This window comes from Natrialba chahannaoensis JCM 10990, assembly GCF_000337135.1.
In the GTDB taxonomy this organism is placed as follows: domain Archaea; phylum Halobacteriota; class Halobacteria; order Halobacteriales; family Natrialbaceae; genus Natrialba; species Natrialba chahannaoensis.
This window is the reverse complement of sequence record NZ_AOIN01000080.1, coordinates 57,672-99,619: the sequence shown is the minus strand read 5'-3', so window position 1 is coordinate 99,619 and position 41,948 is coordinate 57,672. Positions and strand designations below refer to the sequence as shown.

Here is a 41,948-nt window from a genome sequence, read left to right as displayed (position 1 = left end):
TCAGAGATGTGTATAAGAGACAGTTGTAGGACTTGCCAGCAGCGGCTGCTGCGAGGAACGGGTGCTTCGTCCCGAAGTTCCGCTCGAGGTGCTCTGCGTAGCCGCCCTCGTTCTCGCGCTGTCGGATGCGACCGCTGACATCGATGCCGGTCCGACCGCGCTCGATGCTGCTCTCTTCGAATCCCCAGTCACGGAGGATGCTGTAGAGGTTTGCTTCTGCCTCGTCGCCGGTGCCACGGTGGCCTGCCAGCGTCTCCTGAACGTGTCCGATGGTTGCACTCATGTTAGATCGTCACCCCGCTGGAATCGTCGTCGGTCGTCTCGCTCGAGTCGTCCTCAGAACCGAACAGCTTCGTCTCGGAGTCGGCGAGTTCGAGTTCGCCGTCGTCGTTGGCCTTCTCGCGAAGCGCTTCGAACTCCTTGCGGACATCCTCGTCGGCGTCCTCGCCGAGGAAGAGTTGGACGGTGTCGTCGTCCGTGCCGGCGTCCTTGCCGTCGTCCGGTTCGTCCGCGTCGTCTGTTTCGTCGGGTTCGGTGTCGCGCTCCTCGTCGAACGTCTCGACGAGGGAGTCGATGCTGTTGGCGAGCATCTCGTTCGTCTCCGCCTGCCGCTCGACGGAGTCGCGAAGCTCTGCCAGGTCGTCGTTGGCGGGGTCGTCGCCGCCGTCGTCTGGGTCACTCATGTCGTTGGTTTCGTCGGGAGAATCAGCACTCGAGTCGCCAGCCGGGGGCGTGGTCGACGTCCCACCGCCGAGCGCTCCCTCGAGGTCATCGAGTCGTCGCTCGACATCGGCGAGTGAGGCCTCGAGGTCGCTTGGATCAGACCCCATCATCCGGCTGAAATCGGCCGGGACTGGAGCCTGGGGTTGGTGCTGGTGAGTGGCCGCCTGTGGAGGGGCCACGGCCTGTGGCTGGCTGCCGTATCCGTGCCTCTGGATGCCTGTGGGAACGGTCGGGCTGCCGAGAGCCTTCGCACCGATGGCGTCAGCGCCGTCGTTGACCGTCAGCGGGTTCGACGGGATGCCGACGATTGACGTCTCGAGGAGATCGACCGAGTGGAAGATGAACTTGCCCTCGTCGCGATCACGCTCGTAGTCGATGATGCGGAAGCCGACCGACGCGCCGACCGGCATGTCGTCCTCGAGGAGGGCGACGATGTCCTCAGCATCCTCGTTGGCATTCGTCGGCACGAAGTCCGCGTAAAGGACGTCGACCGACTCACCGTCGTGCGACTCCGTTTCAATTGACGCTTCGTCCCACGTGCCGACGATCCCGAGAGCGCCGTAGTAGCCACCTCGAGAACCGCGGCCGTGATCGAGAAACGCTGGGACTTTCCCCTCGTTGATTTGGTCGCGCTCGTTCTCGAGGCCATCTCGCGAGAACTCGTCACCGTCGCGATCCTCGGCAGTCGAGGAGATTGGCATCCGGACGCGTTTGCGCCCGTCCTCGTCTTCCTTGACCTCGATATCGTCGTTCGAAGCGCGGAATCGCTTCTCAACGTACTGTCCCTTCTGTAGGTGGTTTTGCATCTGTGAATCTCTCAAAACAAGTCCCGTGCTGCTGATCGGCCCTTACTGTCTCACGCCACGGGTCGTGAGGTCATCGGGCACTCGAGTAATGCTACTGGATTGGGTCTACACCGTCGTCACCATCACCGCCGTCCTCACTCGAGTCATCGCTGGCGCTGCCTCGAGCGTCGCGGATCAATTGCTCGATAATGTACTTCGGATGCTCGCCGTAGTCGATCTCGACGCCGGCGATCTCGACAGTCGTGTCACCAGTCTCTTCGCCGAGTTTCTGGAGATACGCGTTCAACGGGAGTGTCCCCGCCTCGTACCGTTCTCGAAGATGTTCCTCTCGAGCCCGCTCTTGACGAGGGTCCGAGTGGGTGAGTTTTAGCGAGAACCGCTGCTCGTCGGGCAGTTCCTGGTAGCTCTCGAACTGGCGGAACACTTGCGTCGTGATCGCGTCTTCGAGTGTTTCGAGGAATCCCTGCGTGACGCGCTTGTGGACGATCGAGAGCTCCGCATCAGCGGTGTTGTAGTTGACATCCTCAGTCATCGCGATCTCGCCTTTCGTCAGGCCGAACGCGGCGAGGCATAGCTGCAGGAACCACTGCTGCTCTCCGATGATATCGAGGTTCAGCGCTGTGCCGCCCATCTCGATCCAGTTTGCCGGACCGTCGCCGCCGATCACGCCGACTTTCCGCGGGTCGCCGGCAGCGTTCTTGATCGTCTCCTCGATCTCGGTGAAGTCCTGTTCACCAGCGTTGATCATCTGGACGAATCCGCTCGGGAGTTCGTTGTCGTTGTAGAAGCGCTGGGCGTGAATCGTCGAGTGAGTAAGGTGCTCGAGAGCGGCCTGGACCTGCATCCCGGGCGCTCGAGGATAGATCCGGTTCGATCGCTTCGATCCCGGGTAGCGCATGACGACAAGGTCGTCGTGATCGAGTGGCGTGAGCTCACTGTCGCCGACACCACTGACAATGCTCCCGGCATGTGTTCGGAACGGCGCCTGGTAGAACGGCGTCTCGTCGAACTCACCCGTCGCCGTAACGTTGTGCCGAATCGTGAGCGCGTCGACGGGCTTCAGTGCCGCTACCGGGATCGACCCATCGGCACTCCCGATCGGCTCCAGGTATCCGTTGCCGATATCGGCCATGTCGGAGACAACCGCCGAGACGAGGTCGTTCCACGAGTCTTTCTGGAGGTGTGGGCCATCGAGAACATCACGGAGCAGTTCCCACAGCGACGTCGCAGCCGGCGATGGATCAATGTCCTCTGGCGTCTCTCTTCCCAGGTCGGCACCAGAGAGTTGGTCGTTGATGGCGTTCTTGATGATCTCCATCGCCCACGTCTCGCCCAACTTCCGAGCCTGGTAAGCCTCTTTGCCCCGGTGCACCCCGTGGACGTTCGCGCCGAGGATGGAGTCTTCGACCTGCTGGAGGGTCTGGGAGTCCTCAAGGTCGACCGACGATCCGCCGATCGAGGCTGTTGACTTCTCCGGGCGCTGGCGATACGTCTCATGTTGCTCAAGGTAGTGTTTGAGAGCCATGTTAGTCTAAGAACCTCCGGACGGTCTCGTTGTTCTGTGGCGCTGCCCGCCCGTGAGCAGGCCAATCCGTGGCGCTGAGTTCCTCGTAGGCGAAGTCCATCCGGATGTTGTGGTAGTGGTAGGACCCGTGCGAGTTGGCCGCCTTCAGCCCCTCCCAGACGTCCTCCGGAACGAACCTGTAGATGTAGATCCGATCCCCGTGGAACCGGATGTACAGGTCCTGATGCGCACGGTCGTACAGACCAGAGTGCAAGTTGCTCGAGACGAACGACATCATGTCGATCAGTCCCTCTTTGGCGGATAGTTCGACGTCGCCGACGATCGGGATCGCGTCGTTATCTGGCATCAAAACTGACCTCCGAACCGATCCTGCAATTCCTGTACCGCCTGTCCGATCTGGCTGTCCTCGAAGCTCTTCTCTTCAACGTCGCGTTCGAGGCTGACGCCACAGTCCGAACAGGTCGCTGTTCCCTGCCGCCGCCCCGGCTCAAGCCTACCTCCACAACGCGGGCACGTTGGATCGTCGCCGCTGTTACTCGAGGTGCTCTCTTGACCGTTGATCGACACCGTCGCGGTCGGAATGCCGGCCGTGACCCCAGAGTCACGGCCCCATATCGCCTGCATCGCCGCGTCGAGGTAGTCCGGCGATCGACCGAGGCGTTCCTTGACCTTCTCTTTCGGCGTCAGCTTGAGGACGTCCTCGCCATTGGTCCCGCGTGACGAGATGTGGATTTCCTCGTACTCGAGTGTACGAGCAGCGACGAGCAACTCTTCGCGAAGCGTCCGGTCGTTGATCGACCCGCCGTTCTGGAGCCACTTCCCGAGCAGTGCGACGCCCTCGGCCCAGCAGTCCTTGTAGTTCGCTGAGTCCTCGGCGACGCCGAGTGACTTGAACCGGATCGTCTCCGGGAATCGCTGGTGCATGATGTCCGCGAACCCGGACCCTTCGCCGACCGCGTCGATCGGCATCGGGTTGTCCGGATCGTCCTCGAGGACATCAGTGACATCGTCGGCGTGTGCGGTGTAATCGTGACACGGCTCTTCGTACCGAACCTCGAGGACGTCACCGTCGACGCTGATGACTGGTGTACGGTCACCACCGTCTCGGGCAACGTCGATCCCGGTCGCCTGCGGCCGTCCGACTGGCTGCCAGTCGCGGTTCCAGGCGGCGTTGACATCGTCGATCGTGAACGGCCGGTTCTTGCTCGCGCCGCCGGGCGGGATGATCCCTGCACGCCGGCGGTACCAGCGCTGATCAAGGTCTGTCCGGAACTCGGGGTTGTCCTCGAGAGCGTCGCTGTGGGAGAAGACCGGGGTACCGTCGGCATCGAGTTTCGGTGCAGACAGCGTTCGAGCCGTTTCGGTACCAGGCCAGGGTTCCTTGTTGTAGTCCTCCCAGTCGTCCTGGATCTTGTGCAGCGTCGCGAGCCCGTCGACCTTCTCGTCGTCAACGTTTCCGAGCTCGACCTGCACGTTATGCGAGTCGAAACTCGAGAACTCGAGTACCTCCCACTTCGATGTCGGATCGTCTTGCTCGTCGAGGATCGGATAGATCGAGTTCGTTTCGTCCTTCGGTGGATTGGCGATCGCGATGATCCGGTCCTGCTCGTCAGTGACGAGCGATTTCATCGCGTCGAGGACCTCGGCATCGACGTCTTTCTTGTCGGCCTCCTCGATGATCGCCAGTGTGTAGGCGGCGTGGACCCCCTCGAGTTCGCCAGCGTCCTGTGGGGAGGCCGCCTCGAAAAAGTGCTCGGGCTCGCCGTCGATCTCGATGCGCTCTGGCCGGCTCTTGTACTCTCCAGGTAGTGGTACTCGAGCGTTCTCGTGGAGGTTCTCGACCGGCTTGCAGTACGTCCGCTTCATCTTCCGCTCGGTCCCCGAGGTCGCGAACGAGCAGGCCGGGTAGCGGATCGTCAGCCAGACGATCGTGATCGCCGCCAGGATGTAGGACTTCCCGAGGCCGTTCGCGGTGACAACCAGGAGGCGCTCGTTCGCAGCGATCCCGCGGCAGATCTGTGCCTGTGCCTCGGAAACGCGAATTCCAAGATAGTCCTCGATCGCGTCCTCGAGCCATGTCTCGTCACCGGCTTCCGCGCGTTCGACGTAGTGGCTCGGTGGGTTGGGTGCCTCCGGGTCAGCTGTGGCAGCCATGTTAGTCGTCCACCTCGTGTCCGTTGGCCTGTTTCAGGTTACGCATGAACGCATCCTCGAGAGTGACCGATCCGGAGACCTTGAACTCGTCTGCCGGCGCTATGCCGAACTTATCACACAGCCCTTCGAAGCGACGGAGGAAGCGTTCATCTCCCGACCGTCGGAACTGGAGCAGACACATCGATGCCGCAGCTCGAGCGACATCCTGTGCATCCCCGGGATCGCCGAGGTGGTCATAGGCGTCTTCGAAGGCCTCGCTCTCGCCTTCGGTTAGACTCGAGGTGAAGTGCTCACAGAAGGCACCGTGTTTGAGTGCGTTCTGAGAGGAGGTCTCTTTCCCTTCCTCTGTTTTCGGACCCGTTGAACCGCCCCCGTGCTTCCGACAGCGACCGTGATCGATCTCGGTACCCCAGCCAGAAGTGAGCTGACAGTAGCCGCCAAATAGTACCCGATCCTCCTCGTCTCGGACGACCTCACCATCCTGTTTTTGCTTCCGACGGCCATTGCAAGTGTCGTCAGGATCCCGTGTTGGGACCTCTTCGAGTGGAAGGCCAGTAAGTTCGTCTTCGTCAGTCATTGTTAGAATTGGATCATGGCTCGAGTACCGGCCGTCAGAATCCCGGCCTACTTGCCGTCGACGTCGGCGGTTCGGTGCCTCGAGGCCGAGGTTCTTGAAGCCGGCTCGAGGCGCGGCGGTTGTTGTGCTGTCCGTCCTGGTGGCAGTCGCGACAGAGTCCGATGAGGTTGTTCGGATCGCTGTTATGTTTGCGGTGGTCGCGATGGTGGACTTCGATGCCGTCGACGGCGTCTCGAGGACGTCCGCACCCGGGGCAACGATACGTGCTGCCGTCGCGATCGCGCCAGTAGAGCTCGCGGGCTGGTTGTCGTTCGTCCATTGTGGATCACTTCTGCCGAAGTGTGGAAGTAGCGCAGTCTCCGCAGAGGGTGACGGTGTCGCCCTCTTCATAGCCCATGTCGGAGAGGACGCCACCGAGTGATGCTGTCCGGAAGAACTCGGGTGAAAACTGGCAGAGGAGNGACGGTGTCGCCCTCTTCATAGCCCATGTCGGAGAGGACGCCACCGAGTGATGCTGTCCGGAAGAACTCGGGTGAAAACTGGCAGAGGAGTGCTGGTGACGGGTAGCACTCCGACCCGCATCCATCGCAGTTCGCTTTGTATCCCATTTTAGGTCACGAAGTACAGGAACGCCGCGAGCAGGAACAGGTCGATCGCGACGATCCCAGGTATGGCAACCAGTCGAAGCATGAACCCGAACGGCGGGTACAGTGGGGCGTTTTTGACCCAGGTCTCCTCCCGGACCGTTTTGACAATCTCGAGGACGTTTCGGACCAATGCCCACCACGTGAGCAGCATGACGACTGCGAACAGCAGGAAGTAGGCTGCCAGCGTGAGTGATTCGACCGGTGCCTCGTAGAGTTCGATGAACGGGTTTGTTGTCACGGTCACTGCACCTCTCTCGAGACGTGCTCGTCGATGTCTTCACCGAGCTTTGGGTCTCGTTCGACCGCCTCCCCGAGTTTTTCATCGAAGGTTTCCTCGACATCCTCAAGCGTGTCCTGGTCCCCACCAACGACACTGAGGTTGAGGTCGTAGTGGTCGATCTGGATTTTGGGGCCGTCGTTACTCATGCGTCTGAACAGTCGTGATCGTCGAGTTCTGATTCGAGAACGAGTACCCCACAGTTGGTGCACTCGGTCGAACGGTCCTCCGCTGGTCGTCCGTTATTGAAGTTCATCTTGTGTGCCATGGTGATTACGTAGGTGTTGGGTGGTCGCCGTCTGGAAGTTCGTCGACGAGATCCTCGAGGGCCGGAACATCGGCACTGAGGTCTCGAAGTCTATCGTGGAAGCCGGACAGAAGTGCACGTTCCCACGCTCGAGCGTGGCCTGGTGCTGTGAAGTACTCGTTATGCGTTGGGTGGATAACCGCGACAGCCTCGTCGTCGATCATCACGAACGCACAACCGGGCGGAACCTTCGCAACAAACGGATCGTCGAAGTGGTCGGTGCTGACTGGCATTGCCTTCGTGAACCACGGCGTCGCCGAGCCGTTTAGGACGATCAACCAGTCCTCGTCTTCGTCTGCCCACCGGTCGTGCCACTTCCGATCGAGTTCTTCAATCGGGATATCATGAGCGCCGGTCAACTGTGTTGCAAGTGCGAATGTCGGTGTGATGTTGTGAGGCATGGCTCAGTCAGTCCTCTTCGTCATCGTTCCCACCGACAGTGATCGTGATCCCCTCGTCGGCGAGGGCGACCAGCTTCTCGAGTTCAAGTTCGTGAGCTCTCGCGACGATTGCACCAACGAGCAGCGTCAGGAACCCGTAGGCGAAGATCGTCACCGTCTCGAGTCCTTCTGGCAGATCCAACCACCCACGACCGAGCGCCACGGTCCAGGCCATCCAGAAAAGGAACACCAGCGTCGTGTGGAATTTTTGTGCGGCCGTGAGATCGTTCGCGAGCATTCGAATACCTACCAGTTCACATCGGAGTCGTTCGAACGGACGCGACCAGTCCTCGAGTGCCGTAAGGTCGAGGTCGTCGGGGCACTGCTGTTTCGTGGACATGGCATCACTCAACTCGCGATCGGGTCGACATCGATCCCAGCGTCCTCGAGGATCGTTGCGACAGCCTCGGTCCCGACGTCGCGGTCGAAACTCTCCTCGCGGATGTGCGGGCCCTTGTGCATCAGCGCCGACGCCTCCTCGTGCGCCTCGAGTGTCCCGTTCGCGAAGATCCGAACGTGGAGTTGACGAAACGGTTGTTCTGGGTAGAGGTCGGGATCGTAGTGGAAGCGAACGAGGTTGACCTCTTCGCCAGCGTAGTGGTAGGCGAGGAACCAGTTCGGCGTGAAACCCTCGTAGGCCAGCGCCTCGACGATGTCGGCGATCGGTGCCTTCGGATCCAGCGTAGCGACATCCTCGTCGGCGTCGACGCCCAGCCACGCCGAGATGTGCTGGCGCTTGATGTGGACGGCGTCGTTCACGAGTCGGAGGACACGATCGTCGTGCAGTGCCTCTTCCAGTAGGACATCGGGATCGAGGGAATGGAGTTCCTGAGCGGTGAGATCTTGGACCATCTTTCACCCCCGCTTAACCGCGAGTTTGACGCTCCGACGGAAGATCTCGGTGTCGTACCCTTGGGCGTCCTCGTGCTCTTTGAAGAGCCGGACTGCCCTGCGGAGAACCGACCGGTCGAACTCGACGTTGGCCTCCTCGAGTCGGTTCGCGAGCGGCGTCGTCAGTCGGAGTGCCTGAACCTTCGACAGCGTCTCGTCGTCCGCCCAGCATCCGACTCGGGCGCAGCTGCGGCAGGTGGTCCGGGCGATCGATGTCCGCTGCTGGCCGGGGCGGGTCGTGACACCGTCGACGGATGTGTGGATCTGCTCGTCCGGCTCGAGGGTTGCCGCCGTCGTCCGGTGGTGCTCCTGGACGTCGTGGTCGTCGACGCCGCCGTTGAACGTCGCCTCCTCGATTTCTTTGACGAGTTCGAAGCAGCCGTTACACACGCGAGGGGTGTGCCAGACGATACGATCGAACGCCGTCTTTGGTGATATGTGGTTATCGCCGCTGGTGGACTGTGTCGTTGACATGGCTGGAGAAAAGCGATGCTGCAGGGCGGACGTGATCATCGTCGACGACATCAGCGGTCGTCGACTCGACGCCCTGTAGCGATCGTATTGTTTGATTGAAGGTCACTCGAGGTGATAAGGGTAAGCGCGTACGCCATAATGGCGACCGTTGCTTTGAGGGCAGCGTTTTCGGCCGCCTCACGCGTTTTCACTTTATTCAACTCAAATCCCCTGTCGAAACCACAGTTATTGATACGAAGAGACTGCTGAATATAGAGCGCATATCGGCCACGAGAGATTAGTCGCGGAGAAGGACATTGATCCAGCAATAAAGCCGATCTGTCACATGATGTTTGAAGTGAACCTCAAACGAAGATAAGTTGAATTCATCGTCCTATGAAATTCCGGGTCAACGAACGTGATTGGCAGATCTGGCTAGGGCTTTTTCTTACATCCATACTTGTCATTTTCAGTGCCTATCTGCTGGATTCCTTTGCAGACTCACTGCCAACAATAACGGTCACACCGAGACAAGTGCTGGATCTTTTCCGATTTCTGGGGATAGTCATCGCCCCTATCGCCGGGGTCACCACGATATACATGTTCCTCTTTTCCTCTCCCTCGACTGAGGAGCATTACGCGTCAATCTTGGGCGAATTAGACGATATCCCGACTAATGACGAACTGGTTGACTTACTTGCCGAACATTCGGACGGAGAGCATCCGCTTGAGGCTGCAGAAATACTTGTTTCGTTCATCGTACCACCCGAAATCCTCGAGGATATAGATAGAGTATATGGAGAAAATTACGAGCAAATTATCGAAATTGCAAATATGCAACGGCCAAAACCGTCGGATAATGTTGAATACCATCCCCCCATTCCACTGGCGTATGAGATTGGATTGCTTGTCACCATAGACCTGAGTGAGGAAATCGAGGAAGAAGTTCAGGGGGATGTCTTGAACGGAGCCAGTCGGTATATTACGGCGTATCATTTCGGTATCCGGGCAATGCAAGACGCAGGGATATCTGTCGATCAGTCCCAGTGAGATCGTTCAATAAACAAGACTGTTTTTGCCCGGGGAAGTTCGGATATAGCTCTAGGTCTCTGTTGAATAAGCGCTCTGTATTCAGCATAGGTGTGGGAATCTATCATCAGATCAGGGTTTCTGTAGGCCTACTCGAACGTAACGGAGGTCATCAGCATCGCGATCGCGATGAACAACATCGCCATCGTCGAGGCGATCAAGTGCACGATCGAGCGTTCGCGTGGGGAGGCCGGTCCGCTCTTGGAGTTCAGAACGAGTGAGCGATCCGCCGGCTGCCTCGAGTGCAAACACGACGTACTTCGAGCTCGGTGGCAGGTCGTCGACGTCGGGGGTGTGTTCGGGGAGGCTCATGGGCTTTGTTTCGTGGAGAGTGCCGCGGCTGGTTGGAGACGGGCGAACGACCGGGTCTCGCGCCGTTTCAGCGCGAAAGGTGGGTGGCTACCCCCCGGCATCTGGGGGAGCACCTCGACCAGGAGGGCTGAACTCGAGGTCGAACACCTCACGAGCCCAGGCCAACCAGTCGGCGGTCCTCCCCGATTCTTCGAGTATCGACCGGAAGCGGCGTGCTGCGGCTACTTTCAAACCTGCACTATTAGATAGAACCTGTAGTGCTGCTGTGAAAGTAGCAGGATCCGACGCGTAGGCCACGCCAGTGTGTTGTTCGTATCGCTCACCTTCGAGGAGGCCGACATCCTCGAGTGCGTTGACGTACCGGGAGATCGTCGCGTAGGTGATGTCCATCCCCTGCAGCTGAGCCAGTCGGTGGAACGCACGTTTGTTCATCGCGATGGATCCATCATCACGTTCGTCGACGAGCGACTCGGGACGGAAGCCGTTGGGACCATTGCCCTCAAGGACGCGGTCAACGTGTCGGAGCAGGTCAATCGCCCCCTCCGGAACGGGTAGGAGTGCCTCGAGAGGGTCGGCGAGCTCCTCGAATGCCGCGACCTCGTCGACGGGGATCTCGGTCGGGACGTTCGTTAGCAGGTAGGCGTGCTTGGGGTCGTCGGGATCGGCCAGCAGCGGGCGGACACGGTGGATGGCCTGGACGAGTTCAGACTCGCGCCCCTCGCGGAACAGTGAGCCAACGAGGCCCGTGTAGTGCTTCGTAGGAACGGAACGGCCACGGCCGTTCTCGTCTTCATAGTGGAGCTTCCGGTAGACTGGCGGGCACTCCGCACCGTCTCTCGTCGAGTGTTCGACACCGCCGACGTCGAAATCGTCTTGGCCCATCGCGAGCAGTTCGGCATCGCGCTCGAGGTCGCCGATGTCGGGATGAGGGGCACCAATACAGACGACAGCATCGCAGTCGTTACGGTTCAGGCCACGGGTCGCATGGTAGTGGAGCACTTCCGCGTGCTCTGGAAAGTCGAACTCGGCAATGAGGCTCGACTTGCAGATAAACAGCGGTTTCTCGTGAACAGCGCCGACGGTGTCGATCGTCCGTTGGATCCGGTCAGCCAGTTTGCGCTCTTCGTCGACGGCCTGGTCGATCGTGCCAGCGTGGTACTGGCCGTCCAGAACCTGCGTCACCTCAAGGCCGGGGATCTCGAGTGGGGCGTCACCGGAAACGACGACATCATCGCGGTCGATGTCGAACAGGGTTGCAACTTTCTCGGGGTTCGCAGTCGCGTCCAGGACGACGGTCGACTCAGGATCGGGGAGTGTCGACGGGAGTGGAAGTTCCCGATAGGCAAGTCCAGTCGGTGCGCCGGCGCGATCGCATTGGACCCACGTGGTTGCACGGGCTTGTTCGCCGTCGCGACGCGTGATCGTGTGTTCGTGTTCGTGCCAGTCGCAATCGTCGCTCGCACAGCAGTGGGCACCGTTGTCGAACTTGATGTCCGACCGGCACCATGGACAGTGCTCGAGCAGCGGCGGGACGGCGATCGCTTTCATAACCGGATCCTCGTCGAGTCCGGCCTGAGCAGCGGTGGCCAGCAGCGGGTCGATCGAGAGGGGCGTTCCCTCCCAGCGATCGTCGTGCATCCGCTCGAGGATGGTCTCGCCGAAGTTGATCTTGATCTCGGCAAGCGTTTCGCCAGGAAGGACACGGCGGACGTACTTGTCCCCTTCTTGCCCGACAGACTGGTAGAACTCTTCCCACTCGAGCATCGGTGGCTCGAGTTCCTCAAGAGTGTCCGCGCCATCGACGTTAGTGAGAACATCAACAGCGTCGCGGGCAAACTGGGCGAGTTCGCGATAGTTCTTGGACTCATCGCGATGGTCGGCGATCGAGTCGAGTGTGTTCGCGATCCGGGTGAGGTCGGTGACCGAGAAGGTGCGCTTGAAGGCGTCGAGGCCGGGGGTCTCGTCAATGATGTTCACCCCGGTATCGCGAGCACTCTTCTGGGTCATGTACGGGTGGACACCGGCGACGAACGGTTCACTCTCGAGGTCGGAGTACTGAGCCTGCCAAGCACACTCGCCGTTGTGCCACGGGTGCTCGTTCTTGTTGTTCAGTTCGAGGATTTGGTGAGCCTTGTTCGGTCCAACCTCGGGAACGAGCGCCTCGTAGGCCTCGCGAGTCGGATGTTCCTTGTCGAGATCGTAGACCGGACACATCGATGGGCAGTCGTGAGTGTCGCCGTGCTCGGGGCAGTCCTCGTCGGCGTGATCGGCGTCCATGCAGTGGCCCTTCCGCTTCTGCTCGGCACCGCGAAGGTGGTAGTACTCCCCGTCATCGAACCTATCAATCTCGAAGTTCCGAATAGCGTCGTCAGTGATGAACTCGCGTGCCTTCTTGTGTTGTTGGAAATATATCGTGTGTGAGCGGTCGCGTTTGAGCGCGCCGAGGGCGGCATTAGTCGTCTTCCCAGCGCCGGCCTCGTCGCCGAACAAGTGGAGTTTGTCGTCCTCGAGGACAGCGTCGAAGCGTTCGTCCTGGAGTTCGTCCCAGCGCTGTTCACGATCGAACGCGTCGGCATCGCGAACGGGTGGGGTGCACGTCTCGATGTCGTACTGGGTTGCACCAGCTCCCGTACTCGAGTCTTCGGGCGGCTCGTACTCAGGGATCCGGGCACCGCGATTGCGGAGTTCGTCGACAGCACGCCAGAAGTCCTCACCCTGTGGATAGTCGGTGACCGACCGGATGATCCCCTCTTCGAGCGCGACGACCTGGAGGGCGTCGAGACCACGATCGCCCTTTCGGTAGATCCACCCGATATCAGGACTCCAGCCGAGACGTTTCCCGGAACTGGAGTTCGACCACGTGGGGTCAAACGATAGCGTTCCGTCGGGCCGTTTCTCGGTTTTCTTACTTCGCAGTCGGATGTCACGCGGTTGGACCTGTCGAATCGCATCGAAGATCGCCGTGATGTTTGAGCTCGAGTCGAGATCTGCGAGTTCATCTCGATCGAACTCTGGTTCCCAGTCTTCGCGAGTTGTCGACGACGATCGGGAATCAGTGGTGTGCTCGTCGATCAGTTCCTGGAGTGCGTCACCGTCGACGGGCTCGATGTCCTCGGGGGTCCCGGGGATGTGCTTGCCCGTCGCGACCATCACGCGCTTGCGGTCGTAGATCTCGACTTCGCCGGCACCGTTCGGGAGTTCGAACTGAATCGTCCGAATGCGTTCGGGGAGCCGTCCACGGAAGACCTGGTGGACACCGCTCCCGGACGTCGAGAGGTCGGTGTAGGTCATCCCGAGACGGTTCATCAGTGCGACCGCTTCCGGGTGGGGTTCGCCTGTCTCTTCGTCGACGACGTCGTCGTAGTCGACGAACAGCATCGGGTCTGGCTCACCGTTGTACTCGCCATGTGGCGACTGGAGGATGAACGCGAGCCCGGTCAGCTGCGGGTGCATCTCCCGCCATTCGGCAGCGCTGTCGAAATCGGTCCAGTTCCCTGGATCCGACCAACTACGACGGTTCTCCGTCGACGCGTACGGGGCGATCGGGAGCTTGCCGTCGACGGGCATCCAGTGATCGTACTCAACGCCAGTTTCGGGAAAGACATCGTTGGCTGGCTGCCACTCAAGGTCAGCGTATGGACCATTGACGTGGTCGGTGTCGTCCGAAACTGTCGAGGTGTGTTCGTGAACCGGTTCCTCTTCGGCCTCGTCTGTGAGACTGCCGTCAACCGGCTCGGCATCGTCGCCCTCAAGCAGCGCCTCAACGACGCTGTGATATTTTGCTGGGTGAGCGCCGCGAACGTTCGCGAGAACGCCCATGATGGTTGAGTCCGGGTGATTCTCGATGTATCGCTCGATGCGAGTGACGACATCGCTCACGCCGACCACCCCCAGTCCTCGAACGAACTCTGACCGTCGACATCTGGCCGCTCGACATCTTGGTCGTCACCAATTTCCGGAACGCCTTCTGTCCGCTCTTCGCCGATGTCTTCGGGATCGGTCGCGTAGACGACATCCTCGGCTTGCTTCTCGAGCTCGGGACGCTCGGTGATGTACTGGACGGTACCGTCGAGCGGAGCTCCCTCGTAGGAACGTTCGCTCACGCCGCGACACCCCGGTTGGGTATCGCGACAGGGGGTTCATTACCACTCTCAGCAGTATTCGAAGTAGTAGAAAACCCACACCAAGCGTCGGGATGCCCCGACCCTGAGTTATGGGATTGTAAGGAATTTGGTAGGAGCCGGTGGAGGGATNATTCGAAGTAGTAGAAAACCCACACCAAGCGTCGGGATGCCCCGACCCTGAGTTATGGGATTGTAAGGAATTTGGTAGGAGCCGGTGGAGGGATTTGAACCCTCGACCTAATCCTTACGAAGGATTCGCTCTGCCAGTCTGAGCTACACCGGCGCGGTTCGAGTGCGTTTACTCATAGGTTCGATAGCAGGCATAAGGATTGCGAATCGTCGCGGTCGTGCGATGTTGTTTCGTGGGACTGGCTATCGCTCGAGGCGAACGTCCAGACAGACGTTGAGCTCGTGCGGAGCGTAGGAGCGAACCACTCGCTGTGTTTCCACAGTCACCTCGTACGCTGGCTCGGCTGCCTCGCGGATCGCGCGCTCACCTGGCCCGAACGGATCGTCTTCATGCTGGATATCGTAGTAGTGAATTACGCAGTTGTCACCCGCAATCGCAACCGCAGCCTCAACAAACTCGTTCGCGCTATGAGGCAGGTTCATCACGATACGGTCTGCCCACCCGTTGTACTCACTTGTAACATCACGAACGTCGTCACAGATTGCCGTCACGTGATCCGCGACGCCGTTGCGGCGCGCGTTCTCGCGCAGGTACTCGATGGCGTCGGGGTTCACGTCGACGCCGACACAGTCTGCACCGCGTTTCGCGAACGGAATGACGAACGGGCCGACGCCGGCGAACATGTCGAGCACCCGCTCGTCGGGTGCTGTCTGCTCGGTGACCCGGTGGCGCTCCGTTGCGAGGCGCGGCGAAAAGTAGACTGCGGCGAGGTCGAGCGCGAACTCGCAGCCGTACTCGCGGTGGACGACCTCGGTATCGTCGCCCGCGAGGAGATCCCAGTCGCGGACACGGGTCTCACCTTTCACCTTCGAGGCTTTGTTCAGGACGGTGTCGACTGGAAGGTCAGACTCGAGAACGGCGTCAGCGATTTCTCGTGCACGTTCGTCGTCGTCCTCATCGAGCAACGCCGCCTCGCCGAGCCGTTCATAGGAGGGGTCAAAGCCCAGTAGGTCGGCGGGCGTCGTCTGTGTCTCGCGTTCGTCGACCGGCCGAGAGACGACATCGAGACCTGCTGGAACAGCGTCGGGGTCAGTGACTGGAACGTAGAGATCACCCTCCGCGACGGCAATTTCGTACTCGTCGTCGATCAAGTCCGCGTCCGCCAGTTCGCGGCGTGTTGCTTCCCCTTCCTCGCGCGCGACGCGGACACACGGCACTTCCATACCCTGGTGAAACTGACGGGACGACCTAACGGTGACGTTTCTCGTTGATACTCGTAAGAACAGTCTGGGCGTACGATGCGCACAAGACGTGCAAGTCGCCACGATAGCGATCGAAACGATCCGTTATCGTCGGGAATAGAGTTCGTGTACGTTGGTCTGTCAAAAACTGACACTGTTTTCAGCCTGCCGACCATATCAGTGCGATATGCAGTTACTCACGACTATAGAGACGGTCCACGAGAAACGCTCGTGGTTGTTCACCGTTCAGGACCAGTACGGTGAGAAAGAGGAAGTCATCCTCGTCCCCTGTGATGACGGCGTTGAGGCGTGGATCAATCGCTGTACACACGAATCACAGCGATTCGATACGGGTCGCGGCGCACCGATACGCGATGGGCAACTCATCTGTCCGCGCCATGGCTCAATGTTCGATTCGTGTTCTGGCTACTGTGACAACGGCGACGCCGCCGAGACGACGCTTCCAGCGGTCAATATCACGGTCAATGGCAATGATGGCTCAATCTACCTCACCGACGATGAGATGACGTTCGTCCACGAAGGTGGTATCGACGAGGACGAAGACGAGGATGAGGGCCCTGATTCAACATCACATATCTCGCTGTAACGATAACTCGACGCTCGCTGATGATGAACGACTGAAGCAAGGAGCGGCTATGGGGGGCGTCGTCTCACGTGAGGCTGTTATTCAGCCGAGAATGTACCCTTCGACGAGAACCTCTTCGAGCAAGAACATCAGAACGACACCACCGACGAACGTTGCGGCATTAATCTTCGAAATGGCGGCACCAGTGTCGATACGAACGAGTTCGGTAACTTCCCAGATAACCTCGATGATCGCTCCAACGCCGATTGCGAGGAAAAGAATCGCAACCACCGGTGTGAACGCGAAGATACCGAGCCAACTTCCGAATACCAGTGGTCCGCCAGCGAGGAAGCCGACGGCGACGAAGTGATACAGCGGTGGGCGATCTGCGTCGCGTGCGAGAGCGGCCACGATCGATAGCCCCTCGGTAATGTTGTGAAGAACGAAGCCAACGACCAGTATCGTTACGGCCGAATACGCTCCTGTCGCAAACGACGTTCCAATCGCTAACCCTTCGCCGATGCTGTGTAATCCAAGTCCGATTGCAATCATGTATGCAACCTTGAGACCAGGATTCGTTTCACCCATTGCGGCATCCAATCGCCACTGACTGAACGTTTTCATCAGATAAAATGTTCCCGCGATGCCGACAACACCGACGGCCGTTGCAATGGCGAGTTCCACGGTTCCGGCACCGGACTCAGCTATTGCTTCACCGTTTTCGAACATCTCTTCGACCATCTCGATACCGATGAACGCGAGAATCCCTGCAGACAACGCTAACGCCGCGTGCACCCAGATATTGTCGAGAGATTTGATGAAGGGGAACCACAACATTCCGATCGCAACCGGCATTACACCGGCCAACAAGCCGATGATTGTCATCATCCACATCACTTCACTGGTCGACGCACTGGCCATGTCGTCGAGACTTCCAAACGGTGATGTCAGATAGAGCGCTCCTGCAACGGACGCAAGTACGACAACTGGACCAATCGCCAGCAACCACCTGCGGAATGTGTGCTGATTAGTCATCGTCTGTCACTCGAACGCGTCGAGCAGTTGGTCGACTGTCGGAAGGGAGTTTCAGACACGATACGACGAGCTGACAACCCAGTACGCCCCAAATATTTGACTGTCATTACCCCTCTGTTTAGAACTGTACTATTTATTGTTTTTGAACGGGAGACATTTATTTAGATGGTGCTAAAGATTCGGCGTGTGGCATCACTGAACGGGAATACGACACAATCCTTGTCTCAGACAGAGAATAAGAGGTGTGGCAGCCACGAAACGGCGGTACCGAGACCGACCCGTGGTACGGACCGCTATCGGCCAGTGCCGATAGGCCCACGAGCGACCGGTGAAGAACCGGAAGATCGGTACAGTAGACCGCCTGAGAGGTTGTCACATCCATGTGCTTCTGACTGTCGCGCAGTAGCGATCACCGCTGTACATCCTTCACTCACTGTCCTCCGTGGACGCGATTGGTGATGGACTCGACCGGTTCGGTAAGTGGTCGGGTTTCCCACCAGCGATCAGTCGGTCAGGCACGGCCGGCCATAACGACTCGAAACCTACTCCACGGCTCCCTCACTATGGGAGTTCATGCTCACCTTCATCGGTCTCGGACTCTACAACGAGCGGTCGATCACCGTCGAGGGCCAAGAAGCGCTCCGGAACGCCGACCGCGCCTACGCCGAGTTCTACACCAGCACACTGATCGGAACAACGGTCGAAAGACTTGAGGACGCCCACGGTATCGACATCGAGGTCCGTGATCGTGCAGGCGTCGAACAGCATCCGGACGATATCCTTGCAGCCGCCGAAACCGAAGCTGTCGCCTTCCTGACTGCGGGCGATACGATGATCTCGACCACGCACGTCGACCTCCGCCTGCGGGCCCACGAGCGCGGCATCGAGACGCGAGTAATCCACGGCGTCACCGCTCAGACAGCAACCAGCGCACTGACTGGACTCCAGAACTATCGCTTCGGCAAGGCGACGACGCTTCCATTTCCCTACGCTCACGGAGCCGACGGACTCCCGGCAAGCGTGACGGAGACGATTGACGAAAATCGAGAGAACGGTGTTCACACGGTCGTCTATCTCGATATCAAAGTAGACAACGAAGCCGCGACAAACCGCCTTGAGGGTGACGACACTGTCGAGGAGTACATGACTGCCGACGTTGGCGCGGAACTCCTCGCCGAGGAGTACCCAAACCTCGTCGGCGTTGTCGTCGCCCGCGCAGGAAGTCCGGACCCGCTCGTCGAGGCCGGGACGATGTCCGAGCTCGCAGACCGGGAGTTCGGTGAGCCGCTACACCTGCTCGTGGTCCCCGGCGACTGTCACCTGCTCGAGGCCGACGCGCTGGTCGAACTCGCCGGTGCGGATCGCGATACGCTGGATATTGTGTGAACTGGTGAACTGGCGGTGTCGTACTACTCGAACTGGGCGCTGAACCGATCCCACTCCTGCGTGTCGAGGGCCTGTTACTACTGTAGTCAGCTCTCAATCGAATCGAAGTACGTACTCGAGTCCACTCTCAATCGCTACCCACACCGAGAGGCGACGTGCAACACTAGAGTCGGGAAGGGGCAGAACAGGGCAGCTACAACCGCTCGATAACCGCCGCCGTCACGTCCGCCGTCGAGGAATCACCGCCCAGATCCGGCGTTCGCGGGCCATCCGCGAGCGTCTCCTCGACCGCCGCGTGAACCGCCGCCGCCTCCTCGTCGTAGTCGAGGTACTCGAGTAGCATCGCTGCGGACATGATCGTCGCAGCGGGGTTGGCAATACCCTCGCCGGCGATGTCGGGGGCGGTGCCGTGAACGGGTTCGAACAGGCCGCGGTCGGGGCCGATGTTCGCGCTCGGGAGGAGGCCGAGGCCGCCGACGAGGCCGGCGGCGAGGTCAGAGAGCACGTCGCCCGCGAGATTCGGGCAGACAATGACGTCGAACTGTGTGGGGTCGAGACAGACCTTCGTCGCGAAGGCGTCGATGAGCACCTCGTCGGTATCGATGCCGTTTTCGGCGGCGACCTCGGCGACGGTATCCCGGAAGAGCCCATCGGTCTCGCGCATGACATTCGCCTTGTGCGCGATGGTGAAGCCGTCGTGCTCGCTTTCCGGGCCGGCGTACTCGCAGGCGAACTCGGCGAGCTGCTCGGAGGCCGACTGCGTTGTCACGCGGGTCAGCGTCGCCACGTCCTCGGTCAGCCGGTCCTCGTGGCCCGAGTAGACGCCCTCGGTGTTCTCTCGGAGGAAGACCAGGTCGGTTTCGGGGCGGACGGCGTCGATTCCCGGGTACGCCTTCGCCGGGCGGATGTTGACGAACGAGCCGACGGCCTCGCGCAGCGGAATGATTACGTCCGCGGCAGTCTCGCCCGCTGCGCCGAACAGCGTCGCGTCGGCTGTCGCTGCGAGCTCGTACGTCTCGTCTGGCAGTGCCTCGCCGGTTGCTTCCTCGACTGCGTCGCCGGCCTCAGATTCGGTGAACGAAAAGTCGATGTCCAGCGCTTCGAGCACCTCGACTGCGGCGGGTGTGACCTCCTGTCCGATTCCGTCGCCGGGGATGACGGCGATCTCGTGAGTCATGTCGACACCTCTCTCGGGCGGCGAAAAGAGGGTATCGATAGCGTCAACGGTGCTGATCCGAGTTGCTATCGTGGCGTCGGCTGTCAACAGGCGGACTCGATGCGCTCCTGACGATCCGGCTCACCCAGCGGACCGTCCGGTCCGACGGGCTGTTCGACGTGGACGACGGTCACCAACTCGACCGGCTGATCGAACTGTCCGCCGACCTGTTCGCAACTGAACGCAGCCACCGGTTCGTAATAGATGTCCCCGACGTACCGTACGTCCATCCCGTAGCGCTTCCAGAGCGTCGACGGATAGGCTGCCGTCCCGTCCGGTGGCCGGTCGGCACGCACGGTGGTCCCGTCGACGTGCGTCTCGACTGTCTCACCGGACTCGAGTGTCGCGTCGACGGCGTACCAGCTATAGGTGTCGGGTGGATTCGGTGCGAAGAACGACCAGCTACCGAGCTCCTCGTCAGCGTCAGTGATGGCTCCAGGGCCGCCAACGCCGATGGCCGCAGCGTGCCAGAACAGCAGTATTGCGAACAGACATACGACGAGTACGCTGCTGAACACACGCACGCCGCGGCTCGCGTGCAGAGTGGACCACCGACTCTGAGGCGATTCGGACGACGACACTGACGCGGCTTCGGACGACGCGGACACCACACCAGCAGCGTCGCGCCCCACCGTTCCGCCGTCACCACGCGCCTGTCGGCCAGTCACCAACCGGTTCGGCGTCCGCGTTTCGAGGACGGACTCGAGTCGACTCCAGACTGGCGACGGCACGAACAACAGCAGGCCCGTGATCATGACGAGCGGAAAGACGCCGAGTCGCATCGTCGCGGCCATCCCCAGGTGTGCCCCGACGAAACCCGCCACGAGCGCGAGTCGGAGGCGACCGGTGACGACGAGCAGGACGACGCTACTCGACAGCAGCGCGATCCAGAGCCAGTTGACCGCGGTGAGGACCAGCGAGAGATCTGAGAGGGCAGCGCCGAGCGGTGTCAGGTACTGCTCAAGGTGGAACGTCCGCTGGACGGCGATGCCGGTGAGCCAGGAATTGCTCTGGAATTTGAGGACCGCGTTGGTGACATAGATGAGCGTGAAGTGAACGAGAACCGTTGCAGTTGCAAGTGAGCAGGTGCGATTGGCGAGGACTGTCTGTTCATGGCTTGCCCGCTCGTTCGCGTGCCGACGCGTGTCAACCGACCACCGAGTGTCGAGCGGGAGAAAGAGCCCGAGTGCGAGAAACGTCAGAAGGATCGTGTCGCCGCCGTTGAGAACCAGCGGATTACGAGCGTAGAGCGAGGCCGTCAGGACGAGCGCACCAGCGGTCGCGAGTCGCGTGCGGTAGCCGACGAGCAGCGAGGCTGCGAACAGGCCGGCGAGTGCGAAAAGCAGCGTCTGGAACCACGCAGCGCCCGAGAGGGCGTGGATCGAGACCATCTCGAAGACGGGGTACGTTTCCGCGAGCGTGTGTCTGGGGAAGACGCCCTAGTCGGTGTAGAACGTCCGTAGCCCCGGTAGTCGTAATGTAAGGAGGTCGATCAGCAGCACGAGACCGAGCCCGATCCGAAACGCAGCCAGCGCTCGCAGATCGATTCCCAGCCGGGACTCGAGTACATTGGTCCAGGAATCGGATGTTGACAGTATTCGAGGGGGCGTGAACGGACGGAAAGACATGGGGACCAGCCAGTCAAGTATCCTGAGTTATAGGGGAGATAACAAGTGCTTTGTCCTTCGATGGAGGGAGAGCCGTTTTGGACCAGGTGGGATGAACACAGCCACGACAGGGTTATCTGGAGAACAAAACGGTAGGAACCGACCGGTACATAACGGACAACCGAAAACAGGAACCGACAGCCGACGTAATCCGTGTCTCAGTCGGCGCTCGTACTGGACTCTGACCCGGACCCGTTCGCATCCGCGTCCGAAACGTAGGGAAGCTTGGCTGCAGTCTCCTGCACCGCGCCAGCGTTCGACTTCATCAACGCCGTCGTGTCCCAGACGCCCTCGACGAGCGCCTTGCGCTGGGCGTCGTCGACGGTGACGTCGACGGTGGTGTCACCGTACCTGACCTGTTCTGCTTCGACGTCGATCTCGAGTTCTTCGTCGGGATTCGCGTCGACCCACTCCTGCAGGCTCTGGATTGTCTCGCTGTCAGCCGTGACGGTTGGAATGCCAAGCGCCAGGCAGTTGCCCGCGAAAATCTCGGCGAAGCTCTCGCCGATGATGGCGTCGATTCCCCAGCGCATCAGCGCCTGGGGTGCGTGCTCGCGCGAGGAGCCACAGCCGAAGTTGGAGTTGACGACCATTACCGAGGAGTCCTGGAACTGGTCCTCGTTGAACGGGTGATCCTTGAGGTCGTCGTCCTCGGTAAACCGCTGGTCGAAGAACGCGAACTCGCCGAGGCCGTCGAAGGTGACGACCTTCATGAAGCGCGCGGGGATGATCTGGTCGGTGTCGATGTCGTTGCCGCGGATCGGGAGGCCCGACCCCGAGACGTAGTTGACTTCGGGAATTTCGACTTCATCTGTGTCGGTCATTAGGCAGTCACCTCCGCTTCCGGCAGCTCGCGAACGTCCGTTACCGTCCCCTCGATCGCCGCTGCGGCGACCATCCGCGGGTTCATCAGTACGGTTCGGCCGTCCTTACTCCCTTGGCGACCCACGAAGTTCCGGTTCGAGGAGGAGGCGCAAGCCTCGTCGCCCTCGAGTTGGTCTTCGTTCATGCCGAGACACATCGAGCAGCCGGCGTTGCGCCAGTCGAAGCCGGCCTCCTCAAAGATATCCTTCAGGCCTTCCTCCTCGGCGGTCTCCTGCACGCGCTGGCTGCCGGGAACGACCAGCGCACGCACGTCGTCATCGACCTCGCGGCCTTTGACAAGCTGTGCTGCACGGCGGAGGTCTGGCAGGCGCGCGTTCGTACAGGAGCCAAGGAAGGCCACGTCGATTTCGTAGCCGTCCATCGTCTCGCCGGGCTCGACGCGCATGTGTTCCTGTGCGCGCTGGGCGGTGTCCTGCTTGTCCGCAGCGAGGTTCTCGGGTGCCGGAATCGGGTCGGAGATGCCGATTCCCTGGCCGGGCGTGGTCCCCCAGGTAACGACCGGCTCGAGTTTGTCCGCGTCGATGTGGACAACGTCGTCGTACTCTGCGTCGTCGTCGCTGGCGATCGACTCCCAGTAGGGCTTTAGCTCCTCGAACTTCTCCGGGTTCTCCTGGAAGTAGTCCGTCTCCGCAAGCCACTCGTAGGTGGTCTCGTCGGGGTTGATGTAGCCCGCGCGAGCACCGCCCTCGATGGACATGTTGCAGATCGACATCCGACCCTCCATGCCCAGGTTCTCGATGGCCTCGCCGGCGTACTCGTAGACGTAGCCGACGCCGCCCTCGGTGCCGAGACGGCTGATGATCTCCAGAATGACGTCCTTGGCTTCGACGCCGTCACCGAGTTCGCCGTCGATCTGGATCTTGCGGACCTTCTGTTTCTCCATCGCGACCGTGCCCGTCGCGAGCACGTCGCGGATCTGGCTAGTTCCGATCCCGAACGCGAGCGCGCCGAACGCGCCGTGCGTCGAGGTGTGAGAGTCGCCACAGACGATCGTCTTGCCGGGCTGGGTGAGCCCCTGCTCCGGGCCGACAACGTGGACGATTCCCTGGTCGCCCGAGTCCGGATCGGAGAACTCGATACCGGCCTCGCGGACGTTCTCCTCGAGTTCGCTCATCATTTCCTCGGCGGCGTCCTCCTCGTAGGGGCGGGACTGGTCCGCGGTCGGGATAATGTGATCGACGGTCGCGTGGGTGAGTTCGGGGTAGGCGACCTCGAGGTCGCGTTCCTCGAGCATGCCGAACGCCTGTGGGCTCGTGACCTCGTGGATGAGGTGGAGGCCGATGAACAGCTGATCCTGTCCGGTCGGCAGGGTTGTCACCGTGTGGTGGTCCCAGACCTTGTCGTAGAGCGTTCGTTCGCTCATTCTTCGTCTACGACCTCGTCAGAGCGGGTGTCTCGGCCGCGTTCGAAGACTCGGTTTGCGTCGTCGCTATCGTTTGGTGGCGTGTGGGAAACGTCACGCATCGTCTCGGTGTCGCGGTCGCGCTTCCGTTGGGGCCGAGACTCCGGATCTGTTGCAGCCGGCTCACCACCGTCCGTCGCGACGATCGGGCCGCGGTTGAACAGGTTACCCGCCGTCTCGCCGGTGTAGGGGTTGGTGTGGCTGACTTCGCCCATCTTTTGCGTCGTGTTCGGTCGATTCGTTCGGTTTCGGTTCCGTTTCATTTCGGTCGACTGTGATTCGTTCGTGGTCATCGGTTCGTAGTTCGTCGGTTCCTGATTCCTGTTTCGGGTTGCAGTGCGCGCTGACTCAATCGCAGTCTCAGTCGTCAGCCGGCACTTCCGCTTTCTCTGATTCGGTCTCGCTCGATTCCTCGTCCGCCCAGGCGAAGAGGTCGCGCAGGCGTTCGCCGACCTCCTCGATCTCGTGGTCCTTCTCGGCCTGGCGAAGCTGGTTGTAGCTCGGCCGGCCGGCCTGGTTCTCGAGAATCCACTCGCGGGTGAACTCGCCGTTCTGGACTTCCTCGAGTACCTCCTCCATATTCTCGCGGACGGAGTCATCGAGGATACGCTCGCCGCGGGTGAGGCCACCGTATTCGGCGGTGTCGGAGACGGAGTCCCACATGCCGCCGTTCCCGCCTTCGTACATCAGGTCGACAATCAGCTTGAGCTCGTTCAGACACTCGAAGTACGCTATTTCCGGGGAGTAGCCCGCGTCGACGAGCGTTTCGTAGCCGTGCTTGACCAGCGCGGTGACGCCGCCACAGAGGACGGCCTGCTCGCCGAAGAGGTCGGACTCGACTTCCTCCTGGAAGTCAGTCTCGATGACGCCGGCACGGGCACAGCCGATCGCCTTCGCGTACGCGAGTGCCCGCTCCTGTGCGTTGCCGGTGGCGTCCTGGTCGATTGCGAGCAGCCCAGGGGTTCCCTCGTCGTTCTCGTAGTTTCGGCGGACGAGGTGGCCCGGGCTCTTCGGGGCGACCATCGTCACGTCGACGTCTGCCGGCGGCTGGATCTGCCCGTAGTGGATGTTCAGCCCATGGGCGAACTGCAGCGTGTCGCCGGCCTCCAGGTTCGGCTCGATGGCGTTCTCGTAGACCGTCGACTGGACGGTGTCTGGGACGAGCACGGACACGTAGGACGCCTGGGAGACGGCGTCTGCCGGCGTCGCGACCGTCAAGCCGTCGGCTTCGACAGCGGAGCGCGAGGATGAGTCCTCACGTAGGCCGACAACCACGTCGACCCCGCTCTCGTGGAGATTCTGTGCGTGGGCGTGGCCCTGGCTGCCGTAGCCGAGCACGGCCACAGTGTCGTCGTCAAGGGTCGATACGTCTGCGTCGTCGTCGTAGTAAATCTCGGTGGTGAATTCGTCAGTCATCGTCTGCTGGTGCGTATTGGTTCTGCGGGTGGCTCGCCGCTTCGGCGGTCGATTCTGTCGTGCTCGCGGGTGCAGCGGTGCTCTGGGTGCCACGGGCGAGCGCCGTGGTCCCCGTCCGGTCGATCTCGCGGATGCCGAACTGCTCGAACGTCTCGATTGCGGCATCGATCTTCTGGCGCGAACCCGTGATTTCGATCGTCGCCGTCTCGGGACAGGAGTCGACAGTCTTGCCGTCGTACATGTCCGTGACGGCCGCGACCTCTGCCGGCCGATCCGCGTCGATCTTCACGAGCGCCAGTTCGCGCCGCATCGCATCGGACTCGAGTTCGCGCACTGAGATGACCGGGATCAGTTTGCGCAGTTGCTTTTTGATCTGGTCGATGCCGGGGTCGGGTTCCTCGACGACCAGCGTGATCCGCGCGCGGTCGTCGTCGGTGGTCGGACCGACGGTCAGACTCTCGATGTTGAACTGCCGTCTCGAGAACAGTCCCGAAACGTCAGAGAGCACGCCGGGTTCGTGTTCGACGAGTGTCGAGATGACGGTCCGGCGCGGCGCTTGCTTGGCCTCGACCTCAGGGTCGATCCGGATGCCCTGCTCGTTACGCCGTCCATCTGGGGTCGGACGCTCCTCTGGAGCGGGGCCGTCCAGGCCGCGTCGGTATCCGGAACCGTTTGGCTCGTCCTGCTCGTTCTCGCCGCTCATAGCTGGTCCTCCGCCAGCGCGAACTGGCCGTTGTCGCCGCCGCTTGGAACCATCGGATAGACGTTCGCCTGCGGGTCGATGTGGACGTCGATCACCGAGGGACCGTCTTCAGCGAGTGCGGCTTCGATCGTATCCGCGACCTCGTCGTACTCGTCGATCCGGAAGCCGTTCGCGCCGAAGGCCTCGGCGAGTTTGTCGAACTCGGGCATCCAGCCGTAGTCCGAAGCGGAGTGACGTCCCTCGAAGAAGGCGTCCTGCCACTGGCGGACCATGCCGATGTACTCGTTGTTGAGCACGGCAACGGTGATGTCTAAGTTCTCGCGAACGGCAACGGAGAGGCCCTGCAGCGTCATCAGGAACGAGCCGTCGCCGTCGATGCAGACGACCTCCTGGTCGTCGTCGGCGGCGAGACGCGCGCCGATAGCCGCGGGCAGGCCGTACCCCATTGTCCCGAGGCCGTGACTCGAAACCCACGTTCGGGGTTCGGTGTACGTCCAGTACTGGCAAGCCCACATCTGGTGTTGGCCGACGCCGGTCGTGACGACCGCGCGGTCGCTCGTAGCCTCGTCCAGTGCCTCGACGACGAACTCCGGCTGAATCGGCTCGTCTTCAGGCACGTCGTAGGCCATCGAGTAGTCCGATTTCCACTGCTGGCACTGCGCGCGCCATTTCGTCGCCTGCGGCGAGGTCTCGACGGCGCGTGCGAGCTGGGAGACGACGGTGTCGGCGTCGCCGACCAGTGGGTAGTCCGCGTGGATGTTCTTCGAGATTTCCGCGGGGTCGATGTCGATGTGGATGATCTCCGCGTCGGGTGCGAACGTCTCGATGCCACCCGTGAGGCGGTCGTCGAACCGAGTGCCGACGGCGATCATCGTGTCACAATGGGTGATCGCCATGTTGGCGTAGCCGGTGCCGTGCATGCCGGCCATCTCCATCGAGAGCTCGTGATCTTCCGGGAACGAGCCGATACCGGGCATCGTTGTGACGACCGGAATCTCGTGCTTGATGGCGAACTTGCGGCAGGCCTCGCTGGCCTCGCCCTTGATGACGCCGCCGCCGAGCAGCATGATCGGTCGAGTCGCGTTCCCAATTCGCTCGGCTGCGGACGCGACGATCGTCGGATCGGCTTCCTCCGTGACCTCGTACGTGTCAGGCGTCGCCGGCTCGTCGGGTTCGCGGTCCGTCTCAGCGTTCGTGACATCCTTCGGCAGGTCGACCAGCGTCGGTCCCGGACGCCCCTCACGGGCGAGCGCGAAGGCTTCGCTGACATCGGTTCCGACGCGGTCCGGGTCGGCGGCGAACGTGTTGTCCTTCGTGACCGGCGTCATGACACCCGTCGTATCCGTCTCTTGGAACGCGTCGTTGCCGACGAAGTCCGTCGGAACCTGGCCCGTCAGCGCGAGCATCGGGTCCGAGTCCATGTCGGCGTCCGCGATGCCCGTGACGAGGTTCGTCGCGCCCGGTCCCGAGGTCGCCAGGCAAACGCCCGGTTCGCCCGAGACGATACCGTAGGCGTCTGCCGCGTGCGATGCGCCCTGTTCGTGGGCCATCGTCACGTGCGTGATCTCGGAGTCGTAGAGCGCGTCGTAGACGGGCATGATCGCCCCACCCTGGACGCCGAAGGCGTGCTCGACGCCGGCGTTCTCGAGTGCGCGGACGACGGATTCGGCACCTGTCGTGACCGGCTCAGGCTGTGTGCCGTCACCAGTGACAGGAGCGTCAGCGCTGGGAGCGCCCGCGGTAGTGTCGTCTCCGTCCGCGTGGCTCTCTGCGTCCTGGTCGTCGTGCTGTTCCTCCGGTGGGATCGAGGTTGCGCGTTCGCTCATCGGTTCCCTCCCGCCGTCGTGCGGCGATTCGACCGGGTGAATCGCTGCGAACGATACTGTTGTGTCCGTGTTGTCATCTGTGTCGTGACTGCTGGCTCTGAAGGCGATGCGGCAAATTCCGGTCGGGGATAAGGAGTGATGTGAGGGGCTAGTAGGCCCCTACAATACGAATCGAAGCGAACGCGCTGCTGTCGCCCGACTGGCGAGCCGACAGCGAAGCGCGGACCGTCATTGCTGGTAATGTAGGCCCGCCGATCGTGATAACTGTTGGGGGTAGGGTAATCATTGCCTGCCAACGCGGGCGACCGAGAGAGCAGGGGCTCAGGAGTGGGTGCAAACGAGGCGGTCATCCCTCAGATGCGCACCTCCTCGTGATCGCGGTCGTCGCGGTCTCGCTCCGTCGATTCGTGTGTTCGCTCTCGGTCTTGCTGACGGTCAACGTCAGCATCCTCGGCGAAGCGCTCCAGGTCGCTGACCGTGACGCGGCGCTTTTCTGCGCCGTAGTCCTTGACGCGACGGGTTACCGACCGTACCTCGTCGTCGGTTGGATCGTAGCCGCGTTCGCGCAGTCGTTCCCGTACCGAGTGGGTGCCCGTGTGCTTACCCATGACCAGTCGGCGCTCGGCACCGACCATCTCGGGAGTCATCACACCGGGTTCGAAAGTATCGGAGTTCTCGATGACGCCGGCAGCATGGATGCCGCTCTCGTGGGAGAAGGCGTTGTCGCCGACGATGGGCTTGTTGCCCGGCGTCGCCATCTTGCTCTTCTCCTCGACAATCTCGGAGAGTTCGGTAATGCGCGTCGTGTCGATACCGGTGTCACACTGGTAGAGCGACTCGACGGACATGACGAACTCCTCGTAGGCGGCGTTGCCGGCCCGCTCGCCGATCGAATTGACCGAAACCTGTGCCTGATCGGCCCCCGCTTCGATGCCGGCCAGCGCGTTCGCGGTGGCCAGCCCGAAGTCATCGTGGGTGTGGACATCGATCCGGGCGTCCGTGTGGGCGTTGATCTTTTCGATCATGTCGCCGAACCGACCCGGCGTCGCAACACCACAGGTGTCGGGTACGTTGATCCAGTCGACGCCGGCCTCGCTGACCGCTGCCACGATGTCGAGCAGGAACGTCTCGTCGGTTCGCGTCGCATCCATTGGCGAGAACATGCAGGTCACGCCCGCCTCTTTGATGCGTTCGACCGAGTCGACTGCGCGCTGTGCGACTTCCTCCCGCGTGGCGTGCATCGAATCCTCGATCTGGACATCGCTGGTGCTTACGAACGTGTGCACCATCTCGACGCCAGAATCGAGCGCCGCTTCGATGTCGCCGTCGACAACGCGGGCTAACCCGCAGGTTGTCGTCGACGTCGAGGAAGCAATATCACGAACGGCCTCGAACTCCGCGTCCGAATTGACCGGGAAGCCAGCCTCGATGACGTGGGTTCCCATGTCGTCCAGAATCGCGGCGATCTGCCGTTTATCGTCGTAGGAAAACGACGTTCCGGGTGACTGTTCACCATCCCGGAGGGTGGTATCGAAGACACGTGCTGACTCAATTTCGTCAGTGGAATCTAACGTGCCCTGGAAGAACTCGACCCCCCTGATTGGTATCAGAGGATGGGCTGTCTTGGTGAGACATTGTATCCGTTCCCAGGGAGGAAGTAGTATATAAATCTGGCGCAGGAACACCTCAGTCTGCACGTCGTGAGGAATAATTACAGTTGTTCTGCCTACAAAACCGACAGACAGCGTCGCCTATAGTGTGTATATATGCCCTAATAGTATACAACGTCGGTCGGCCGATTTGTCCGTTTGACGGAATGAACGTGACTAAATTTGCCTCGAATCCACGGTCGATTTGCTGGCGCGCGCAACTCGATGGACGTTCGGTCACTGACGCCCGAACAATTTGCTTAGCAGTAGTTCTTTGTCCAATAATCCAACCCCACAAGAACGGGTGTCCAACAAGAGTGTGGATAAACAGATGAACGCACGCCCGGCGACGATCCACTCGACGCATTGGAAATTCTCAGCCAGAACGGCTGCTCAATACAAGCACCATCACCACTATCCACCTCACTCACTCTCGAGTGCCCCCCGACGCGCTTCGTACTCCTCGACGTACTGTCCCTCACAGGAGTGACAACAGAACGTCTTTCGTTCGCCATCAATCGTCGTCGTCACGCCACCGTCCATAATTTCCTTGCCACAGAGGACACAGTCGAGCGAAAACCCGGCCGCCGACAGCGCGAGTCGCCGATTAGATCGCGTGAGTGGTGTCACGTCGTACTCGAGTACACGCGAGAGATCAAGTTCGGTCGCGAGCCAGGAGCGAACGTTGTCACCGGAGATAGCGGCGTGGACGAGGACGTGGCCGTCCATGCCTTCGAAGACGTGATCGACGCCGTCGAGGGTAGTGGCGGCGTCGTAGACATCGGCGACGGCGTCGGGTTTTGGGTGAAGATCGACGAGGACGGCGGTTTCCTGACGGAGCGTCGAACGGTCGATGTCGACGGTAAAGCCCTGGATGACGCCCTGCTCCTCGAGTCGCGAGATGCGGTCGGAGACGGCCGGCGGGGTGAGGCCGACGTGGTCGGCGATTTCGTTGTAGGGTCGACGGGCGTCCTCGGTGAGCAGGGAAAGGATCTCAAGGTCGGTGTCGTCGAGGTCGCGCATGGTCGTCTATCGCGTGGGCGAGAGGGTAAAGACTGCGCTGATCGGTGCTCGTGACTGCACGGGTACCGGTTGTTCACGTTCGCAGGTTCCACAGTTAGTGGCGTTTGCAGTTGGTGGCGTTCCGGACGACAGCCAGAGGCACGCCCCTGGCAACTGCCACGAACACTCACCAGCAGAGGAACGTTTTTCTCGTCGCGCTCCCACGAAGCGCACATGAGCGACTTCGACCTCGATCTGCGGACGGTCGAGGAGCATATCGACGAGGAACTCGATATCGAAGGGAGCATCGTGCTCGGCGTTCTCGACGGAGAGACGCCGGAAGACGAGTGGGTCGAAGCGATTTCGAAGGGGAACGTCCTCGTTCTCTGCGTCGAGGGGGATGTCAACGAACTGGCCTCCGGCTTCGCCCGCGACGTCAAGGAAGCAGGGGGGAATCTCGTCCACTTCCGTGGGTTCCTGCTCGTGACGCCGCCGGGCGTCGACGTGAGCACTGAGCGGCTATAGACCACGGCACGGTTGGGAATGTCTGCGGTCACGACTCGAGTTCGAGTAGCGGTTCGGTTCCAACGCGTGCTCACCGAGCGATGTCCGATGTGTCGTCCTCTCCCTCACCCGGCCAATGCCACGCCTGCGCCTCACTCAGGATGAGACAAACGTGAGAACATGGCCGTCCGGATCTCGAACGACCACGCGTTCGGCCGACTTCTCGTCTACCTGTCGCACCTGTTCTGCCACCGCACCTAGCGCAGCAGTCGGCTCGTCAGTCTCGAAGCCAAGATCGACGTGGACTCCGCCCCGGGCGTCTGCAATCCCCAGATGTGGCTCCCACAACTCGAGTGCCATCGGACCGTTCATCCGAACGCGCTTTCTGTCGTCGCCGATGTCCACGGTCTCGAAGCCGAGGTTGCTGTAGAAGGATTCGGCACGCTCGAGTGACTCGACCTCGAGGACGACCTCGAAGATGCCGTCAATTCCCGGGCCGGCGACGTCTCGCTGGCCGAGTTCGACGCAGTTGCCGTCGGGATCGTAGAGATAGAGCGACCGGACAGGCCCGAACTGGGCCTCGTCGAGATCGTACCCAGCCGTCTCGAGTCGATCCCACCAGTCGTCGTACTCCGCCTTCGGGATCGAGAACGCGTAATGGGTGTGCAGGCCGCCGCGGGGGACGCCGTCGGGACGGCGTAAGACGAGATCGGTGTCGCCGGCTGCGAGCGCGAGTTCGTTCCTGGGTCCGAGTCCGAGTTCACCGTCCGGGCCAGAGACCTCCACATCGCCGTCCGCATTTTTGTCCATGGTCGCATCCGATCGAACAGACAACTCGAGTACATCCGTATAGAATTCCCGCGCCGATGCAAGGGACTTCACCTCAAGTGCGAGCCAGGAGAGGCCAGTAAGCATAGCGGCCCTACTCCAGAGAGCGGTATAGAGGCATCGCCGAGTGTGGGGCAACAAGAGAGCAGGATTCCCACGGCACTTGCCTGTCACGTTTATGTGATGACCGCTCGTAGCGACCAGCATGGCATTTCGCGTCGACGAACGTGCGAGCGAGTTTCAGGTGGTTGATCGGTTCGACGGCGGCGTCGGCTGGATCGCCCACCCTGACGAGCACATGCAGCGTGCGAGCCACGCCCTCGTTGTCGACGGTGATCAGACCCGGAGCACGTCAGGTAAGGATGTCTGGGTCTTCGATCCGGTCGACGCGGAGGGGCTCGACCAGTTGCTCGCCGAGTACGGCGCGGTCGCTGGCGTTGTCGTCCTGCTGGACCGCCATACACGCGACGCGGCAGCGATCGCTAACCGTCATGACGTGCCAGTCTACCTGCCAGCCGCGTACGAGGGAGTCTCGGAGGAGATCGACGCCCCGGTCGCACGCTTCTCCAGCGAACTCTCCGACACCGGCTTCGAGGCCCATACGGTGGTCGACAACCGATTCTGGCAGGAAGTCGCGATCTACGACCCCGAACGCGGAACCCTGCTCGTCCCCGAGGCGGTCGGCACTGTCTCGTACTTCCTCGCTGGCGACGAACGCCTCGGTGTCCACCCGATGCTCAGACCCGTCCCGCCGACGGATACCTTGAGTGGCTTCGCCCCCGAACGCGTTCTCGTCGGCCACGGCGCAGGAGTTACCGAGTCCGCAGCGGTTGCACTCGAGGAGGCATTGTTGAACGCCCGGCGTGGTGCACCGCGGGTGTACGCTGGTGCAGTGAGGCGGTTATTCCCGGTGTAACGCGACGGTCGCTCGTCGACAATTCTGGTTCTGGGCCTGGTCTTGGTCCTCATTTTGGGTCTGGGTTTGCCAGGGGGTACATCTAACTACGCGCTCCGCGTAGGGGCCGCCGACATGGTGTATATCACCCGCGCACTCGTCGACGTCTTGCTCGACCTCGCCAGTGATGCCGACCCGGATCGCGTGACCACCGGCGTATCGGTGACACCCGCGGGTGAACTCGCAGGCGGCGGTGCAGGTGCAATCCCGCCCGACACGCCCGTTTTCACCGACTTTTACCTTCCTGATCCCGGGAACGCGATCAACGCTGTTTTTGGAGTCGATCTCTCGACACCCGCACGCCAGACTCAGGGGCGATTCGTCTCGCATCCACTGCGCGAACTCGAGGTGACGAAGCGCGATGACCTCGCGCAAGTGGTCTTCGTCGCGGTACCGCCGTGGTCGGACGAGGAGGATTCCTTCGGTGCGTTCGACCGGTCGGGAGACCGTAAACCGCTAGAGATTATCGACGCTGAGCCGCCGGCGCAGTCGCTGTCCGGCTGACGGGAGTAACTGTTGAAGCAGCAGTTCAGTACGTACCCAAAATAGATAAAATCTCTCTGCGGAGGCGGTGAACGACAATACCACCAGCGACAAGGCCGGCGACGGCGACTGTCGTCAGCCGCTGTGCACCAGTCTCAGCAACCGCTGCTCAACAACGTCAGCCGCCACGCGGCACCCCGCCGTCGATAATTCGGTCGATGATACCCCGACGTCCCGTCTCGCCGCGTTCGTCTTCCTCATCACGATCTGACGATGGGAAGTTTGGAACGTGTGGCATGATTTAGTCGACCTCCAGACGGGAGTACAACCTCAAGTCGGAAAATAGCATTGCCGACTGCGTTTGTCCTCCTCACCGCTCTCTGCTCTTTGCTCTTTGCTCTCTGCTCACTCCTCACTACTCACCACCTACTGTTTTTGTTGCTCGCGAGAACTACTCGAGATACCCGAGTCCGCGAAGCTGTTCGGTGATCTCTTCGAACTCCGCTTCCGTGAGTTCGCCCTGTTTCTGGTGCTGGATGACGATGCTTCGTAGCAGGAATCGGACGAGGTCACTCGTGCTCTGGAAGCTCGTCCCTTCGATCGTTTCGTCGACCCGGTTGGCGAGGTCCTTCGGGATCGAAACTGTGGTGTACTCGGTCATAGTCGATACTCCGTCGCGGGCGTCAAATGCGTATCGCCATCGAGAGATGTCTCCGGTTTCGGTAGTTATCGAACGGGGGTGGTCATTGTCCGGATCGATGTCGATCTGGAGACGAGTTGCTTTTATTGCATTATACGGACTCGCTGTTCTGGCGGGTCAACTTCGTAGCCCAACGCTTCTTGGAATCGCGGTCAGTGTCTCACTGCTCCTCAGTGGCTCGGTTGTCGTGTCCATCATTGATGGTGTGAAAAACGGTTTCGAAGAAGCACTTCCCTCCCCCGGCGAGTGACAGCAATTTCGGTTGGTACCATGGCTCTCCCAATCCAGCCCTGAAAACCGCACGGACTCCGTAGCGGTTTTTATATTCCGGCAGTCTATCGCGTGGTATGGGAGTCCGGCCACCATCGAGCGGAGACGACGACGACCCGGAGAGTGTGGAGTTCGGAATCGCCGCCGTCGATGCACACCTCCGAACAGCTGACCTCTCGTTTCCGGCAACGAAAGACGACGTCGCAGCAGAGCTCGGCCACGAGCGCATTCCGTACGATGTCCACGGAAATGACGTTGCACTGGGTGAGATGCTCGACGAGGTCCAAGCACGTGAGTTCCGCTCGAGACAGCAGTTATTGAACGAGTTGCACCAGCCGTTCGAGGAGTATCGACAGGAACACTCGGGTGGAGTGTTTCAGCAGATGCGGTCGATGCTGCCGTTCTGAGTATACAACAGACTATTTTCTTGTACTCTTCTGTTGGGGTGGGGGTTGGACACGACGTATACCGTACAGACCCCCCAAGAGAATAGAGATGAGACGACCGCTCGATCACTCGTCGTGCTGTTCGCCGTCTTCGTCTTCGTACTCGAACGCACGGTCCGTCTCGGTCGTTGGCCGCTGATCGCGTGCATTCCGCGTAATCTGTTCGAGTCGACGGCGTTGCTCGCGATGTAGGGTCACGAGCATGTCCGAGAGGACGCCGAACATGAGTAGCTGCACGCCGAGCAAAATTGCGGCGGCGGAGACAAGCGCGAGAATCTCGTGGCCAACGCCGTACTGGAGCCAACGCCAGAGCACATAGGTGGCGATTGTGCCACCGGCCGCGATACCGCCGACGCCGAGGCTCCCGAAGTAAAACAGCGGGTTGTTCGTTTTTGCCAGTGAGTACAGCGCCAGGATGATCGTCCCACCGTCTTTGACCGGGTGGAGATTGGTCTCCGAGTCCTCCGGCCGAGCGCTGTAACTGACCGGAACGACTGTCGTCTCGACGCCGTGTTTCACACACTCGACTGCGAGCTCGGTCTCGATGGTGAAGCCGTCCGAGTCGAGCGAGAGGCGATCGAACGAATCGACAGTGAACGCGCGGTAGCCAGAGAGAATATCCTCGTACGCCGCACCGTGGATGTACCGGAACGAGCGGTTGATGAGGCGGTTTCCGACGCCGTTGAGCGCCTTCATCGCGTCGTCGTCCATGTCGGCAAATCGATTACCGATGACGTGCTCGTAGCCACGGGAGAGCGGTTCGAGCATCGTCTCTGCGTCCTCTGGGTCGTACGTGCCGTCGCCATCGAGCATCAAAACGTAGGGCACATCGATGTAGGACACCGCCTCACGGACCGCCTGCCCCTTGCCTTCCCCAGACTGGGTTAGCACCTGTGCACCGTGCTCGTTGGCAATCTCTCGAGTGGCGTCCGTGGATCCGCCGTCGATGACGACGACGTTCCCGTAGCCGAGTTCCTGAAAATCGTCGATTACGTCGCCGATCGTTGCCGCCTCGTTGAGGGTCGGAATGAGGATACAGACCTCCTCGGCCGAAATCTCGTGCCGCTTGTCGGTCATGGCGAGCACGCCTCCAGTCTCGGAGGCCGGATCGACCGACTGTGCACGAGTTCCGTCATACTCCATCGCTCGACACTCGTTGGGCGGTATGCAAAAGGATACTGATACGCTGGTTGCCACGCTGTCGACGGACTAACGACACGGCACCCCACGCCACCGCGACATTCTGTCACGCTGCTCGTTCTGGTTCCGACAGTACGCCTCGTTACCAGGTCACCCCCTCATACACTTCGAGCGCTCGCTCGTCAATCTCGATCCGTCGGCCGTCAACGACGACTCGCTGGGCCATCCCATCGAACGAAAGGTCGTCGAATTCCGGCCAATCAGTCGCCACCACCGCGCCATCCGCACCGGATAGGGCATCGTCTGGTGACGAGGCGAACTCGAGTGTCCCATTGAATCGCGTTTCTCCATACTCCTCTCGAACGTTGTCCATCGCGACTGGGTCGTACGCGACGACGCTCGCGCCGCGCGTTTGTAGTTCGTCGATCACATCGAGTGCGCGAGACTTGCGAATGTCATCGGTGCCGGGCTTGAACGAGAGGCCGAGGACGGCGATCCGCGCAGAATCAAGTGAAACGTGGTCTGCGAGCAGCGAGACCAGCCGGGTTGGCTGCTCGTCGTTGACCGAGACGACGGCGTCGAGCAGGCTGGGATCATAGCCCTGCTCACGAGCGCCGGCCCGGAGCGCGGCGACATCTTTAGGGAAACAGGAGCCACCCCAGCCGAGTCCCGAACGCATGAAGCGGGCCGAGATGCGGTCGTCAAGGCCAACGGCCTCGAGGACCTCGTAGGCGTCTGCGCCGTACTCCTTGGCGATGTTGCCGAGTTCGTTCACCAGCGAGACCTTCGACGCGAGGAAGGCGTTGTTTGCGTACTTGATAAGTTCGGCCTCGCGCACGTCGGTTTCGACGAGATCCGTTTCCTCGCGTTCGAGAACGGGCGCGTAGAGGTCGCGGAGCGTCGCAGCGGCGGCGTCACTCGTCGCGCCGACGACGATCTTGTCGGGTTCGAGGAAGTCATGTACTGCAGTCCCCATCCGCAGGAATTCAGGATTCATCGCGAGGTCGATTCCCTCACCGATTGCGGTGCCGGACTCGCGCTCGAGGATGGGACCGACGACGTCTTCGGTAGTTCCAGGGAGGACGGTGCTCTTGACGACGACGAGGTGGTCGTTCTCGTCTGGTTTCTCTGCGAGTGCGCGGCCGAGTGACTCCGAGCCGGCGCGCATCGGCGCGAGGTCAAGACTGCCGTCCTCGTCCTGGGGCGTCGGGAGACAGAGAAACGTGACGTCGGTCTCGCGCACGTCGGCATAGTCGGTCGTCGCGCGCAGGTTCCCGCTCGCATTGGGACCATCGGAACCGGCGTGTTCGGCAATCCGCTCTGCCAGTCCGGACTCGTGAATCGGGGCCTCGCCGGCGTTGATCGTCTCGACGATTGCCTCGTCGATTTCGACGTTGACGACCTCGTGACCGAGGTCCGCGAGGCAGGCGGCGATCGTCGTTCCGACGTAGCCGCTGCCGATGATAGAGACATGCATACTGGTAGTCGTACACGAGCAGACGAGCGACTGCGATTAGTCCTTTTTGGATCGGGAACTATGAGAGTTAGCCGCCGATGATTGTCTCCATCTGCCGGCGCATCCGCGCGTCGATCGGTATCTTCGCACAGCGGTCGTCAAGGCCGATCGTCTGCAAGATGAGACTCGAGTCATCGAGCAACGAGAGCTGGAGGTAGGTCCCCTCCCGGTAGCCGTCGCTCGTGCGCTTCATATCGATGATCTTCAACGTCTCATACTCGCGCAACTGGTCCGTGATTCGCTTCTTCCCGAGGACATTCGTGTCGATCGCTTCTGCAAACGCCCGGTAGACGCGGTACATTTCCGTCGCCTTAAACGCCGAGCGGTCAGTGAACTCGTCCATCGTCGCGAGCGCGGCGATAGCGATCTTTGCCTGTGTCGGGCAGCCACGAATCAGATCCTGAATACGCGTGACTTCGGCGTCGTCGTTCGCCACGCGTACATGCTCCTCGTGGACGCGGTCGGCATCGTTGTCCCGCGCGACCTCGCCGGCAAGCCGGAAGAGGTCGATCGCCCGCCGAGCGTCGCCGTGTTCCTGGGCGGAGAAGGCCGAACAGAGGGGAATCACGTCCTCTGAGAGGACATCCTCCCGGTAGGCGTCACGCCGTCGAGTGAGGATATCGCCGAGTTGGTTCGCATCGTAGGCCGGGAAAACGATCTCGTCCGGCGAGAACGAACTCTCGACGCGAGTGTCGAGTCGATCGCCGTACTTGAGGTCGTTGCTGATCCCGATGACCGTGATACTCGCGTCGACATCGTTCTCCTCGCCGGCCCGGGAGAGTTGCATCAGGAGTTTGCTGTCGTCGGCGTCTTCGGGCGGTACGTTCTGGACGTCGTCTGGGGGCGCGAGCCGGTCGATTTCGTCTAACACGACGATGATCGCATCGTACAATTCGTCGATGACTTGCCACAGACGGTCGTAGTACGCCCCCGTCGCGATTCCAGAGTGAGGAATCGTAATCCCAGTTTCCTCGGGCTCGTTGAGCCGTTTTGCGAGGTGGATTACGGTCTGCACTTCTGACCGGCGCTGGGCACAGTCGATGACCGCGCGGCCGATGCGGACGTCGTTTTCCTCGCCGCGTTCGACGACTTCCCGACTGACGTAGCGAGTGACGAGTGTCTTTCCGGAACCGGACTTGCCGAGCAGGAGTGTTCCCTTCCCCGTACCACCAGAAATCGTCGGCTTCAGTCGCCGCGCGACGGTTTCGATCTGGTTGTTCCGCCCGACGATCTTGTTCTGATCGGGGACGTGATCGATCCGTAGCAGATCCTCGTTCGCAAAAATACGATCCTCTTCGTCGAGAACCGCCAGCGGATCGTCGCGAGATTCGGAGCGGGAGTGAGCAACCGCCCCGTGCTCGGCCGCGAACTCGCCGAGCGTTGCTCCCCCCTCCGTCGACAGTGTCATACACCGTTTTTCAAATGAATTCGGTTTAGTTCTTTCTTTCTCACCTGTCTTCGATCGGGACGGACTCGAGTACCATTCTCACATTGCACGATCAGCATACGGTGATATAATGCTGAACACGGTCGATGTGGCGAGACAGACACCGAATTTCAAATGAATTGGCATCACAGTGTGGTGCTGGCTCCACTGGCGGTCGTTGGTGGGGAGGGACCCACACCGGATTTCAGATGATATCGTACCTGGGGTGTGGGTTGGTGGGCAGATGAGTTGACGGGGACTCGAGTAGAGACGACGAAGACGGGGCACCCACACCGGATTTCAGATGTAATTGCCGAGACGGTGCTGGTGGGGAGTGGGAAGGTGGAATAGTGTAGGAGTGGAGTAGTAGGTTCGGGGTAGAAGAACGGCAGGAGAGCAATGAGAGAGCGACGGGGACTGACAGAGTGGTCGGGTTGGTAGTCTGGTAGTGGAGCAGTGGTAGAGCGACGGTGAAATAATAGAGTGGGAGGGCGATGAGTAGCGGTGAGAAAGACCCGGTAGACAGGAGTTCTGGACGACTGTGATGACTATTGAGTCTTCGATCGAGAGGGTGGACCCGTCTGGAGAACAGTTCGTTGGTCGCCACCGAAATCATCTGAAATCCGGTGTTCCGAGTGGGTGTGCCCGTCACTCTATAGTAACAACTGCAACTAGTTACACACTGATCGCACGTTCGCGGTTCTCGCTCAGTTCACTCGCTCCGAACCGCGCTGCCGCCGTGCNCACTGATCGCACGTTCGCGGTTCTCGCTCAGTTCACTCGCTCCGAACCGCGCTGCCGCCGTGCGATCAGGTGTGCAGTGACTTGCAGTGACTACTATAACTCTTGGAAAACCGCCGTGGAGAATATAAATAATCTCTCTCCAAATCGTATCGTTTTTAGTATATCTCTCTTATCCTCTATCTCTCCTTTCCATCAGACTAGTAGTAGTACTAGATAACCTGTATAGTAATAGTTATAATAGTGGTTCAGATTTACCGATAAATTGCCGATCAAATATCTTTGTTCGAGCGTCTCTACAGTCGATACTCGGCACTTGAGGTCAACTGCACCACCATCACCACCTCACACCCCACCCCTCACGTCCGCTACATTTCATCTGAAATTCGGTGTGGGGGTGTCGGTAGTCGCCGTTCACGTACTATCTGACTTGGCACACGTTTCCACACAGTGGGGGCGGCTCAGAACGGCAGAACTCCGACTCCCGTTTGATCACAGTCAGAGAGAATAGGTCGGCTACGCTACTCGAGTCCACTCACTCAGTCTGACCGACCACTGACGACTCCCCCTGGAGTCGTTCTGTTGCGATCTCTTGGTCTTCGGGATAGCCGACGTCGATCCGCCAGCCGTCCATGCGGATCGCGTCGATCGTTCGGCCGGACTGGATGAGGAGGTCGATCGCGTCGGGGAGTTCGTACTCGCCGCGGTCGCTGGGCTGAACGAGGTGGCAGGCGTGGAAGATTGCGGGGGTGAAAGTGTAGAAGCCGGTCATCACGAGATTCGACGGTGGTTCGTCGGGCTTCTCGACGACTTCGACGATCTCGCCGTACTCGTTCGTGTCGAGCACGCCGTAGCGCGAGGCTTCCTCGTAGGGAACCTCTTCGACGAGGAACGCTGCGTCGGCCCGGTCTTCCTGCTGGCGGTTGATCACGTCGCCGAGATTTCCTCGGAAGATGTTGTCCCCAAGCATGAGCATGAAGTCGTCCTCGATATGCGGTTCGGCCTGTAAGATGGCGTGGGCTAGACCGAGCTGCTCGCGCTGGTGAGCGTAGGTGATCGGGACATCCTCGTACTCGTCGCCGTAGCGTTCGATGATCTGCTCTTTCTGGTAGCCGACGACGACGATGAATTCGGTCGCGCCGATCTCGAGGAGGTTGTTGAAGACATCCTCGATGAGCGGGGTTCCATCGACTTCGACGAGGACCTTCGGTTTGTCCTCGGTCAGGGGCCGAAGACGGGTTCCCTTGCCCGCGGCCAGTACGACTGCTTGCATATGGGTAGTGGTCCGATCCAAGTCCTATATGTCTTCGGGCATCGTGATTGTTCAGTTTTATCGGGGTTTCCGTTTTCTCAGGGTGTACAACTGGAGACTGTATTTCCGCATGAGTCAGACCGGTGTCTATCTTGATCGTGCCACTGTCGCCCTGATCCTGCCTACCAGCAGTTATTCAAGGTTACTCGGGCAAGATCACTCATGAGCGAAGAGACCGTGCCGGCCGTCGTCCTTGCGGCCGGCGAGGGTCGTCGGCTCGACCCATTGACGAACCGACGGCCGAAACCCATGGTTCCGGTCGCGAATCGGCCGATACTGGACTACGTCGTCTCAACACTCGCAGGTGCCGGTATCGACCGCATCGTCCTCGTCGTTGGCTACCGACAGGAACGGATCAGGAACTACTTCGGCGACGGTGACGACTGGAACGTCGACATCGAGTACGTCGTCCAGGAGACACAGCTCGGGACCGCCCACGCAGTCTTGCAGGCTGAACCTGCCGTCAACGGTCCGTTCCTGGTGCTCAACGGCGACCGGATCGTTGATCCCTCGCTCGTCTCGCAGGTCCGAGACGCAATCGCGACGGAGACGGATCGTCCCGTCCTCTCGGTCACACGCTCGGCCCACGCGAGCGACTACGGCGTTGTCTCTCTCAACGGTGACCGTGTCACTGACATTACCGAAAAGCCCACCGCTCCTGCTCGCTCCGAACTGATCCTGTCTCTTATACACATCTCTGAGCGGGNTGCCAGCCCGCTCAGAGATGTGTATAAGAGACAGCTCTGGGACCTACTCAGCGTTAACGCAGCGATTCTCGGCGACGACGAGTTTGAGACAACACAGGAGTCGGCACTCGAGGGCGCGGTCGCGACGGACACGGCGATCGGGACCGACGTTTCGCTGGGTGCCAACGCGACTATCGGCGGCAGCACCGCGCTCGGTGACAACGTCACGATTCAGCCGAACGCAGTCGTCTCGAACGCGGTCGTCTTCCCCGATGCAGTGATCGAATCAGGTGCTGTCGTTCGCGACGCCATCGTCGCGAGCAACGCCAGAATCGGCGCGAATACGACGATCGCAGGCGGCTCCAGTACCGTCGTCGTCGACGGTGAGGGTCACGAAGATGTCGACTTCGGCGGCGCGATCGGGGACAACGCCACTCTCGGTGGCGGTGTCACCGTCGACCCCGGAACCGTT

Annotated in this window: 41 protein-coding genes, 1 tRNA gene and 1 pseudogene (1 of these 43 only partly in view); 8 read left to right on the top strand and 35 right to left on the bottom strand. The window is 60.8% G+C overall.

Features of this window, described 5'->3' with window-relative positions:
• Positions 1 to 284: 284 nt before the first annotated feature.
• The 12 genes from C482_RS14940 to C482_RS14890 all read right to left on the bottom strand — a co-directional run bounded on the left by C482_RS14940 (position 285) and on the right by C482_RS14890 (position 8,821).
• On the bottom strand, positions 285 to 1,529 hold the full coding sequence (locus C482_RS14940) for an HK97 family phage prohead protease (RefSeq protein WP_006168550.1): 1,245 nt from the start codon (positions 1,527 to 1,529) through the stop codon (positions 285 to 287).
• A gap of 91 nt (positions 1,530 to 1,620) precedes the next feature.
• A complete protein-coding gene (locus C482_RS14935; protein WP_006168549.1) occupies positions 1,621 to 3,054 on the bottom strand; it encodes a phage portal protein in 1,434 nt (477 codons plus the stop codon).
• A 1-nt stretch (position 3,055) separates the two neighbouring features.
• Positions 3,056 to 3,400 carry a KTSC domain-containing protein gene (locus C482_RS14930; protein WP_006168548.1) on the bottom strand — a complete coding sequence of 115 codons (345 nt, stop codon included), beginning with the start codon at positions 3,398 to 3,400 and terminating at the stop codon, positions 3,056 to 3,058.
• Positions 3,400 to 5,208: a terminase large subunit domain-containing protein gene (locus C482_RS14925; RefSeq protein ID WP_006168547.1), complete on the bottom strand. Its 1,809-nt coding sequence runs from the start codon at positions 5,206 to 5,208 to the stop codon at positions 3,400 to 3,402. Before C482_RS14925 ends, C482_RS14930 begins: the two co-directional genes overlap by 1 nt.
• A 1-nt stretch (position 5,209) precedes the next feature.
• Positions 5,210 to 5,785, bottom strand: coding sequence for a hypothetical protein (locus C482_RS14920; protein ID WP_006168546.1), 576 nt, complete (start codon positions 5,783 to 5,785; stop codon positions 5,210 to 5,212).
• A gap of 34 nt (positions 5,786 to 5,819) precedes the next feature.
• Positions 5,820 to 6,104 carry an HNH endonuclease signature motif containing protein gene (locus tag C482_RS20585; RefSeq protein ID WP_006168545.1) on the bottom strand — a complete coding sequence of 95 codons (285 nt, stop codon included), beginning with the start codon at positions 6,102 to 6,104 and terminating at the stop codon, positions 5,820 to 5,822.
• 290 nt (positions 6,105 to 6,394) lie between these two features.
• On the bottom strand, positions 6,395 to 6,676 hold the full coding sequence (locus C482_RS14910) for a hypothetical protein (RefSeq protein ID WP_006168544.1): 282 nt from the start codon (positions 6,674 to 6,676) through the stop codon (positions 6,395 to 6,397).
• Entirely contained in the window at positions 6,673 to 6,858 is a 186-nt protein-coding gene (locus C482_RS14905) for a hypothetical protein (RefSeq protein ID WP_006168543.1), read from the bottom strand. The genes C482_RS14910 and C482_RS14905 overlap by 4 nt, the downstream gene beginning before the upstream one ends.
• A 124-nt stretch (positions 6,859 to 6,982) precedes the next feature.
• Positions 6,983 to 7,417 carry a hypothetical protein gene (locus tag C482_RS20895; RefSeq protein ID WP_006168541.1) on the bottom strand — a complete coding sequence of 145 codons (435 nt, stop codon included), beginning with the start codon at positions 7,415 to 7,417 and terminating at the stop codon, positions 6,983 to 6,985.
• 7 nt (positions 7,418 to 7,424) lie between these two features.
• Complete coding sequence (locus C482_RS14900) at positions 7,425 to 7,796, bottom strand: hypothetical protein (RefSeq protein ID WP_006168540.1); 372 nt, start codon at positions 7,794 to 7,796, stop codon at positions 7,425 to 7,427.
• An 8-nt stretch (positions 7,797 to 7,804) separates the two neighbouring features.
• Positions 7,805 to 8,308 (bottom strand): hypothetical protein, encoded by a 504-nt coding sequence (locus tag C482_RS14895; RefSeq protein WP_006168539.1) that lies wholly within the window; start codon positions 8,306 to 8,308, stop codon positions 7,805 to 7,807.
• Positions 8,309 to 8,311: 3 nt separating this feature from the next.
• A complete protein-coding gene (locus C482_RS14890) occupies positions 8,312 to 8,821 on the bottom strand; it encodes a hypothetical protein (protein ID WP_049896815.1) in 510 nt (169 codons plus the stop codon).
• Between the two features lie 375 nt (positions 8,822 to 9,196).
• On the opposite strand from C482_RS14890, the gene C482_RS14885 reads away from it, so the two are divergent.
• Positions 9,197 to 9,850, top strand: a complete 654-nt coding sequence (locus tag C482_RS14885) for a hypothetical protein (protein WP_006168537.1) — start codon at positions 9,197 to 9,199, stop codon at positions 9,848 to 9,850.
• A gap of 111 nt (positions 9,851 to 9,961) precedes the next feature.
• Here C482_RS14885 and C482_RS14880 read toward each other — a convergent pair whose 3' ends face one another.
• The 5 genes from C482_RS14880 to C482_RS14860 form a co-directional block, all read right to left on the bottom strand.
• Positions 9,962 to 10,201 carry a helix-turn-helix transcriptional regulator gene (locus C482_RS14880; protein ID WP_006168536.1) on the bottom strand — a complete coding sequence of 80 codons (240 nt, stop codon included), beginning with the start codon at positions 10,199 to 10,201 and terminating at the stop codon, positions 9,962 to 9,964.
• Between the two features lie 87 nt (positions 10,202 to 10,288).
• Entirely contained in the window at positions 10,289 to 14,080 is a 3,792-nt protein-coding gene (locus tag C482_RS14875) for a hypothetical protein (protein WP_152422023.1), read from the bottom strand.
• Positions 14,077 to 14,304, bottom strand: a complete 228-nt coding sequence (locus C482_RS14870) for a hypothetical protein (protein ID WP_006168534.1) — start codon at positions 14,302 to 14,304, stop codon at positions 14,077 to 14,079. Before C482_RS14870 ends, C482_RS14875 begins: the two co-directional genes overlap by 4 nt.
• Before the next feature lie 230 nt (positions 14,305 to 14,534).
• Positions 14,535 to 14,608: transfer RNA gene (locus tag C482_RS14865), tRNA-Thr, on the bottom strand.
• A gap of 89 nt (positions 14,609 to 14,697) precedes the next feature.
• Entirely contained in the window at positions 14,698 to 15,678 is a 981-nt protein-coding gene (locus tag C482_RS14860) for a class I SAM-dependent methyltransferase (RefSeq protein ID WP_006168533.1), read from the bottom strand.
• 205 nt (positions 15,679 to 15,883) lie between these two features.
• Here C482_RS14860 and C482_RS14855 point away from each other — a divergent pair, with 205 nt between their 5' ends.
• On the top strand, positions 15,884 to 16,303 hold the full coding sequence (locus tag C482_RS14855; RefSeq protein WP_006168532.1) for a Rieske (2Fe-2S) protein: 420 nt from the start codon (positions 15,884 to 15,886) through the stop codon (positions 16,301 to 16,303).
• Positions 16,304 to 16,384: 81 nt separating this feature from the next.
• On the opposite strand, the gene C482_RS14850 is transcribed toward C482_RS14855, so the two are convergent.
• On the bottom strand, positions 16,385 to 17,317 hold the full coding sequence (locus C482_RS14850; RefSeq protein WP_049896806.1) for a ZIP family metal transporter: 933 nt from the start codon (positions 17,315 to 17,317) through the stop codon (positions 16,385 to 16,387).
• A gap of 573 nt (positions 17,318 to 17,890) precedes the next feature.
• On the opposite strand from C482_RS14850, the gene dph5 reads away from it, so the two are divergent.
• Complete coding sequence (gene dph5, locus C482_RS14845) at positions 17,891 to 18,703, top strand: diphthine synthase (protein WP_006168530.1); 813 nt, start codon at positions 17,891 to 17,893, stop codon at positions 18,701 to 18,703.
• A 193-nt stretch (positions 18,704 to 18,896) separates the two neighbouring features.
• On the opposite strand, the gene C482_RS14840 is transcribed toward dph5, so the two are convergent.
• From C482_RS14840 to C482_RS14795, 11 genes and pseudogenes are all read right to left on the bottom strand, one after another.
• Positions 18,897 to 19,880, bottom strand: a complete 984-nt coding sequence (locus tag C482_RS14840; protein WP_006168529.1) for an isocitrate/isopropylmalate dehydrogenase family protein — start codon at positions 19,878 to 19,880, stop codon at positions 18,897 to 18,899.
• Positions 19,881 to 19,963: 83 nt separating this feature from the next.
• Positions 19,964 to 21,316: pseudogene (locus C482_RS14835) on the bottom strand (HTTM domain-containing protein); the annotation flags it as partial.
• 42 nt (positions 21,317 to 21,358) lie between these two features.
• Complete coding sequence (locus C482_RS22435) at positions 21,359 to 21,547, bottom strand: hypothetical protein (protein ID WP_241431936.1); 189 nt, start codon at positions 21,545 to 21,547, stop codon at positions 21,359 to 21,361.
• A 197-nt stretch (positions 21,548 to 21,744) separates the two neighbouring features.
• Entirely contained in the window at positions 21,745 to 22,410 is a 666-nt protein-coding gene (gene leuD / locus C482_RS14830; protein WP_006168527.1) for a 3-isopropylmalate dehydratase small subunit, read from the bottom strand.
• Positions 22,410 to 23,834, bottom strand: a complete 1,425-nt coding sequence (gene leuC / locus C482_RS14825) for a 3-isopropylmalate dehydratase large subunit (protein WP_006168526.1) — start codon at positions 23,832 to 23,834, stop codon at positions 22,410 to 22,412. Before leuC ends, leuD begins: the two co-directional genes overlap by 1 nt.
• Positions 23,831 to 24,166: a hypothetical protein gene (locus C482_RS14820; RefSeq protein WP_006168525.1), complete on the bottom strand. Its 336-nt coding sequence runs from the start codon at positions 24,164 to 24,166 to the stop codon at positions 23,831 to 23,833. The genes leuC and C482_RS14820 overlap by 4 nt, the downstream gene beginning before the upstream one ends.
• Before the next feature lie 67 nt (positions 24,167 to 24,233).
• Positions 24,234 to 25,289: a ketol-acid reductoisomerase gene (gene ilvC, locus C482_RS14815; protein WP_006168524.1), complete on the bottom strand. Its 1,056-nt coding sequence runs from the start codon at positions 25,287 to 25,289 to the stop codon at positions 24,234 to 24,236.
• Positions 25,282 to 25,992 (bottom strand): acetolactate synthase small subunit, encoded by a 711-nt coding sequence (gene ilvN / locus C482_RS14810; protein ID WP_006168523.1) that lies wholly within the window; start codon positions 25,990 to 25,992, stop codon positions 25,282 to 25,284. The genes ilvC and ilvN overlap by 8 nt, the downstream gene beginning before the upstream one ends.
• Positions 25,989 to 27,818 carry a biosynthetic-type acetolactate synthase large subunit gene (ilvB, locus tag C482_RS14805; protein ID WP_006168522.1) on the bottom strand — a complete coding sequence of 610 codons (1,830 nt, stop codon included), beginning with the start codon at positions 27,816 to 27,818 and terminating at the stop codon, positions 25,989 to 25,991. The genes ilvN and ilvB overlap by 4 nt, the downstream gene beginning before the upstream one ends.
• A 353-nt stretch (positions 27,819 to 28,171) precedes the next feature.
• The gene (locus tag C482_RS14800; RefSeq protein WP_394295545.1) at positions 28,172 to 29,458 is read right to left on the bottom strand and encodes a LeuA family protein; all 1,287 of its coding nucleotides are present in this window, start codon (positions 29,456 to 29,458) and stop codon (positions 28,172 to 28,174) included.
• Between the two features lie 432 nt (positions 29,459 to 29,890).
• A complete protein-coding gene (locus C482_RS14795; RefSeq protein WP_006168520.1) occupies positions 29,891 to 30,490 on the bottom strand; it encodes an Lrp/AsnC family transcriptional regulator in 600 nt (199 codons plus the stop codon).
• A gap of 213 nt (positions 30,491 to 30,703) precedes the next feature.
• Here C482_RS14795 and C482_RS14790 point away from each other — a divergent pair, with 213 nt between their 5' ends.
• On the top strand, positions 30,704 to 30,994 hold the full coding sequence (locus tag C482_RS14790; RefSeq protein WP_006168519.1) for a DUF5779 family protein: 291 nt from the start codon (positions 30,704 to 30,706) through the stop codon (positions 30,992 to 30,994).
• A gap of 135 nt (positions 30,995 to 31,129) precedes the next feature.
• On the opposite strand, the gene C482_RS14785 is transcribed toward C482_RS14790, so the two are convergent.
• Positions 31,130 to 31,888, bottom strand: a complete 759-nt coding sequence (locus C482_RS14785) for a VOC family protein (protein ID WP_006168518.1) — start codon at positions 31,886 to 31,888, stop codon at positions 31,130 to 31,132.
• Between the two features lie 118 nt (positions 31,889 to 32,006).
• On the opposite strand from C482_RS14785, the gene C482_RS14780 reads away from it, so the two are divergent.
• Together C482_RS14780 and C482_RS14775 are read left to right on the top strand one after the other, a co-directional pair.
• Positions 32,007 to 32,717 (top strand): hypothetical protein, encoded by a 711-nt coding sequence (locus C482_RS14780; protein ID WP_006168517.1) that lies wholly within the window; start codon positions 32,007 to 32,009, stop codon positions 32,715 to 32,717.
• 114 nt (positions 32,718 to 32,831) lie between these two features.
• Complete coding sequence (locus C482_RS14775) at positions 32,832 to 33,260, top strand: hypothetical protein (RefSeq protein WP_006168516.1); 429 nt, start codon at positions 32,832 to 32,834, stop codon at positions 33,258 to 33,260.
• A 430-nt stretch (positions 33,261 to 33,690) separates the two neighbouring features.
• On the opposite strand, the gene C482_RS14765 is transcribed toward C482_RS14775, so the two are convergent.
• A complete protein-coding gene (locus tag C482_RS14765; protein WP_004216700.1) occupies positions 33,691 to 33,900 on the bottom strand; it encodes a ribbon-helix-helix domain-containing protein in 210 nt (69 codons plus the stop codon).
• A 386-nt stretch (positions 33,901 to 34,286) separates the two neighbouring features.
• On the opposite strand from C482_RS14765, the gene C482_RS14760 reads away from it, so the two are divergent.
• On the top strand, positions 34,287 to 34,616 hold the full coding sequence (locus C482_RS14760; protein ID WP_006168515.1) for a hypothetical protein: 330 nt from the start codon (positions 34,287 to 34,289) through the stop codon (positions 34,614 to 34,616).
• Positions 34,617 to 34,721: 105 nt separating this feature from the next.
• On the opposite strand, the gene aglJ is transcribed toward C482_RS14760, so the two are convergent.
• From aglJ to aglF, 4 genes are all read right to left on the bottom strand, one after another.
• A complete protein-coding gene (gene aglJ, locus C482_RS14755; protein WP_006168514.1) occupies positions 34,722 to 35,798 on the bottom strand; it encodes an S-layer glycoprotein N-glycosyltransferase AglJ in 1,077 nt (358 codons plus the stop codon).
• 139 nt (positions 35,799 to 35,937) lie between these two features.
• Positions 35,938 to 37,272: a UDP-glucose 6-dehydrogenase AglM gene (aglM, locus tag C482_RS14750; protein WP_006168513.1), complete on the bottom strand. Its 1,335-nt coding sequence runs from the start codon at positions 37,270 to 37,272 to the stop codon at positions 35,938 to 35,940.
• Positions 37,273 to 37,339: 67 nt separating this feature from the next.
• On the bottom strand, positions 37,340 to 38,719 hold the full coding sequence (locus C482_RS14745; protein WP_006168512.1) for a Cdc6/Cdc18 family protein: 1,380 nt from the start codon (positions 38,717 to 38,719) through the stop codon (positions 37,340 to 37,342).
• 1,294 nt (positions 38,720 to 40,013) lie between these two features.
• The gene (gene aglF / locus C482_RS14740; protein ID WP_006168511.1) at positions 40,014 to 40,751 is read right to left on the bottom strand and encodes a UTP--glucose-1-phosphate uridylyltransferase AglF; all 738 of its coding nucleotides are present in this window, start codon (positions 40,749 to 40,751) and stop codon (positions 40,014 to 40,016) included.
• A 201-nt stretch (positions 40,752 to 40,952) separates the two neighbouring features.
• On the opposite strand from aglF, the gene C482_RS14735 reads away from it, so the two are divergent.
• On the top strand, positions 40,953 to 41,948 hold the 5' portion of the coding sequence (locus C482_RS14735; protein WP_006168510.1) for a sugar phosphate nucleotidyltransferase. It continues 81 nt past the right edge of the window; the window shows 996 of its 1,077 coding nt (coding positions 1–996); the start codon lies at positions 40,953 to 40,955; the stop codon falls past the right edge of the window.

Excerpts from the sequence above, each read along its gene's own strand:
- C482_RS14940 (WP_006168550.1), bottom strand. The coding sequence starts at position 1,529 with ATGCAAAACCACCTACAGAAGGGACAGTACGTTGAGAAGCGATTCCGC.
- C482_RS14935 (WP_006168549.1), bottom strand. The coding sequence starts at position 3,054 with ATGGCTCTCAAACACTACCTTGAGCAACATGAGACGTATCGCCAGCGC.
- C482_RS14930 (WP_006168548.1), bottom strand. The coding sequence starts at position 3,400 with ATGCCAGATAACGACGCGATCCCGATCGTCGGCGACGTCGAACTATCC.
- C482_RS14925 (WP_006168547.1), bottom strand. The coding sequence starts at position 5,208 with ATGGCTGCCACAGCTGACCCGGAGGCACCCAACCCACCGAGCCACTAC.
- C482_RS14920 (WP_006168546.1), bottom strand. The coding sequence starts at position 5,785 with ATGACTGACGAAGACGAACTTACTGGCCTTCCACTCGAAGAGGTCCCA.
- C482_RS20585 (WP_006168545.1), bottom strand. The coding sequence starts at position 6,104 with ATGGACGAACGACAACCAGCCCGCGAGCTCTACTGGCGCGATCGCGAC.
- C482_RS14905 (WP_006168543.1), bottom strand. The coding sequence starts at position 6,858 with ATGAGTAACGACGGCCCCAAAATCCAGATCGACCACTACGACCTCAAC.
- C482_RS20895 (WP_006168541.1), bottom strand. The coding sequence starts at position 7,417 with ATGCCTCACAACATCACACCGACATTCGCACTTGCAACACAGTTGACC.
- C482_RS14900 (WP_006168540.1), bottom strand. The coding sequence starts at position 7,796 with ATGTCCACGAAACAGCAGTGCCCCGACGACCTCGACCTTACGGCACTC.
- C482_RS14895 (WP_006168539.1), bottom strand. The coding sequence starts at position 8,308 with ATGGTCCAAGATCTCACCGCTCAGGAACTCCATTCCCTCGATCCCGAT.
- C482_RS14890 (WP_049896815.1), bottom strand. The coding sequence starts at position 8,821 with ATGTCAACGACACAGTCCACCAGCGGCGATAACCACATATCACCAAAG.
- C482_RS14885 (WP_006168537.1), top strand. The coding sequence starts at position 9,197 with ATGAAATTCCGGGTCAACGAACGTGATTGGCAGATCTGGCTAGGGCTT.
- C482_RS14880 (WP_006168536.1), bottom strand. The coding sequence starts at position 10,201 with ATGAGCCTCCCCGAACACACCCCCGACGTCGACGACCTGCCACCGAGC.
- C482_RS14860 (WP_006168533.1), bottom strand. The coding sequence starts at position 15,678 with ATGGAAGTGCCGTGTGTCCGCGTCGCGCGCGAGGAAGGGGAAGCAACA.
- C482_RS14855 (WP_006168532.1), top strand. The coding sequence starts at position 15,884 with ATGCAGTTACTCACGACTATAGAGACGGTCCACGAGAAACGCTCGTGG.
- C482_RS14850 (WP_049896806.1), bottom strand. The coding sequence starts at position 17,317 with ATGACTAATCAGCACACATTCCGCAGGTGGTTGCTGGCGATTGGTCCA.
- dph5 (WP_006168530.1), top strand. The coding sequence starts at position 17,891 with ATGCTCACCTTCATCGGTCTCGGACTCTACAACGAGCGGTCGATCACC.
- C482_RS14840 (WP_006168529.1), bottom strand. The coding sequence starts at position 19,880 with ATGACTCACGAGATCGCCGTCATCCCCGGCGACGGAATCGGACAGGAG.
- C482_RS22435 (WP_241431936.1), bottom strand. The coding sequence starts at position 21,547 with ATGTCTTTCCGTCCGTTCACGCCCCCTCGAATACTGTCAACATCCGAT.
- leuD (WP_006168527.1), bottom strand. The coding sequence starts at position 22,410 with ATGACCGACACAGATGAAGTCGAAATTCCCGAAGTCAACTACGTCTCG.
- leuC (WP_006168526.1), bottom strand. The coding sequence starts at position 23,834 with ATGAGCGAACGAACGCTCTACGACAAGGTCTGGGACCACCACACGGTG.
- C482_RS14820 (WP_006168525.1), bottom strand. The coding sequence starts at position 24,166 with ATGACCACGAACGAATCACAGTCGACCGAAATGAAACGGAACCGAAAC.
- ilvC (WP_006168524.1), bottom strand. The coding sequence starts at position 25,289 with ATGACTGACGAATTCACCACCGAGATTTACTACGACGACGACGCAGAC.
- ilvN (WP_006168523.1), bottom strand. The coding sequence starts at position 25,992 with ATGAGCGGCGAGAACGAGCAGGACGAGCCAAACGGTTCCGGATACCGA.
- ilvB (WP_006168522.1), bottom strand. The coding sequence starts at position 27,818 with ATGAGCGAACGCGCAACCTCGATCCCACCGGAGGAACAGCACGACGAC.
- C482_RS14795 (WP_006168520.1), bottom strand. The coding sequence starts at position 30,490 with ATGCGCGACCTCGACGACACCGACCTTGAGATCCTTTCCCTGCTCACC.
- C482_RS14790 (WP_006168519.1), top strand. The coding sequence starts at position 30,704 with ATGAGCGACTTCGACCTCGATCTGCGGACGGTCGAGGAGCATATCGAC.
- C482_RS14785 (WP_006168518.1), bottom strand. The coding sequence starts at position 31,888 with ATGCTTACTGGCCTCTCCTGGCTCGCACTTGAGGTGAAGTCCCTTGCA.
- C482_RS14780 (WP_006168517.1), top strand. The coding sequence starts at position 32,007 with ATGGCATTTCGCGTCGACGAACGTGCGAGCGAGTTTCAGGTGGTTGAT.
- C482_RS14775 (WP_006168516.1), top strand. The coding sequence starts at position 32,832 with ATGGTGTATATCACCCGCGCACTCGTCGACGTCTTGCTCGACCTCGCC.
- C482_RS14765 (WP_004216700.1), bottom strand. The coding sequence starts at position 33,900 with ATGACCGAGTACACCACAGTTTCGATCCCGAAGGACCTCGCCAACCGG.
- C482_RS14760 (WP_006168515.1), top strand. The coding sequence starts at position 34,287 with ATGGGAGTCCGGCCACCATCGAGCGGAGACGACGACGACCCGGAGAGT.
- aglJ (WP_006168514.1), bottom strand. The coding sequence starts at position 35,798 with ATGGAGTATGACGGAACTCGTGCACAGTCGGTCGATCCGGCCTCCGAG.
- aglM (WP_006168513.1), bottom strand. The coding sequence starts at position 37,272 with ATGCATGTCTCTATCATCGGCAGCGGCTACGTCGGAACGACGATCGCC.
- C482_RS14745 (WP_006168512.1), bottom strand. The coding sequence starts at position 38,719 with ATGACACTGTCGACGGAGGGGGGAGCAACGCTCGGCGAGTTCGCGGCC.
- aglF (WP_006168511.1), bottom strand. The coding sequence starts at position 40,751 with ATGCAAGCAGTCGTACTGGCCGCGGGCAAGGGAACCCGTCTTCGGCCC.